The sequence below is a fragment of the Kitasatospora sp. NPDC058218 genome (assembly GCF_042882445.1).
Taxonomy (GTDB): Bacteria; Actinomycetota; Actinomycetes; order Streptomycetales; family Streptomycetaceae; genus Kitasatospora.
In genome coordinates, this window is the sequence record NZ_JBHVWC010000005.1 from 57672 (window position 1) to 115342 (window position 57671).

At 73.4% G+C, this 57671-nt stretch carries 50 protein-coding genes and 1 pseudogene (2 of these 51 cut by a window edge); 26 read left to right on the top strand and 25 right to left on the bottom strand.

All coding sequences use genetic code 11. The features are described from left to right. Together ACFVYI_RS04360 and ACFVYI_RS04365 are read left to right on the top strand one after the other, a co-directional pair. Positions 1-3735, top strand: partial view of a MupA/Atu3671 family FMN-dependent luciferase-like monooxygenase gene (locus ACFVYI_RS04360; RefSeq protein WP_387881441.1) — the 3' end only. Its footprint begins 9600 nt before the window's first position; only the last 3735 of its 13335 coding nucleotides appear in the window; its start codon lies beyond the left edge, outside the window; its stop codon occupies positions 3733-3735. A 5-nt stretch (positions 3736-3740) separates the two neighbouring features. Next, positions 3741-5231 (top strand): condensation domain-containing protein, encoded by a 1491-nt coding sequence (locus ACFVYI_RS04365; RefSeq protein WP_387881443.1) that lies wholly within the window; start codon positions 3741-3743, stop codon positions 5229-5231. A 64-nt stretch (positions 5232-5295) separates the two neighbouring features. Here the strand turns inward: ACFVYI_RS04365 and ACFVYI_RS04370 are convergent, their stop codons facing one another. The 3 genes from ACFVYI_RS04370 to ACFVYI_RS04380 form a co-directional block, all read right to left on the bottom strand. Beyond that, positions 5296-6051 carry an alpha/beta fold hydrolase gene (locus ACFVYI_RS04370; protein WP_387881444.1) on the bottom strand — a complete coding sequence of 252 codons (756 nt, stop codon included), beginning with the start codon at positions 6049-6051 and terminating at the stop codon, positions 5296-5298. 143 nt (positions 6052-6194) lie between these two features. Next, positions 6195-6542, bottom strand: a complete 348-nt coding sequence (locus ACFVYI_RS04375) for a hypothetical protein (protein WP_387881445.1) — start codon at positions 6540-6542, stop codon at positions 6195-6197. Positions 6543-6706: 164 nt separating this feature from the next. Then, positions 6707-7006: a YciI family protein gene (locus ACFVYI_RS04380; RefSeq protein ID WP_387881446.1), complete on the bottom strand. Its 300-nt coding sequence runs from the start codon at positions 7004-7006 to the stop codon at positions 6707-6709. 149 nt (positions 7007-7155) lie between these two features. Between ACFVYI_RS04380 and ACFVYI_RS04385 the strand changes: the two genes are divergently transcribed. Both ACFVYI_RS04385 and ACFVYI_RS04390 read left to right on the top strand, forming a co-directional pair. Then, a complete protein-coding gene (locus ACFVYI_RS04385) occupies positions 7156-7476 on the top strand; it encodes a cupin domain-containing protein (RefSeq protein ID WP_387881447.1) in 321 nt (106 codons plus the stop codon). Between the two features lie 110 nt (positions 7477-7586). Next, positions 7587-9104, top strand: a complete 1518-nt coding sequence (locus ACFVYI_RS04390) for an FAD-binding protein (RefSeq protein WP_387881448.1) — start codon at positions 7587-7589, stop codon at positions 9102-9104. A gap of 82 nt (positions 9105-9186) precedes the next feature. Here the strand turns inward: ACFVYI_RS04390 and ACFVYI_RS04395 are convergent, their stop codons facing one another. Next, positions 9187-10236: a cupin domain-containing protein gene (locus tag ACFVYI_RS04395; RefSeq protein ID WP_387881449.1), complete on the bottom strand. Its 1050-nt coding sequence runs from the start codon at positions 10234-10236 to the stop codon at positions 9187-9189. Between the two features lie 139 nt (positions 10237-10375). Between ACFVYI_RS04395 and ACFVYI_RS04400 the strand changes: the two genes are divergently transcribed. After that, on the top strand, positions 10376-10876 hold the full coding sequence (locus ACFVYI_RS04400; RefSeq protein WP_387881451.1) for a DUF1772 domain-containing protein: 501 nt from the start codon (positions 10376-10378) through the stop codon (positions 10874-10876). Between the two features lie 47 nt (positions 10877-10923). On the opposite strand, the gene ACFVYI_RS04405 is transcribed toward ACFVYI_RS04400, so the two are convergent. The 5 genes from ACFVYI_RS04405 to ACFVYI_RS04425 form a co-directional block, all read right to left on the bottom strand. Continuing rightward, on the bottom strand, positions 10924-11280 hold the full coding sequence (locus tag ACFVYI_RS04405; RefSeq protein WP_387881453.1) for a hypothetical protein: 357 nt from the start codon (positions 11278-11280) through the stop codon (positions 10924-10926). A gap of 181 nt (positions 11281-11461) precedes the next feature. After that, positions 11462-12058, bottom strand: a complete 597-nt coding sequence (locus tag ACFVYI_RS04410) for a DUF1772 domain-containing protein (RefSeq protein ID WP_387881455.1) — start codon at positions 12056-12058, stop codon at positions 11462-11464. Positions 12059-12299: 241 nt separating this feature from the next. Continuing rightward, positions 12300-13883, bottom strand: coding sequence for an MFS transporter (locus tag ACFVYI_RS04415; RefSeq protein ID WP_387881457.1), 1584 nt, complete (start codon positions 13881-13883; stop codon positions 12300-12302). 168 nt (positions 13884-14051) lie between these two features. Beyond that, on the bottom strand, positions 14052-14867 hold the full coding sequence (locus tag ACFVYI_RS04420; protein WP_387881459.1) for a GNAT family N-acetyltransferase: 816 nt from the start codon (positions 14865-14867) through the stop codon (positions 14052-14054). A 144-nt stretch (positions 14868-15011) separates the two neighbouring features. Continuing rightward, positions 15012-15815, bottom strand: coding sequence for a putative protein N(5)-glutamine methyltransferase (locus ACFVYI_RS04425; protein WP_387881460.1), 804 nt, complete (start codon positions 15813-15815; stop codon positions 15012-15014). A 248-nt stretch (positions 15816-16063) separates the two neighbouring features. Here ACFVYI_RS04425 and ACFVYI_RS04430 point away from each other — a divergent pair, with 248 nt between their 5' ends. Then, complete coding sequence (locus ACFVYI_RS04430) at positions 16064-16729, top strand: HAD-IA family hydrolase (RefSeq protein ID WP_387881461.1); 666 nt, start codon at positions 16064-16066, stop codon at positions 16727-16729. A gap of 33 nt (positions 16730-16762) precedes the next feature. On the opposite strand, the gene ligA is transcribed toward ACFVYI_RS04430, so the two are convergent. The 4 genes from ligA to ACFVYI_RS04450 all read right to left on the bottom strand — a co-directional run bounded on the left by ligA (position 16763) and on the right by ACFVYI_RS04450 (position 22047). Continuing rightward, the gene (ligA, locus tag ACFVYI_RS04435; RefSeq protein WP_387881462.1) at positions 16763-18838 is read right to left on the bottom strand and encodes an NAD-dependent DNA ligase LigA; all 2076 of its coding nucleotides are present in this window, start codon (positions 18836-18838) and stop codon (positions 16763-16765) included. A 111-nt stretch (positions 18839-18949) separates the two neighbouring features. Further along, a complete protein-coding gene (locus tag ACFVYI_RS04440; RefSeq protein ID WP_387881464.1) occupies positions 18950-19588 on the bottom strand; it encodes a ScbR family autoregulator-binding transcription factor in 639 nt (212 codons plus the stop codon). 452 nt (positions 19589-20040) lie between these two features. Then, the gene (locus tag ACFVYI_RS04445; RefSeq protein ID WP_387881466.1) at positions 20041-20715 is read right to left on the bottom strand and encodes a ScbR family autoregulator-binding transcription factor; all 675 of its coding nucleotides are present in this window, start codon (positions 20713-20715) and stop codon (positions 20041-20043) included. A gap of 699 nt (positions 20716-21414) precedes the next feature. Beyond that, positions 21415-22047: a TetR/AcrR family transcriptional regulator gene (locus tag ACFVYI_RS04450; protein ID WP_387881468.1), complete on the bottom strand. Its 633-nt coding sequence runs from the start codon at positions 22045-22047 to the stop codon at positions 21415-21417. Between the two features lie 110 nt (positions 22048-22157). Between ACFVYI_RS04450 and ACFVYI_RS04455 the strand changes: the two genes are divergently transcribed. The 3 genes from ACFVYI_RS04455 to ACFVYI_RS04465 all read left to right on the top strand — a co-directional run bounded on the left by ACFVYI_RS04455 (position 22158) and on the right by ACFVYI_RS04465 (position 26424). Then, a complete protein-coding gene (locus ACFVYI_RS04455) occupies positions 22158-23714 on the top strand; it encodes a long-chain fatty acid--CoA ligase (protein WP_387881469.1) in 1557 nt (518 codons plus the stop codon). Between the two features lie 27 nt (positions 23715-23741). Continuing rightward, the gene (locus ACFVYI_RS04460; RefSeq protein WP_387881470.1) at positions 23742-24911 is read left to right on the top strand and encodes an acyl-CoA dehydrogenase family protein; all 1170 of its coding nucleotides are present in this window, start codon (positions 23742-23744) and stop codon (positions 24909-24911) included. A gap of 184 nt (positions 24912-25095) precedes the next feature. Next, positions 25096-26424, top strand: a complete 1329-nt coding sequence (locus ACFVYI_RS04465) for an MFS transporter (RefSeq protein ID WP_387881472.1) — start codon at positions 25096-25098, stop codon at positions 26422-26424. 162 nt (positions 26425-26586) lie between these two features. On the opposite strand, the gene ACFVYI_RS04470 is transcribed toward ACFVYI_RS04465, so the two are convergent. After that, the gene (locus ACFVYI_RS04470; protein WP_387881473.1) at positions 26587-28026 is read right to left on the bottom strand and encodes a hypothetical protein; all 1440 of its coding nucleotides are present in this window, start codon (positions 28024-28026) and stop codon (positions 26587-26589) included. Positions 28027-28386: 360 nt separating this feature from the next. Between ACFVYI_RS04470 and ACFVYI_RS04475 the strand changes: the two genes are divergently transcribed. Beyond that, positions 28387-28944, top strand: coding sequence for a YceI family protein (locus tag ACFVYI_RS04475; protein ID WP_387881474.1), 558 nt, complete (start codon positions 28387-28389; stop codon positions 28942-28944). A 97-nt stretch (positions 28945-29041) separates the two neighbouring features. Here ACFVYI_RS04475 and ACFVYI_RS04480 read toward each other — a convergent pair whose 3' ends face one another. Next, positions 29042-29446 carry a RidA family protein gene (locus ACFVYI_RS04480; protein ID WP_387881476.1) on the bottom strand — a complete coding sequence of 135 codons (405 nt, stop codon included), beginning with the start codon at positions 29444-29446 and terminating at the stop codon, positions 29042-29044. Between the two features lie 268 nt (positions 29447-29714). On the opposite strand from ACFVYI_RS04480, the gene ACFVYI_RS04485 reads away from it, so the two are divergent. Then, a complete protein-coding gene (locus tag ACFVYI_RS04485; RefSeq protein ID WP_387881478.1) occupies positions 29715-30308 on the top strand; it encodes a C40 family peptidase in 594 nt (197 codons plus the stop codon). A 133-nt stretch (positions 30309-30441) separates the two neighbouring features. Here ACFVYI_RS04485 and thrS read toward each other — a convergent pair whose 3' ends face one another. The 7 genes from thrS to ACFVYI_RS04520 form a co-directional block, all read right to left on the bottom strand. Then, positions 30442-31680, bottom strand: a complete 1239-nt coding sequence (thrS, locus tag ACFVYI_RS04490) for a threonine--tRNA ligase (RefSeq protein ID WP_387881480.1) — start codon at positions 31678-31680, stop codon at positions 30442-30444. Between the two features lie 231 nt (positions 31681-31911). Next, positions 31912-32346, bottom strand: coding sequence for a hypothetical protein (locus ACFVYI_RS04495; protein ID WP_387881481.1), 435 nt, complete (start codon positions 32344-32346; stop codon positions 31912-31914). Between the two features lie 380 nt (positions 32347-32726). After that, positions 32727-33692: a metallophosphoesterase gene (locus ACFVYI_RS04500; RefSeq protein ID WP_387881483.1), complete on the bottom strand. Its 966-nt coding sequence runs from the start codon at positions 33690-33692 to the stop codon at positions 32727-32729. A gap of 176 nt (positions 33693-33868) precedes the next feature. Continuing rightward, a complete protein-coding gene (locus ACFVYI_RS04505) occupies positions 33869-34591 on the bottom strand; it encodes a leucine-rich repeat domain-containing protein (protein WP_387881485.1) in 723 nt (240 codons plus the stop codon). An 81-nt stretch (positions 34592-34672) separates the two neighbouring features. Then, a complete protein-coding gene (locus tag ACFVYI_RS04510) occupies positions 34673-35500 on the bottom strand; it encodes a PhzF family phenazine biosynthesis protein (protein WP_387881487.1) in 828 nt (275 codons plus the stop codon). Positions 35501-35677: 177 nt separating this feature from the next. Then, the gene (gene lpdA, locus ACFVYI_RS04515) at positions 35678-37084 is read right to left on the bottom strand and encodes a dihydrolipoyl dehydrogenase (protein ID WP_387881489.1); all 1407 of its coding nucleotides are present in this window, start codon (positions 37082-37084) and stop codon (positions 35678-35680) included. 192 nt (positions 37085-37276) lie between these two features. Then, a complete protein-coding gene (locus tag ACFVYI_RS04520; protein ID WP_387881673.1) occupies positions 37277-38782 on the bottom strand; it encodes a M28 family metallopeptidase in 1506 nt (501 codons plus the stop codon). Between the two features lie 228 nt (positions 38783-39010). On the opposite strand from ACFVYI_RS04520, the gene ACFVYI_RS04525 reads away from it, so the two are divergent. From ACFVYI_RS04525 to ACFVYI_RS04535, 3 genes are all read left to right on the top strand, one after another. Then, entirely contained in the window at positions 39011-39187 is a 177-nt protein-coding gene (locus ACFVYI_RS04525) for an antitoxin (protein WP_387881491.1), read from the top strand. Positions 39188-39570: 383 nt separating this feature from the next. Next, entirely contained in the window at positions 39571-40056 is a 486-nt protein-coding gene (locus ACFVYI_RS04530; RefSeq protein ID WP_387881492.1) for a cation:proton antiporter regulatory subunit, read from the top strand. Positions 40057-40060: 4 nt separating this feature from the next. Beyond that, on the top strand, positions 40061-41467 hold the full coding sequence (locus ACFVYI_RS04535) for a cation:proton antiporter (RefSeq protein WP_387881494.1): 1407 nt from the start codon (positions 40061-40063) through the stop codon (positions 41465-41467). A gap of 19 nt (positions 41468-41486) precedes the next feature. Here the strand turns inward: ACFVYI_RS04535 and ACFVYI_RS04540 are convergent, their stop codons facing one another. Next, positions 41487-41702 (bottom strand): hypothetical protein, encoded by a 216-nt coding sequence (locus ACFVYI_RS04540; protein WP_387881496.1) that lies wholly within the window; start codon positions 41700-41702, stop codon positions 41487-41489. Between the two features lie 74 nt (positions 41703-41776). On the opposite strand from ACFVYI_RS04540, the gene ACFVYI_RS04545 reads away from it, so the two are divergent. Together ACFVYI_RS04545 and ACFVYI_RS04550 are read left to right on the top strand one after the other, a co-directional pair. Continuing rightward, positions 41777-42361, top strand: coding sequence for a TetR/AcrR family transcriptional regulator (locus ACFVYI_RS04545; RefSeq protein ID WP_387881497.1), 585 nt, complete (start codon positions 41777-41779; stop codon positions 42359-42361). After that, positions 42358-43746, top strand: a complete 1389-nt coding sequence (locus ACFVYI_RS04550) for an MFS transporter (protein ID WP_387881499.1) — start codon at positions 42358-42360, stop codon at positions 43744-43746. Before ACFVYI_RS04545 ends, ACFVYI_RS04550 begins: the two co-directional genes overlap by 4 nt. 54 nt (positions 43747-43800) lie before the next feature. Here ACFVYI_RS04550 and ACFVYI_RS04555 read toward each other — a convergent pair whose 3' ends face one another. Further along, entirely contained in the window at positions 43801-45201 is a 1401-nt protein-coding gene (locus ACFVYI_RS04555; protein WP_387881501.1) for an MATE family efflux transporter, read from the bottom strand. A 158-nt stretch (positions 45202-45359) separates the two neighbouring features. Here ACFVYI_RS04555 and ACFVYI_RS04560 point away from each other — a divergent pair, with 158 nt between their 5' ends. The 10 genes and pseudogenes from ACFVYI_RS04560 to ACFVYI_RS04605 all read left to right on the top strand — a co-directional run bounded on the left by ACFVYI_RS04560 (position 45360) and on the right by ACFVYI_RS04605 (position 55994). Further along, complete coding sequence (locus tag ACFVYI_RS04560; RefSeq protein ID WP_387881502.1) at positions 45360-45902, top strand: PadR family transcriptional regulator; 543 nt, start codon at positions 45360-45362, stop codon at positions 45900-45902. A gap of 218 nt (positions 45903-46120) precedes the next feature. Further along, positions 46121-47026 carry a class I SAM-dependent methyltransferase gene (locus ACFVYI_RS04565; RefSeq protein WP_387881504.1) on the top strand — a complete coding sequence of 302 codons (906 nt, stop codon included), beginning with the start codon at positions 46121-46123 and terminating at the stop codon, positions 47024-47026. A gap of 175 nt (positions 47027-47201) precedes the next feature. Further along, the gene (locus ACFVYI_RS04570; protein ID WP_387881505.1) at positions 47202-47825 is read left to right on the top strand and encodes a hypothetical protein; all 624 of its coding nucleotides are present in this window, start codon (positions 47202-47204) and stop codon (positions 47823-47825) included. Positions 47826-47934: 109 nt separating this feature from the next. Next, positions 47935-48849: an acyltransferase domain-containing protein gene (locus tag ACFVYI_RS04575; RefSeq protein ID WP_387881507.1), complete on the top strand. Its 915-nt coding sequence runs from the start codon at positions 47935-47937 to the stop codon at positions 48847-48849. 260 nt (positions 48850-49109) lie between these two features. Beyond that, positions 49110-49256: pseudogene (locus tag ACFVYI_RS04580) on the top strand (PadR family transcriptional regulator); the annotation flags it as partial. A 344-nt stretch (positions 49257-49600) separates the two neighbouring features. Further along, positions 49601-50470, top strand: a complete 870-nt coding sequence (locus ACFVYI_RS04585) for an oxaloacetate decarboxylase (RefSeq protein WP_387881675.1) — start codon at positions 49601-49603, stop codon at positions 50468-50470. Further along, positions 50467-50823, top strand: coding sequence for a hypothetical protein (locus tag ACFVYI_RS04590; RefSeq protein WP_387881508.1), 357 nt, complete (start codon positions 50467-50469; stop codon positions 50821-50823). Before ACFVYI_RS04585 ends, ACFVYI_RS04590 begins: the two co-directional genes overlap by 4 nt. 212 nt (positions 50824-51035) lie before the next feature. Then, positions 51036-52163 carry a bile acid:sodium symporter family protein gene (locus tag ACFVYI_RS04595; RefSeq protein WP_387881510.1) on the top strand — a complete coding sequence of 376 codons (1128 nt, stop codon included), beginning with the start codon at positions 51036-51038 and terminating at the stop codon, positions 52161-52163. Between the two features lie 1005 nt (positions 52164-53168). Beyond that, on the top strand, positions 53169-54029 hold the full coding sequence (locus tag ACFVYI_RS04600) for an alpha/beta fold hydrolase (protein ID WP_387881512.1): 861 nt from the start codon (positions 53169-53171) through the stop codon (positions 54027-54029). A 480-nt stretch (positions 54030-54509) separates the two neighbouring features. Then, positions 54510-55994 (top strand): IPT/TIG domain-containing protein, encoded by a 1485-nt coding sequence (locus tag ACFVYI_RS04605; protein WP_387881514.1) that lies wholly within the window; start codon positions 54510-54512, stop codon positions 55992-55994. A 220-nt stretch (positions 55995-56214) separates the two neighbouring features. On the opposite strand, the gene ACFVYI_RS04610 is transcribed toward ACFVYI_RS04605, so the two are convergent. Further along, on the bottom strand, positions 56215-57671 hold the 3' portion of the coding sequence (locus ACFVYI_RS04610; RefSeq protein ID WP_387881516.1) for an FG-GAP-like repeat-containing protein. The gene runs 1015 nt beyond the window's last position; the window shows 1457 of its 2472 coding nt (coding positions 1016-2472); its start codon lies beyond the right edge, outside the window; it ends in the stop codon at positions 56215-56217.

A 57671-nucleotide genomic window follows, 5' to 3' on the forward strand; every position in this document is an offset into this window, starting at 1 on the left:
CGCGGCGAGCCCTACCGGGGCCGCAGCGGCAACGGCGAGGAGATCGAGGTGCACCTGCACCCGCGGCCGCTCCAGGAGCTGCCGCCGATGTACACGGCGATCGTCGGCAACCCGGACAGCTTCCGCGAGGCCGCCCGCCACGACCTCGGCGTGATCACCAACCTGATGACCCAGAGCGTCGAGGAGCTGGCCGCCAACGTCGCCCTCTACCGGCGCACCCGGGCCGAGCACGGCCTGGACCCCGAGGCCGGACGGGTCGTGGTGCTGGTGCACAGCTACCTCGGCGCCGACCTCACCACCGCCCGCGAGCAGGCCTACCGCCCGTTCTGCGGTTACCTGCGCTCCTCGCTCTCCCTCTTCGGGCAGGTCGCCAACAGCCTCGGCCTCACCCTGGACTACGAGAACACCCCGGAGGAGGACCTGGAGTTCGTCCTGGAGCGCGCCTACGAGCGGTACTGCGCCTCGCGCGCGCTGATCGGCACCCCCGAGAGCGTGCAGACCGTACTGGACTCGCTGCGCGCCGCCGGCGCCGACGAGATCGCCGCCTTCGTCGACTTCGGCCTCTCGCCCGACCTGGTCGCCGCCGGCCTGCCGCACCTGGACGAGCTGCGCCGCACCGCCCAGCAGCCGCGCGAGCGGCGCGCCCCGCTGTCGTACGCCCAGCAGCGGATGTGGTTCCTGCACCGGATGCTGCCCGACAGCTCCCGCTACAACGAGGTCAAGGCCATCGCGCTGGACGGGCCGCTCGACCACCGCGCGCTGGCGGGCGCCCTGGACGCCCTGGCCGAACGGCACCCGGCGCTGCGCACCGTCTTCCGCGAGCAGGACGGCGAGCCGTACCAGGTGGTGCTGCCGGCCGCCGGCACGCCGCTGGTGGTCGAGGACGCCCCGGCCGACCGGGACGGCGAGGAGGCCGTCCGCGCGCTGGTCGCCGAGGAGGGTGCCCACCGCTTCGACCTGGCCGCCGGACCGCTGCTGCGCACCCGGCTGCTGCGCCTGAGCGCGGAGCGCCACGTGCTGGTCCTCGCCATGCACCACATCGTCATCGACACCCTCTCCGCCGTGGTGATCACCCGTGAGCTCGGCGAGCTCTACCGGGCCGCGCAGGCGGGCCGCCGCCCCGAGCTGCCCCAGTTGCCCACCAGCTACGCCGAGTTCGCGGCCCGGGAGCGGGCGCTGGTGGCCGAGGGCGCGCACACCGCGAGCCTGGAGCACTGGCGGACGGTCCTGGGCGGCGAGCTGCCGGTGCTGGCCCTGCCCACCGACCGGCCGCGCCCGGCCCTGCCGGACGGCCGGGGCCGCGCCTTCGTCCGCCTGCTGGACGGCGAACTCTCCGCCCGGGTGCGGGAGCTGGCCCGCTCCCGGCGCTCCACCCTGTTCATGGTGCTGCTCACCGCGTTCGCCGGCGTGCTGCACCGCTTCAGCGGCCAGGACGAGATCGTGCTCGGCACGCCCGTCGCCAACCGCGACGAGGGCACCGAGGACCTGGTCGGGTTCTTCGTCAACACCCTCGCCCTGCGCCTCGACCTGTCCGGGGAGCCGGACTTCGAACGGCTGCTGGCCCACGTCCGGAGCACCGCACTGGACGCCTACGACCACCAGCGGCTCCCGTTCGAGGTGCTGGTGCAGGAGCTGAACCCGACCCGCGACACCAGCCGCAACCCGCTCTTCCAGGTGATGGTGGAGTTCGAGAACCACGCGCTGTTCGAACTCGACCTGCCGGGCATCGACGCCCGCCCGCTGGACGACGTCGTCGACAAGGCCGGCTTCGACCTCACCCTCTTCCTGACCAACCTGCCCGAGGGCATCCGCTGCCATGTCGAGTACGCCACCGCGCTGTTCGACCGGGAGACCGTCGAGCGACTGCTGACCGCATTCGAGCAACTGCTCGCCGCCGCCGTCACCGACCCCGCCCGGCCGGTGGCCGAGCTGCTGCCCGGCGGCAGCGAGACGGCCACCCCCGCCCTGTCCGGCACCGCACCGCTGCGCGAGCGGCTGGCCCGCACGGCGGCCGAGCACCCCGACCGCACCGCCGTCCTCACCCCGGCCGGCACCTCCGTCAGCTACCGCGAGATCACCGACCGGGCCGAACGGTTGGCGGCGCGCCTGGCCGCCGCCGGGGTCACCGCCGGCACCCCCGTCGCCACCCTGCTGCCCCGCTCCGCCGACCAGGTGGCCGCGCTGCTCGCCGTGATCCGGCTGGGCGCGGTCCACGTGCCGATCGACCCGGTGCACGGCGCCGAACGCTGCCGGCTGATCGCCGCCGACAGCGGCGCGCCCCTCCTGCTCACCCGCACCGGCACCGACCGCCTCGGCATCACCCTGCCCGCCGTCCTGACCGACGACGACAGCCCGGTGCCGCCCGCGCCGGCCCCCGTCGACCCCGACCCGGAGTCGCCCGCGTACTGCCTCTACACCTCCGGCACCACGGGCCGGCCCAAGGGCGTCCTGATGCCCTACCGCGGCCTGCAGTCGCTGGTCGACTGGAACACCGACCAGCACGGCCCGCTGCGCACCCTGCAGTACGCCTCCTGCGGGTTCGACGTCTCCGTCCAGGAGGTCCTCACCGCCCTCGCCGGCGGCGGCACGATCGTCCTCGTCGACGAGGAGACCCGCTACGACGCCCGCGCGCTCGCCGCGTACCTCCGGCGCACCCGCACCGAGCGCATCCACCTCCCCCAGACCACGCTGACCAGCCTGCTCGGCGCGCTCGCCGAGGCCCCGGTGCCCGACCTGCGCGAGATCGTCTCCGGCGGCGAGCAGCTGCTGCTCACCCCGGCGCTGCGCGCGTTCCTGCGCACCAACCCGCAGTGCCGGCTGTTCAACCACTACGGGCCCACCGAGACCCATGCGATGACCAGCATCGAGCTGTCCGCCGACGGCCCCGACCACGCCCCGATCGGCCACCCGGTGCCCGGCAGCCGCGTCCAGCTGCTCGACCCGCACGGCCGTCCGGTGCCGGACGGCGCCGCCGGCGAGATCCACATCCTCGGGGACTCGGTCGGCCTCGGCTACCTGAACCGCCCCGAGGAGACCGCCGCCGCCTTCGTCGCCACCCCGGAGGGCCTGCGCTACCGCACCGGCGACCTGGGCCGGCTGCGGCCCGACGGCGCCCTGGACTTCCTCGGCCGGATCGACGAGCAGGTGAAGATCCGCGGCTACCGGATCGAACCCGGCGAGGTGGAGAACGTGCTGCGCACCGTCCCCGGGGTACGGGCCGCCGCCGTCGCCGCGCAGCACGGCCCGCAGGGCACCGCACTCGCCGCGTACGTCGTGCTCGCCGGGGACCCGGACGGCGGACCGGCCTCCGACGCCGGCCTCGCCCCGGTGCGCGACGAACTCGCCGACCGGCTGCCCGAGCACATGGTGCCCCGGCTCTGGGCCCGCGTGGAGCACGTGCCGCTGACCCGCAACGGCAAGCTGGACCGCGCCGCGCTGCCGCCGGCCGAACCGATCGGGGCCGCCTCCGACACCGCCCCCGCCACCGCACTGGAGCAGCACCTCCAGCAGCTCTGGGCGAAGGAACTGGACGTCCCCGCCCCGGGCGTGGAGACCTCCTTCTTCGATCTGGGCGGGCACTCGCTGGCCGCCACCCGGCTGCTCAACCTGGTCCGCGAGGAGACCGGACTGGAGATCGGCATCCTCGACTTCTTCCGCCGCCCCACCATCCGCGGCATGGCCGACCGGGCCCGCACCGCCGAGCCGGCCGAGACCTTCGAGCGAGGGACGCTGTGACCGCCGTGCCCGCCGTGCCTCCCGTTCCCGCCGAATCCGCCGTGCCCGCCGCGACCGAGGACTGGCAACGCCTCGTCGGGCTGCTGGACGAGCGGGAGATCGTCCTCTCCACCGAGGGCGACCGGCTGGAGTACCTCGCCCCGCCCGGGGCGATGGACGCCCACCTGGTCGCCCTGATCAAGGGGGAACGGCAACGGCTGCTGGCCACCCTGACGGGTGACGGCGCCGCCGAGGCCGCCGCACCGGCCGGCATCGCCCAGGCCCGGATGCACCGCGGCCACGGCCGGGCGGCCGACCCGAGCCTCTGGAACATCACCCAGCGGATCACCCTGCGCGGCCCGCTCGACCCCGAGCGCCTGCAACGGGCCCTGACCGCCCTGACGGCCCGGCACCGCAGCCTGCGCACCCGCTACACGCCCACCGACCTCGGCCTGCTCCAGCAGGTGCTGCCCGCCCCCGACGCCCTGCCGCTGCCGGTCACCGAGGTGAGCGACGGCGGGGCGGCGGTCGACGCCGCCACCCGCGAGGAGGCCGCCACCCCGTTCGACCTCGGCGCGCCGCCCCTGCTGCGGGCCCGGCTGCTGCGACCGGCCCCCGAGCACCACGTCCTGCTGCTGACGATCCATCACATCGCACTGGACGGCTGGTCGCTGGCGACCCTGCTGGCGGACTTCGGCGCACTGTACGAGGACCACCTGGCCGTGCTGCCCGAGCCGGGGTCGATGATCGAACACGCCTGCTGGGAGCGGACGGTGGTGACCCGCGAGGCGAGGCGCCGGGCCACCGCCCGCTTCGCCGAACGCCTCGCCGGGCTGCCGCTCACGGTGCCGCTGCCCACCGACCGGCCCCGCCCGGAGCGGCGCTCCGGGCACGGCGGCGTGCTGCACTTCGCACTGACACCCGAGCTCACCTCGGCGCTGAACCGGTGCGCGGCCCGCCGCTCGACCACCCCGGCGGCCGTGGTGCTGGCCGCCCTGGGCGATCTGCTGGGCGAACTCACCGGCGACGAGGAGACCTTGGTGATGCTCTCGACCGCCAACCGGCGGCGGCGGGAGCACGAGGGGCTGGTCGGGCTGCTGACCACCAACCTGCCGGTCCGGCTGCCCAACCGGGCCCCGGGCGGCTTCGCCGCTCTGATCGACCGGGCGGGCGAGGCCCTGGCCACCACGCTCGACCAGGCGGACGTCCCGTTCGGCCTGGTCACGGAGGACCTGCGGGCACGGGGACTGGAACTTCCGCCGTCCTTCCCGCAGGTGCTGCTGGCCGTGCAGACCACCCCGGCGCCGGTCCTGGAGCTGACCGGCCTGGACGTTCTGGTCGAGGACGTCCCGGGCAGCAGCGCCCGGTCGGACCTGCTGCTGATGCTCACCCCCGAGGGCGGCGGGCTGGCCGGCCTGGCCGAGTACGACGCCGACCTCTTCGACGAGGCGACCGTACGGGGCTGGCTGGACCGCCTGGTGCGGCGGCTGGCCGAGCAGGTGCCGCCGCTGGCGTGACGCCCGCGAGGGTCCGGCCCCGGTGCGGGGCCGGACCCTCACCGGGGTCGCGCCCGGGGCCCGGTCAGGCGCGCAGGAACGCCTCCAGGGCGGTCGCCAGCGCCACCGGGACTTCGTGCATCGGGTAGTGCCCGGAGTTGGTCAGGACCTCCAGGTCCGCGTTCGGGTAGTGGGCCAGCCAGGTGCCGCGCATCACCTCGGCCGACAGCGCGAGGTCGTGCTCGCCGGCGAAGACCTTGACCGGGAGCGTGCTGCCGGCGACCTTGGCCGCGAAGTCCTGGGTGGTCCAGTCGTCGAGATAGCCGGCGAAGGCCTCCGGGCGGGAGTCGGCCACCGAGCGGGCCGTCATCGCGTCCAGCCAACGGCCGCAGGCGCGGTGCCCGGTCACCCGATCGAGGATCGCCCGCCGGTTGGCGGGGCGCTCCGCGGCCCCGTGGAACAGGTCGTACGCATCGCCCTCCAGCGGGTAGGCGCTCGCGGGCGCCGGCGTCACCCCCACCAGCTTGCGCACCCGGCCCGGCGCCTGCGCCAGGACGCGCTGCGCCGCCTTGCCGCCCATCGAGTGCCCGACCACCGAGAAGGAGTCCCAACCCAGCTGGTCCGTCAGGGCGAGCGCGTCCGACGCGATCTCGGCGAGGGTGAACTCGCCTGCCACGTCGCGCCGTTCACCATAGCCCCGATAGTCGAAGAAGGCGTATCCGAAGGTCTCCGGGTCGAGGTGGTCGAGGAACGGGCCCCAGCCCGCACTGGTGCCGAACCAGTCGTGCAGGACGAGTACCTTGTGCTCGCCGCTGCCGATGGTGCGGTGACTGATAGTCATGACGTGCTCCCGTTCCGTGGCCTGCCGGTTCTCCTCCCCCGGACCGCCGGGCGCCAATCCCGCCGGTGACCCCCGGCGGGGCCTCAGCGGTCCGCCGGCCGGGACCAGCGGCCGCGAGCCCCGGCGCAGCGGCCCCGTCCCCCCTACTCGGACACCTCGCCCTCACCGGCCCTCTCGCACCCGAGGACACCGACGACGATGAGCCTGCCCGGGTGCTCCTCGTCCTTGCCGCTGCCCAGCTGCGCACACTGCCAGCCGTCCTCGTCGCCCGCCTGCTTGATGGTCCCGGGGCCCTCGTAGTCGGCGGGGCCGCCGGTGCAGTCCGCTCCCGCGACGCGGTTGATGTCGTCGACCAGGACGAACTGGCAGGTGTAGACGGGATCCTGATCGGCGGCCTGGGCGGCGGCGGGGGCGCCGAGCACGGCGGCGCCGGCGAGGAGGGTCGCACTCGCCGTGGCGGCGAGGTGTCCGAGGGCGCGCAGGAGCTTCATCGGGGTCCTTCCGGGGGTACGGAGTTCAGTGCCACCGGAAGGTAACCGCGGCCTCGGCCGGGAGGCCGGACAGCCTCGCCAGCGCCGGGTGAGCATCACTCGAACGAGGAGGCCACCGCCGTCACGCCCGCCCCGCGCGGTCTCCGGGGCGGGCGGGCGAATGGTCAGGCGGGCAGTTCCTGGCGGTAGGCGTCCAGCGCCGGCGCGGTGGTGGTCGCGAGGAACTCGGTGACGGTGTACTCGACCAGGCCTGCCTCGCTGAACGGGTCGGTCCGGACGATCTGCTCGACGGCCGCCCGGTCGGTGCCCACCGCGACGATCACGCCGCCGTCGCGGGGCACCTTGCGGCCCGAGGCGAGGAAGGTGCCGGCGTCGTAGTGCTCCTTCAGCCACTCCACGTGCTGCGGGAGCACGGCGTCGATGCGGTCCAGGGGCGCGGTGTAGGTCAACTCGAGAACGAACATGAGGCCCAGGCTAGCCCGAGCCGTCGAGGGGCCGTCAGCTGCCCGGAGATTTTGCCGAACGGTCGACCAACGGGCCCCGCCGCGCCGGTAGCGTGCGGACATCCCCATCGATCACGGGCGCGGCCAGGCCGCGCCGGAAGAGGTGTGCCGTGAACCGGTTCGACGTCCCCGCAACCGCCGCCGTACTGCCGCAGGCCTGGCGCTCGCGCGTCCTTGGCCGGGTGGGCACGGCCGCCGTCAAGGTGCTGCGGATGGACGGACTGCCGCTGGAGGAGGAACGGCACGAGCACGCCGAGGCGCTGCTCGTCTTCGACGGCCGGCTGCACCTGCTGGTCGCGGGCGCCGACGTCCCGCTCGGCCCGGGTGAGCTGTACGTGGTGGCGGCCGGTGTCCCGCACGCCGTGGCGGCGGGCAGCCGGGGCACGCTGGTGATCGTGGAGGTGGACGATGACGCCTCCGTACCCGCGTGACGGTGGCCCGCGCGCCCCGGTCTGCTCGCCTCCGCCGCAGGGGATTGCGCGTGTACGTGCCGACTGCGGTACAACACTGCTCATATGACGATTGATCGGAGAAATCTGTAATGAGCAAGTCAGCTCTGCCCCGCCGCGGTCTGCTCGTCGGCACGGCGGCCACGGTCATAGGGTGGAACACCGCCGGACGCAGCTGGGCCGTCGCCGCCGACCAGGGCACTCCCGCCACCACCGGGGCCACGGCCGCGCAGGACGCGGTGGCCGCGCTGCCCCGGCTGGACGGCACTCTGGTCACCGACCCCACCACGCTCACCCGGTTCGCCGGTGACTTCGGGCACCTGGTGACCGCCGCGCCACGGGCCGTGCTGCGGCCCGGTTCGGTGCGCGACATCGCCGAGGTCGTCGGCTTCGCCCACCGCCACCGGATCCCCGTCGCCGTGAACGGCCAGAGCGGCGGCGGCACGACGGCGGAGCTGGAGTCGCACTCCAACTACGGGCAGGCCGCCGCGCCCGGCGGAATCGCCGTCGACGCCCGCGGCCTGGACCGCATCCTCGCCGTCACCCCCGGCCGGGCCGTCGTCGAGGCCGGCGTCACCTGGGCACAGCTGACCGACGCCGCACTCGCCCGGGGCTGGATGCCGCCCTGCCTGACGGACTACCTGCACCTGTCCGTCGGCGGGACGCTGAGCGTCGGCGGGATCGGCTCGGGCGTGCAGCGACACGGTCTGCAGGCCGACACCGTCGAATCGGTCGACGTGGTCACCGGCACCGGCCGGCTCCTCACCGCCTCGCCCACCAGCAACCGCCAGCTGTTCGAGGCCGTGCTGGCCGGCGCCGGCCAGGCCGGCATCATCGTCCGCGCCACGCTGCGCCTCGTCCCGGCCCGCGCACACGCCCTGGTGTTCGCCCTGTTCTACGACGACCTCGCCGCCTACCTCGGCGACCAGGAACGGATCATGGCCGAGCGTCGCTTCGACCTCCAGGCCGGCGAGGTGGTGCGCAACGCCGAGGGCACCGCATGGCGGTACAAGATCGAGGTCGTCGCCCACCACGACGGCGCCACGCCCCCGGACCAGGCCGCCCTGCTGCGCGGGCTGCGCTGCCTACCCGGCGAGACCACCGTCACCGACCAGAGCGCCCGCGACTACGCCTTCCGCGTCGACGGCTTCGCCGCCTATCTGAAGGCCACCGGCCTCTGGGCGCAGCCCAAGCCCTGGCTCAGCCTCTTCCTGCCCGCGTCCACCGCGCAGACCTTCGTCCGCGAGGCCACCGCACTGCTCACCCCCGCGGACCTCGGCGCCGGGATCCTGCTGCTCTACCCCTACACCACCGCCACCCTGACCCGCCCGCTGGCCGTGATGCCGAACGAGCCGGTCGGCTGGCACTTCGACCTGTTGTCCTTCCCCGCCCCCGGCGCCGACACCGCCGCCATGCTGCGCCGCAACCGGCACCTCTACGAGCGCGCCGTCGCCCTGGGCGGCAAGCGCTACCTGATCGGCGCGATCCCCGGCATGACACCCGCGGACTGGCGCCGCCACTACGGCGCGCAGTGGAGGGCGGCGACCGCCGCGAAGCACCGGTACGACCCGGCCGGCATCCTCACCCCTGGTCAGGGCATCCACGCCTGACCGACCGCGCGGCCCGTCGTCCGCCTGCCTCGCGGGCGACGGGCCGGCCGGCCGACGGGAGAGCCGGGGGCGGCCGAAGCCTTCACCAGGGTGTCCCGGTTCGTCCGTCCGCCGTGACGGGCTCATCGGTCCCCCCGGCGGACCCCGGGTCGGCGATCGCCTCTCCGAGCCGGCGTCCGGCGCCGCCGGCCAGCCGCCGGTGCTCCTGCGGGGTGATCCCGCGAACCCTCTTGAAGGCGGTGCTGAGCGCGAAGGCGTTGCCGTACCCGACCCGGCGGGCCACCGAGGCGACGGTGTGCTCGGGATCCCGGAACAGGTCGGCGGCCAACGCCAGCCGCCAGGCGGCGAGGTAGGCCATCGGCGGCTCGCCGACCAGCGCGGTGAACCGGCGGGCCAGGCCCGCGCGGGAGATGCCGACCTCGGCGGCCAGCGCGGCCACCGTCCAGGCGCGCGCCGGGTCGTCGTGCAGCAGGCGCAGGGCCGGACCGACCACCCGGTCGTGCTGGGCCCGGTACCAGGCGGGGGCGCTGCTGTCCGGGGCCGCGAGCCAGCTGCGCAGCACCCCGACGACCAGGAGGTCCAGCAGGCGGTCCAGGACCAGTTCCTGGCCGGGCTCGTCGCGGGACATCTCGGCGGCCAGCAGATGGACCAGGGTGTCCTCGGTGGCGGCGCCCCGCCCGGCGGGGCGGACCAGCAGAGCGGGCAGATGGGCCAACAGCCGCCGGCCGATCTCGTGTTCGGCCTGGTAGGTGCCGGAGAGCAGTACGGCGGAGCTCTCGTCGCCGGGCCGGACCTCGCCCCAGGTACGGAGGCCCAGGGACATCGAGGCGGCGACGTCGACGCCGTCGCGCGAGCAGATCTGGCCCGGACCGATCACCACCCGGACCGGGGTGTCGGGGGTGTCGGCCACGGTGTAGGGCGCCGGGCCGCGCAGGACGGCGACATCGCCGGGGCTCAGCCGGACCGGCGTGCCGCCGTCGGGCAGGATCCAGGCGTCGCCCCGGATCGGGGTGACCACCGCCAGCGGTGCGCCGTCCTCGATCCGCAGGGACCACGGCGGGCTGAGGATCGAGCGCAGCAGGAACGCGCCGCGCGCCTTCGGTCCGTCCAGCAGCCCCGTGAGAGTGTCCATGGGGCAAGAGTAGACGCGTGGACATGGATTGACACCGCGTCATTTGAGAGAGTCGTGATCGGACGGAGCAGGCGATGCCCGGCCGGCCGGCGGCCGGCCGGCGCGGCAACGCCGTTGGACGGAAAGAGGGATGAGCCCGATGGAACTGGCACGCGTGATCGCACTAGTGGCCGCCACGATCACCACCGGACTGAGCGCGGGCCTGTTCTACGCCTACGCCTGCTCGGTGATGCCGGGGCTGCGCGGGACGGAGGACCGGACGTTCATCGAGGTGATGCAGCGCATCAATGTGGCCATCCTCAACGGCTGGTTCCTGCTCGGGTTCGTCGGGGCACTGCTCTGTACGGCGGTGGCGGTGGCCCTGCACCTGCCGTCCGACGGGCACCGCGTGCTGCCGGTCGCGGTCGCGGCGCTGGTCTGTTACACGGCGGCGCTGGTGGTGACCCGGAAGATCAACATTCCACTGAACGACGCCCTGGCCGCCGCCGGGGAGCCCGGGCGGATCCCGGACCCCGCCGCGGTGCGCGGGCGGTTCGAGGCGCCCTGGGTGCGCTGGAACGTCGCGCGGGCGCTGCTCTGCACGGCCGCGCTCGGCTGCCTCTGCTGGGCACTGGTGCTGCACGGCAACGCGACCGGCTGAGCCGGGGCGCACGCCGACGCCCCCGGCCCCGGCGCCCCCGACCGCGATCAGCGCGCGGTCGGGGGCGTCGGCGGCTTGTTGCGCAGCGGGGCGATCTCGCGGTCCAGCGTGGCCACGTCCAGCGCGATGCGCCGGGCGATGTCGCGCGGGCCGGCCTCCGCCGGCAGCCGGCGGCTCCAGGAGCGGGCCCGGGCCGGCCCGTCGTGGGCCATGTGGAAGTTGAGCCGCAGCCCGCCGCCCAAGTCGACCAGGCTGATCAGGAAGTGGGTGTCGGACAGATCGATGGTGACATCGTTGCCGATGCACGAACAGCCGACGAGATCGCCGATCTCCTCCTCCGCAAGGTACTTGGCGAGCTGGATGGCCTTCCCCTCGACACGGAACGGTCGCAGTACGGGACTCACGATGGCTGTCGCCTCTTCCCCGGTGCTCGCTGGACGCCTGCCGATTCCGCCATGATTCTAGAACCACCGGCAGCGGCCAAGTCACCGGCATCACAACGGACTTGGCCGACAGCACAAGGGGCGCAGAGGGCGCACGCCGAACGGGCCCGCCGCAGGGCGGCGGGCCCGTTGTCCCGGTGGTTCAGGAGTTCCGGAATCCGGCGGAGACCGTCCGCGAGGCGGCGCGGCCGTGCAGGAGCAGAGCGCGGACCAGCGCGGCCAGGCCCGCCGTGCAGAGCAGGGTGCGCACCAGGTTGCCGGCCGTCCAGGTGCTCTCGAAAGCGGCCCGCACGGCCGCGAAGTCCTGGATCCGCGAGGGATCGCCGGCCCGCGCGAGCTCGCTGTTGAGCGGCAGGTTGACGGCGGCGGTGACGATCAGCGCGCCGAGGTAGAGCGCGGTCGCGGCGGCGGCCCAGATCGCGGTGGTGCGGCGCCCGGCCCGGTACTGGAGGAACGCCGCGAGGCCGCTGGCCACGAGCGCGCCGACGAAGACGAGGCCGAAGGCGCCGTTCTCGATCGCCTTGTTGATGTGCTGCATGGCGGTGACGTAGGTGCGGTCGTCGCTGTCGGCCAGACCCGGCATGACGGACACGTCGAAGGCGAAGAAGAGCCCGGCCATCAGACCCGTCGCCACGGTGCCCGCGGCCAGCAGCGGCCCGGCGGCCCGGCTCACGCGCTCGCCGGCGGGGGCGGGGACGGGGGCGGCGGGGGACGTGAGGGTGGTGCGGTCGTGGCGCATCGGTGCTCCTTCGGCGGGCGTGCGGGGCAGCCGGATCTGCTGGGCGGTTCCGGTGTCCTGCTCGTCAACTGTGATGACACCCAGTCAAGTCCGCCGCGACCTCGTGGGCCATCGTCGCCGAGCTCAGCTCCATGTCCGCGCGTCCAACACCCGTCCAACACCCGTCCGACGCCCGTCCGACGTGCCTCTGCCGACCGGGGACGGGCGGACCCGAACGAGCCGAGGACGAGCCGCCTGACCGCTACCGGTTCTCCGCCTGTTCCTCCCGCACCGCCGAGGGCTCCCGCTGCCCCGCCCGCTGCCGCCACACCAACGGCAGGGCCAGTGCCGCCACGACCGCGAGCAGGCCGGCCAGGCCGATCGCGCGGCCGGTGCCGACCGCCTGGACGTCGCGGAAGGCGGCGTTGATCGCGTCCACCGTCGCCTGGTCGACCGAGGCGAGGATCTGGTCGGCGAGCTTGGAGTCCGTGACCGCGTTGCCCAGTTCCTGGGCGTCGGCATCCGACAGCCCGGCCGCCCGCGCCCGGCTGATCGCCTGGTTGGTCTCCACGGCCTGCTGGACCGCCACCATCACGGCGACACCGAAGGCGCCGCCCAGCATGCTGGTGACCTTGAACATCCCGGAGGCCGTCCCGGCCAGTTCCTCCGGCGGCCCGGCCACCGCGGTGTCGGACAGTGGCACGGACATCAGCCCGAGGCCGGCGCCGAGCACCAGCAGCCCGGCGGCCAGGATCGCGTAGTGGTAGGTGTCGCCGATCACGGCGGCCACCAGCGTGCCGGTGCCCAGCAGGAACAGGCCGACGGCCACCGGAAGCCGCGGCCCGCGCCGGGCCGCCACCCGCCCGCCGAACGGGTTGAACAGCAGGATGGTCACCGTGGAGGGCAGCAACAGCAGCCCGGCCGCGACCGGGCCGTAGCCGCGGACCTCCTGGAGGTAGAGCGTGAGCAGGAAGCTGACCCCGGCGAAGACGATGTTCATCACGGAGTTCGCCACGAGCGCCCCGTCGAACGGCCGCGAGGCGAACAGCCGCAGGTCGAGCAGCGGATCCCTGACCCGCCGCTCCACCAGGACGAACAGCACCGCCAGGACGACGGAGCCGACCAGCAGGCCGATGATCACCGGGTCGCTGAAGCCGTCCTCCTGGCCGGCCGTGCACCCGTAGAGCAGGCAGAACGCGGCCGCGGCGCTGATGACCAGGCCGGTGAGGTCGATGTGCCGGGTGGCGTTCGGGTCGGTGGACTCCACGGCCGACCGGCGCACCAGCCACCAGGCGACCACGGCCAGCGGGGCGTTGATCCAGAACGTCGACCGCCAGCCGGCCAGGCCCGTCAGCACCCCGCCGACGGCCGGTCCGGCGGCCTGGCCGACCCAGGCCACCGCCATCCAGGCCCCGAACGCCCGCGGCTGCTCCGCCACGGGGAACATCGGCGGGATCAGCGCCAGCGTGGCGGGCAGGATCAGCGCCGCGCCGACACCCATCGCGGCCCGTCCGGCGATCATCCCGGTCACCCCCGGCGTGAACGCCGTCAGCAACGAGAGCGCGCCCAGGAGCACCAGGCCGAGCTCCAGCGTGCGCTTGCGCCCGAACACGTCGCCCAGCTTCCCGGCCGCGAGCACCAGGGCGCCGGTGGAGAGGCTGAAGGCGTTGTTGGCCCACTGCAGGGCGGGCAGCGAGACCGACAGCTCGTCGGAGATCGTCGGGACCGCGACCCCGAAGTCCGCGAAGGACAACCAGACCATGCCGGCCGCGACACACATACCGGTCATCGCGGTCCACCGCCGCGGGGAGTACCCCCCGTCCGGCACCCCGGGCGTTCCGGTCATGGTCCGCTCCCTCCTGCGCCCGGCCCCGTGCCGAACGGACCAGCCCACTATCCGGGCGCACCGGCACCGGTCCCGCCGCCACACGCCGCGCGTCCCCCGAACGGCCGTATGAACCGTGGGCCGGGGGCCGAGCACGACGCGGCCGGCCGGGGCCGCGCGCCGGGCGGGTCAGGACCGCGAGCGGTGCTCGTACTGGTAGGGCGTCATGGTGGTCAGGACGGCGAAGCCCAGGCGTTCCAGGATCGGGCGGCTCTGGTCGGAGGCGTCGACCCGGAGGTACTCGTAGCCGAGGCCGGCGGCGATCCGGGCCCGGTGCGCGACCAGCGCGCGGTACACGCCGCGGCCGCGCCAGGCAGCCAGGGTGCCGCCGCCCCAGAGCCCCGCGAAGCCCGTACCGGGGTGCAGCTCCATCCGCGCCGCGCTCACCGGAATCTCCCGGCCCTCGTGGTGGGCGACGGCGAGGTGGACCTTGAAGGTGTCCGGGCTCTCGGCGAGCTGGGCCTGGATGCGGCGGCCCAACCGGGTGCCGTCGGTGCCGAAGGCCTCCTCGTGCACGGCGACGACCTGGGCGACGCCCGCCGCGTCGGTGACCTCGCGCAGCTCGATGCCCGCCGGCTCGCCCGTGCCGGCCATCCGGCGGGTGAGGTCGGCGAGGCCGGCGACCATGAGGGTCTCCGGCTCCTCCGGGGTGAAGCCCGCGGCGGTCAGACGGTCGGCGAGGTCGGCCGGGCGGTCGTGGCCGTACAAGGTCCACTCGAAGTCCTGGCCGAGAGCGGTGTAGTGGCGGACCTGCTCGGCGATCGCCTCGTCGGCGCCGGCGGCGTCGAGGGCCGACCAGACGATGCCGTTCCAGACGCTGTCGGGGCCGCTCTGGCGCACGACGGCCGGGGTGCGCTCGATGCGGGCGGCGGGCGTCCCGGGCTCGGCGCCGCGGCGCATCCGGGAGTCGAGGAGGGCCAGCAGCTCTTCATGATCCGTATCCATGCGGGTACTCCACCACCCCCGGGACCTGCGGGGCAATCGAAATTCCGGGGGTCGGCGGGCCCGCCGGCCGGAGTGCTCGCAGGCCCCCCGGGCACCCCCGCCGGCCCGCCCGCGGCGGGCGGCGGCCGGCGGCGGTCGACGCGGTCAGCGGCGGGTCGCGGTCACCACGGTCGCGTCGCGGTCGGCGCAGCCGGAGACCGCGCCGTGCAGCCCGGCCGCGCCGACCACGGCGAGGGCCTCGGGCACCTGGCGCTCACTGGTCTCGAAGAACAGCGCCCCGCCCGGGGCCAGCCAGCGGGGCGCCTCCCCCGCCACCCTGCGCAGCACGTCCAGCCCGTCGGCGCCGCCGTCCAGGGCCGGGCGTGCCTCGTGCACGCGGGCCTCGGCGGGGAGCAGGGCGATGTCGGCGGTCGGCACGTAGGGCACGTTCGCCAGCAGGACGTCGACCCGGCCGTGCAGCGCGGCGGGCAGCGGCTCGAACAGATCGCCCTCGAACACCCGGCCGCCGGCGTCGGCCAGGTTGCGGCGCGCGCACCGGACGGCGGCCGCGTCGACGTCCGCCGCGTACACCTCCACCGGGTGGGCGGCCGCCGCCGCGAGGGCGGCGGCCAGCGCGCCGCTGCCGCAGCAGAGGTCGACCACCAGGGCGTGCGCGGGTGTCAGGCCGAGCGCCGTCTCGACCAGGAATTCGCTGCGGCGCCGGGGCACGAAGACTCCGGCGTCCACGGAGATCCGCAGGCCCCCGAACTCGGCCCAGCCGACCACGTGCTCCAGCGGGTGGCCCTGCGCCCGGGACCGCACCATCGCCGCGAGCTCCGCGGGGGTGGTGGCGGCGTCGAGCAGGATGCGCGCCTCGTCCTCGGCGAACACACATCCGGCCGCCCGAAGGCGGGAGGTGACCGAGGAACGCAGCAGCGCGGAAGAGAAGACAGACAAGTGGAACCCCATCAAAGAAAGCAGGCGAAGGATCAATCCGCCAGGGCTCCCCGCGAGGGACCGTCGCCGTACCGGTCGAGCGCCACTACGCGCTCGGCGCCACGCCTTCACAGCCGTTCCGGGGGAGCACCCGCTCCGTCGTACCGGTAATGGGTCTCACCTCCCGAGGTCGTGGTCCTATTCGGCGCCGCCACCCTACCGCACCCCGCGAACACGGAAAGCACCGGCGGCGGGCCCGCCGCCGGTGGTATCCAGGTGCGATGACAACCTCGACCGTGCCGGGCGAACCGCCCTTCGACGCCGTGCTGTGCGACATCGACGGCGTGCTCCGCTTCTTCGACCACCGGGAGGTGACCCGCCTCGAACACGCCGCCGGACTGCCGCAGGGCCGGACCGCCGAGGTGGCGTTCGCCGGTGACGCCGGAACGACGCTGGTCCACGGCGGGCTCACCCGGAGCGAGTGGGCCGGGGCGATCGCCCGCGACCTCGCCGCGGCCGGCCTGCCGGCGGACCCGGCCCGGGAGCTGGCCGCCGCCTTCACGCACGTGCCGGCCCGCGCGGACGCCGTCGTCGTCGACCTGCTCCGCCGGGCCCGGGAGCGCTGCCCCGTCCTGCTCGTCTCCAACGCCACCGTGTGGCTGGAGGAGGACCTGGCCGCGCTCGGGCTCGCCGACCTCGCCGAGGGCGTGGTCAACAGCGCCCGGGTCGGTGCGGCCAAGCCGGACCGGCGGATCTACGAGCTCGCGGCGGAGCGGGCCCGGGCCACGCCGGGCCGCTGCCTCTTCGTCGACGACCGTCCGGAGAACGTCGAGGCGGCCGACCGGCTCGGGATGACCGGGCTGCTCTACCGCGAGCCCGCCGATCTGCGCCGGGCGCTCGCCCCGCTCCTCGACGCCCCGCACCCGGGTGGCCCACTGCTGGGGTGAGTCCCGACCGGCCGGCCCCCGGAGGGCCGACGCTCAGACCAGGTGGTCCGCCACCAGGGCGGCGAACTCCTCCGGGGTGAGGATCCGGATGCCGAGCTCCTCGGCCTTGGCCCGCTTGGAGCCGGCCTTCTCACCGGCGACCAGCAGGGTGGTCCGCTTGGAGACGGAGGAGGAGGCCTTACCGCCGGCCCGCTCGATCAGCTCGTTCACCGCGTTGCGGGATAGCTCGGCCAGCGGGCCGGTCATGGCGCCGGTGACGACGACGCTCTCGCCGGCCAGCGGCCCCGCCGGCGCACCGCTCGCGGCCTGCGTCCCGGCGTCGGCGGCCCCGGTGGCGGAAGCGACAGGCGCGGTCGGCACGGTGACGACGGTGCCGACGCCCAGGGCCGCCAACCGGTCCAACAGGGCTGCCACCTCGGCGAGTTCGGCGACGATGACGGTGGCCTTCTCGGCGCCGATGCCGTCCACCCCGGCCAGCGCCTCGGCGTCGGCGGCCCGGATCGCGGCCATGCTGCCGAAGTGCGCGGCGAGCCGGCGCGACATCGTGCGCCCGGTACCGCGGATCCCGAGCGCGCAGAAGACCCGGTTCAGCGGCTGGGTGCGGGCGGTCTCGATGGCGGCGAGCAGGTTGTCCGCACTGGTGTCGCCCATCCGCTCCAGGGTGAGGAGCTGCTCCTTGGTGAGCGTGAAGAGGTCGGCGAGGTCCCCGACCAACCCGGCCTCGACGAGCTGGACGGCACGGGTGCCGCCGAGGCCCTCGACGTCCAGCTGGTCCCGCCCGGCCGCGTAGACGATCGAGGCGACGGCCTGGCAGCCGCGGCCGCGCACGCAGCGCCAGCGCTGCTCGGAGGTGTCGATCGCGTCACCGCAGCGCGGGCACGCCTCGGGGAAGGCGATCACCTGCTCGGCGCCGGTGCGCTGGTCCACCAGCGGGGCCTCGACGCGCGGGATGACGTCACCCGCGCGGTAGACGAACACCTGGTCCCCGATCATCAGGCCCCGGCGCTCGATGTCGGCCGGGTTGTGCAGGGTGGCGTAGGTGACGGTGACACCGTCGATGACCACCGGTTCCAGGACGGCGCGGGGCGCGATGATGCCCGTACGGCCGACGTTCCACTCCACGCCGAGCAGCCGGGTGACCTTGTGCTGGGCCTGCAGCTTGCGGGCCACCGCCCAGCGCGGGGCGCGCGAGCCGGAGCCGGCCTGCTCCTGGTCAGCGGCGGAGTCCGCCTTGACGACGACGCCGTCGATGCCGAACGGCAGGGCCGCGCGCAGGGCCGCGATCTCGTCGACGCGCTGCCCGACCTCGGCGATCGTGGCGCAGCGCTGCGGGTGGGCCGCGGTGGTGGCCGCGGTGTTGGCACCGAGGTCGGCGAGGCGGTCCAGCAGGTCTCCGTGCCCGAGGCCGGGCAGGCCGATGGCGCCGTAGGCGAAGAAGGTGAGCTCGACGCGGTACGGGCGGTCCTTGGCCCGCAGGGTGCCGGCCGCGCCGCTGCGGGGGTGCGCGAACGGGGTGGCGCCGTGCTCGGTGCGGACCGCGTTGGCGTGGTCGAACTGCTCCTGGGTGAGCAGGACTTCGCCGCGCAGCTCGATGTCCAGCGGTTCGGCGAGCCGGGCGGGCAGGCCGAGCACCGCGTCGGCGGCGTGGGTGATGTCCTCGCCGGCGAGGCCGTCACCGCGGGTCAGCACCCGGGTGAGGCGGCCGGCCCGGTACCGGGCGGCGATCGCCAGGCCGTCCAGCTTCGGCTCGACGCACCAGCCGGCGACCGGCCGGCCCAGGCGCCGCTCCAGGCCCTCCGCCCAGGCCGCCAGCTCCTCGGCGGAGAAGACGTTGTCGAGCGAGAGCATCGGCACCGAGTGCGGGACGTCCCCGACCACCGCGCCGCCGGCCACCTTGCCGGTCGGGGAGTCCGGGAGCACCTCCTGCGGGTGCTCGCGCTCGTACGCCTCGATGGCGCGCACCAGGGCGTCGTACTCGTCGTCGCCGAGCGGGGTGGCGCCGTCGGCGTAGTACGCCGCGGCGGCCCGTACGGCCGTGGAGACGGCGTCGGCGTAGGCGTCCGGGGAGGCCAGGGCAGCGGGAGAGGCCAAGGTGGCTGCGTCCTTCATACCGCCATCATGGCTCTCGGCACTGACATTCGACCGGCGGGCGCGCACCGCCTCCGGGCGGGGCCGGGCGGAGGCCGGACCGTGCGGGCCGCCCCCGCGCCGGGCCCGCGCTCAGTCGGTCGGCGGCGCCACGGTGCGATAGGAGTCGACCGCCTCCGGGGGCACCAGGCAGGGCAGCAACCAGTCCCAGAACGCCTGCAGCCGCTCGGCCAGCTCCCCCCGGTCGCGCGCCGCACCGCCCAGCACCTCCAGTCCGCACGCGGCGGCCACCAGCAGGGACTCCGGGCCCACCCCGCCCGAGCGCTCGCGCAGCTCCCCCGCCTTGCGCGCGCCCGCCAGCAGCTCCCGGACGGCGCCCGCCCAGACCCCCTGGAAGCCGCGGACCCCCGCGACCGGCCCGGCACCGCCCTGCCAGGCCCCGTCCTCGCGGCCCAGCCGGAACGCCGCCCGGACCACCGGGTCCGACTCCAGCACCGTCACCAGCCAGTAGCCCGCGTCGATCAGCGCCTGTACCGACGAGGTCTCCGCCCGCAGCGCGCAGCAGGCCGTCCGCAGCGCCCGCTCGGCGTGCTCCACCACCGCCCGCGCCAGCTCCTCCTTCGAGCTGAAGTGGAAGTACAGCGCGCCCTTCGTCACCCCCGCCGCCGCGGCGATGTCCGCCAGCGTCGCGCCCGCGTAGCCGGATCGGTCGAACAGCTCCGCCCCTGCCGCGACCAGACGCCCGCGCGTCCGCTCCGATCTCTCCTGCACCAACCGGCCCTCCACCCTCACGCCCGCACCACGCCAGGACCTTCACGGCGACCTGCGCCGTTCGTCACCCGCTCCGCAGGAGCCGCCCGGGGTCGGCGCCGGGACCGCTGCCGCGCCGCCGGAGGGACGATCCCGTTCCCCCGCGGCTCCACGGCCGGTCCCCGCCGGTCGGTCGAACTCCCGCGCGTCGACGATGCCGTGACTGATGGTCACCAGGTAACCCCTCCGGTGATCTGCCGACGCATCCTTGGCACATTGGTTTGCCGATCCGCGGGTGCGCGGGCCCTGCCGCGTCGCCGGGGACCTCCGACCGGGTGGTGTCCCGTGCGGACACCCGCGCGCACCGGCCGTCAGAAACGGGACGAGCGGTTTGCTCCTTGCCAAACCGGACGCGCTGTACGGTTTCGACAGATGGCACTGCTCCGGACGAAGGGCCGACGGCCGGGGTGGGGTCAGCGAGCGACGGGACCGGCCGGGGCGCGGTCGCCCCCGGCCCGGCCGGCGGCGGCGCGGGCCGCGGCCACCTCGGCGACCACCCGCGCACCCCGGTCGGCGTCCAGTTCCAGCGAGGCCAGCACGCCCGGCACGGCCACGCTCGGCAGCACGTGCTGGAAGAGGCCCGCGATCCGCCGCTCCAGGTCCGTCCGGCCGGACAGCTTCTGCGACTGGATCTGCACGCCCGACCAGGCCGCCGTCACCAACCAGGCGGTGTCGGCCGGCACGACGTGCGGCAGCAGTTCGCCCCGCTCCCCCGCCGCCGTGAGCAGCGCCTCGAACCGGGCGATCCACCCGGGGACGGCCCCGCCGCCCAGATCTCCGACGCCGTCCTGGCCCAACGACAGCCGAGCGCCCGCACTCAGCAGGGTGTCACGCGGCATCAGATGCGCCACCACCATGCCGGTGTCCACGAACTCCTGCAGTCTGCAAGCCCGTTCGGGAACGGCGTCGTGGGCGAACTGCTCCTCCACCACACCCTGCGCGAGGTCCCGCTTGGACGCGAAGTGGAAGTAGACCGCCCCCCGGGTGACGCCGGCGCGGGCCACCACCTCACCGATCGTCGCCGCCTCGTACCCGCACTCGTCGAAGACCGATGCCGCCGCCTCAAGAATCAGCCGGCGCGTCCGCACCGCCCGCTCCTGCCGCACCACACGACCACCCCGCCCACCGCACCGATTGAACAAAACCAGACAGCCCGTATCTTAACCGGCGCCCATTCGCATACCGAACCTGCTGTTTTTGGTGGCGTCATGACCGGGCGGAGGTCATCAAAACCGACCATGCGGTATGACTGATGGGTCGTGACGCTCGAAGGCGGCGGCCCGCCGAACGGACGCGCAGGGCGGGGAATCCCGAGGTCGGCGGGTCGCGTGCGCCGCTGGGCCCTGAGCTGAGCGGCGAGTGGCCCGGCCGCCGGAGCCACGGGGGCCGCGGGGGCACTGCCCTCTGCCGGCACGGGGCGAGGATCGCCCCGGACGACCAGGGACGACGATCACCGGTCGGCGGGAGTGCCAGAGCCCGGGGTCAGCACGGCGCCAGCGGGTACTCGACACAGCCACAGCCGACCCCACGGGTTCGAGGAGCGCCGTCAACACCACCCGACGGCGCACTACCGGTAGTGCAGGTGTTCACCGATCGTCAGGAACGCCTGCACAAGCGGGACTTGGGGGACGGTCGGTGAATCCTCGGACCCAGGTGAGGTCGGACAGGGGGGACATGACGGTCATGCGGTAGCTCTGCTCTTCTCATGCGTGCCTTCCGGGCTCGTTACCGTACATCGTGTCTAGTAAATCGACCATCAAGGGCAGGGCACGACGAGCTGATCAGCCCTACGGCATGAGATCCAGGGCGCCCGGCGCGTCCGAGGGCGCCAGTCCGGTGGCCCACACCCGCCCGTAGACGGACAGGTCGCGCAGGTGGGCGGTGATCTCGGCGGCGCTGTAGCCGGTGTCATTCTCCACCCACCAGGTCAGCACGCCGATCAGCTCGCCGGTCCAGGCCCGTGCGACGAGGTCGAGTGGAATCCGCGGTGTCACTCCGAGCTGAGCGGCCCGCTCACGGAACACCGCCTCGGCGTGCGTGCGGATGAGTTCGGTGAACTCGCGCAGCGCCCGCCCGTCGCCCTCGCCGCGCAGGATCACCTGGTAGACCGGCCGCTCCTGCTCGGCGTGCTCGAAGATGTACTTCACCGGCAGCCCGGTGAAGCCCTGGGCGTGCGCCTGCCGGACGGCCGGCAGGAGGCGCTCGCGGTCCTCGGCGAGGTCGCGGACGATGCCGACGAGCAGGTCCTCCTTGTCCCGGCAGTGCGCGTAGAAGGTCGCGCGGCCGACGTTGGCGCGCTCCGTGATGTCCTCGACCGTGATCGCCTGGAACCCCTTCTCCAGTGCGAGTTCCACCAGGGCTCGGCGCAACGCGGCGCGCGTCCGACGGACGCGGCGGTCTCCTACGGGCTTCGTGTCCACATCGTTTCCTTCCGGTCCGGACCGTTGACCTGACCCTAACGCTGCCCTTAGGTTGCCGGACACCAAGATAGTTATCGAACAAAGAGTTCGGAATCTCTGTGGAGGTGCCAATGAATCTCGGGCGGTACGTGCGCCGGTCAGCCGGCCATCACCCCGACGCCGAAGCCGTGGTCTGCGGCCCTGTCCGGCTGACCTACGGGGAACTCGACGACCAGAGCGACCGGCTCGCGAGCGCGCTGTGCGGGCTGGGGCTGACCAGGGGCGACCGGGTCGCGACGCTCGCGGCCAATCGCGCCGAACTCGTCGTCACCGAAGTGGCGCTGTACAAGGCCGGACTGGCCCGCGCACCCGTCAACGCACGCCTCGGCGACGCCGAAGTGGCGCACCTGCTCCGCGAGTCCGAGGCCCAGGTCCTGCTGACCGACGCCGGCCATCTGGACACGGCCCGCGCGGCACTGCCCGGCACGAGCGTGAAGACCGTCATCGACTACGACGGTCCCGGCGATCTGGGCCCGGGCTACGCGGACACCCTGGCCGGCTCCGCCGCCGGGCCGGTCGACGTCGACTGTGACGAGCAGGACGTCGCCGTCCTGCACTTCACCTCCGGGTCCACCGGCCGGCTCAAGGCGGCGGTCCAGACGTACGGCAACCGGCTGGCGCTGATGCGCAAGTCGGTGATGAACGCGGACACCCGGATCGGCCCGGGCGAGCGGCAGATCCTAGCCGGCCCCGTGACCCACGCCTCCGGCATGCCCCTGATGGGCGTCTTCTTCGCCGGCGGCTGCGCGATCGTCCTGCCCCACTGGGACGCCGAGGAGTTCCTCGCCACCGTCCAGCGGGAGCGCGCCACCCACGCCTTCGTCGTCCCGACCATGATCAACACGGTGCTCGCACTGCCGAACGCCCGCGACTACGACCTCTCCGGCCTGCGCCAGCTGATCTACGGCGCCGCGCCCATGTCCCCGGCCCGCATCCGCGCCGCCTGGGACCTCTTCGGGCCCGTGCTGTCCCAGGGGTACGGCTGCGGGGAGACCACGTCCGGGGTCCTGTTCCTCTCCACCGAGGACCACCGGCGGGCGATCGACGGCGAGGACGAGGAACTGCTCCTGTCCTGCGGGCGCCCGCTCGCCGAGGCCGACGTCCTGATCGTCGACGAGACGGGCGCGCAGGTTCCCGACGGTGCGATCGGCGAGATCGCCGTCCGCGGCCCCGACGTCGTCCCCGGCTATCACAACGAGCCGGCGCTGACCGCCGAGACCTTCCGTGACGGCTGGTTCCTCACCGGGGACCTCGCCCGCCGCCGGTCCGACGGCTACGTCTTCATCGTCGACCGCAGGAAGGACATGATCATCTCCGGCGGCTTCAACATCTACGCCGTTGAGGTGGAGGCCGTCCTCCACCAGCACCCGGACGTCTACGAGGCGGCCGTCGTCGGCGTCCCCGACGACCAGTGGGGCGAGGCCGTCAAGGCCGTGGTCGTCCCCCGCGACGGCGCCGCGCTCACCGGCGCGCAACTCGTCGCGTTCTGCGCCGAACGGCTGGCCCGCATGAAGAAGCCCCGCTCCGTCGACTTCGTCACGGCGCTGCCCCACAGCCCCAACGGCAAGATCGACCGGCGCGCGATCCGCGAACCGTACTGGGCGGGCGCCGAGCGCCGCGTCCACTGACCCACCCCAGGAACAGGAACCGCACCCGTGCCCTACACCCTCGAACCCACCTACGAGGACAACCCCCGTCTCCAGGAGCTGGTCGTCCGGTTGCGCGACTACCTCACCGACGAGCTCGTCCCCTACGAACGCGCGCACGGCATCACCCCCGAGAGCAGGCTCGACCGCCCCACCCTCGAACACGTCTGGAAGCGCAGCAGCGAGCTCGGCTTCTACGGCATCAGCCTGCCGCCCGAACTCGGCGGCCAGGGCCTGGGCTTCACCGAACTGTGTGCCCTCAAGGAGGAGCTGACCGCCTCCGGAGCCGCCCTGTCGCACTCCGTCCTCGGCGACATGGGCGGGCCGCTGCGGGTGGGCGCCATCGTGCAGTACGCCACCGAGTACCAGCTGGAGCGCTACCTCCTGCCGGTGATCCGCGGCGAACGCGCCTGCTGCTTCTCCCTGACCGAGCAGGACGCGGGCTCCGACGTGCGGCGCATGACCACCACGGCCGTCCCCGACGGCGACGGCTACGTCCTCGACGGGCACAAGGTGTTCAGCTCCGCCGCCCCCTTCGCCGACTTCGCGATCGTGGTCGCCCGGATGGCCGGCACCGACGAGGCGTACAGCGCCTTCCTGGTCGACCTCGACACCCCCGGCTGCCGGGTCCTCGACGGAGAGGTCCCCATGTCCGGCCAGCAGATGGAAGGCGACGTGGTCCTCGAGAACTGCCGCGTCCCGGCCGCCAACCTGCTCGGCGAGGTCGGCCAGGGCCTGCGCATCGGCATCGGGCGCATCACCCTCAACCGGCTGCTCCACTGTCCCTCGCTGATCGGCGCCGCCCGGCGCGCCTGGGATCTCTCGGTGGCCCACGCCAAGAGCCGGGTCGCGTTCGGGCAGCCGTTGCTCGCGCTGCAGGCCGTCCAGCACAAGCTCGCCGACATGGCCACCGAGATCTACGCGGCCCGGTCCATGGTCATGGCCACCGCAGCCAGTGCCGACCGCGGCGCGAACATCGCGGTGGAGGCCAACATGTGCAAGCTGTTCGCCTCCGAGGCGTGCTTCCGCGTCGCGGACCAGGCCGTCCAGATCCACGGCAAGACCGGCCTGACCCGCGGACACGAGGTCGAGCAGATCTTCCGCACCCTGCGGATGTTCCGGATCGTCACCGGAACCACGGAGATCCACAAGAACGCCATCGTCAAGGCGCTCGTCTGACCGGGCACCACCCGCTCTGAGCGCGGGGACCGCCGGCCGTGCACCCGCACGCCGGCGGTCCCCGCCCACACCGGACCGCCTCCCCGGGACCTTCGCCCCCGACTGTCGGGGCCCGCCCGACGCGACCACGGCGGCCCGCCGGCGTCACGACCCCCTGCTCCACCCCCACCCGCAGGAGTCACCCATGGCACCCCACCCCCTCGCTCCCCCGCTGGACCGCACCGGCGACGCGGCCGCCGATCCCCCGTACGACCGCCGCCGCGCCTGGCTGATCACCGCCATGATCGTGGCCTTCATGGTCATCAACTTCGCCGACAAGTCCGTCCTGGGGCTCGCCGCCGTCCCGATCATGGACGAGCTGCACATCGACAACAGCACCTACGGCCTGGTGTCCAGCGTCTTCTCGCTGCTCTTCAGCCTCTCCGGGCTCGTCGTCGGCTTCCTCTCCACCCGGATATCGAGCCGCCTGCTCCTGTTCGCCATGACCATGCTGTGGGCCGTCGCCCAACTGCCCGTCCTGTTCGCCGCCGCCGTCCCCGCACTGATCGCCGGCCGCGCCCTCCTCGGCGCCGCGGAGGGGCCCGCCGCCTCCATGTCCATGCACGCGCTGTACAAGTGGTTCCCGCCGAACCGCCGGGGTCTGCCCTCGGCCCTGCAGATCGGTGGCGCGGCCCTCGGGACGCTCATCGCGGCGCCCCTGCTCACCTGGGTCATCACCGGATTCGGCTGGCGATCGGCCTTCGCCTCGCTCGCCGTCGTCAGCGCGCTCTGGAGCCTGCTCTGGTGGCGGGTGGGCCACGACGGCCCCTTCGACCACGCCCGTACCACGCCCGCCGGGGGCACGCCGTCCGGTACGGCAGTGCCGTACCGGCGGCTGCTGACCACCGGCACCGTGCTGGGAAGCATCTCCAGCGCCTTCGGTGCCGCGTGGGCGCTCTCCCTCAGCCAGTCGTGGCTTCCCGCCTACCTCCGCACCGAGCTCGACATGAGTCCCAAGGCCGCCGCCAACACCATCAGCGCCGTCTCCGCCTTCAGCCTGGTCCTGCTGCTGGCCGTCTCCCCACTCATGGACGCTCTCAAGTCCCGTGGCGTGTCGAGCCGTTGGTCGAGCGGTGCCGCCCAGGGCGGTGCGGTCTGCGTGGCCGGCGGTGCGATGGCCGCCGTCCCCCTCACCGACGCCGCCCTTCCCCGGCTGCTCCTGATCGGGCTCGCCTTCGGCACCGTGGCCGTCGCCATCCCCCTGCACTACATGACCGCCGCCGAGGTCGTCCCCACCGCCCAGCGGGGCGCCCTCTTCGGCATCGTCGCCGCCACCGGCACCCTCCCCGGGCTCCTCGCCCCCTTCCTCACCGGCCGCCTGCTCGACACCGCGGCCGATCCCACCACGGGCTACCGCAGTGCCTTCCTCATCGCCGCGCTCGTGATGACGGTGGCGGGAGCTCTCGCCCTGATCGCCATCCGCCCCGAACACGACGCCCGGCGCCTGGAACCGGACCCGCCCGGACGCCCCTGAGACTCCTGTCGCGCTGCGGGCGAGAGCAGGGCCGACGGATGGTCGAGGGATCCGTACCGCAGCGCCGACCTGCCGACCCGCCCTTCGGCGTCCAGTTGGCCCGCCACCGGTGCGGGGAACCGCCCGCCCGGGAGCGGGAAGGCGGGACTCCGCCGACGCGGCCTACGGAAACGGCGTGGCAGGAGCCGCGTGCAGGGCGTCGTCGACGCGCTGCCAGAAGGCCTGGAAATCCGGCGAGGCCTCGCCATCGGCGGAGTACTGGGCGGAATGCGCCTTCAGCACCTCCATGTACTCCGGGGTGAGCAGAACGGTGAACTCCCACCTGTCGCGCCCGCCGTCCGCCGGGACGGCGCGGTCGCGCCCCGCGGCCAGTTCGCGCGAGATCATCCTGAGGTCGAGCAGGTACTCGGCGAGCCGGTCCCCCTCGGGCCGGTCCGCCCGCAGCTGCTCGGCGAGACGGTCCAGCAGCGCCTTCATCCGGTCGTAGTCCCGGTAGTCCAGTTCGACGGTGTAGCTGAACTCCCGCGTCTCCACCCTGTTCTCCCGGACCTTCCGGCACCACACCGGGGCCAGTTGCCGGGCGGACGGAGCCGTGCGCGGATCGGCGCCCACGCGTGCGGCGAACGCGCGCAGGTTCCCGTCGCCGATGCTCTCCTGGTACTCGCAGGCAACGGCCGGGAGGGTGACCCGGGTGGGCTGCAGGGTGCTGAAGTGCCGGAGGACGACCCCGTGTTCGTCCTCCGTCAGCGTCCCCCACTCGCCGTGGGCACCGCCGCACGCGTCCGCGAGTGCGAACAGGCAGGCCGCGATCGCGCTGCCCTCGTTGCCCTTCCACTCCCTCTCCAGCCACTGCTCAAAGGGCGACCTGGCATTCACCGGCTGCTCTCCTCCCCGCTCGCTCCGACTCGTGTTCCGCGCTGTCCCGTCGTCGAAGCGCTTCCTGCCGGCCAGTGCGCCGAGCCCCAGGGAGAGTCGCTTCTGGAGGCCGTCGAGCCGTGATCGAGCACCCCGGTTGCCGGCGTCGGCCGCCTTCTCGTACCACGTCAGCGCTTCGGCCGGGTTGCCGAGCCGCTCCTCGTAGAGCGTTCCCAGGAAGAGCGCGCCGATGACACTGCCGAGCTGCGCGGACCTCCCGTACCAGTGCATGGCCGTCTCGACGGCTTCGGGAGACGGCTCCTCCGGCCGCTCCCCACGCAGCCTGGCGCGCATGCGACCTTCGGCGATCTGCCCCAGGTGGGCCATCGCGTCGGCGTTCCCGGCGGCGGCGGCCAGGCGATGGAGCTGTTCGATCCTCGGCAGGTTCTGCGCCCCGTCGCCGCCGCTCCACTCCAGCTCCAGGCGGCGGGCGGCTTCGTAGGTCTCCCGGGCCTGCTCCTCGGTCAGGAGGCCGTCCGGCAGGGCGAACGCGTCGCGCGGCGGCGGCAGCTGCGGCGCGGTCGCGAAGTCGCCGGGGGACGCGAAGTGGTAGTGGATCCCGCCCATGACGACGCCGGCCTGCACGACCGACATCGACACCGCCGTCCCGACGGAGAGCTCGTTGCGGACCACGCCCGGCGTGACCGGCCCGGCGGCGTCCGGCCGGTTCTGCGCCGCCTCGTCCATGAGGTCACCTCACTCGCCGTGCTTCCGTCCGGCGTCGCCGCTGCCACCTGCCGGGGATGGGCCGAACGGGCACCTCGACAGCGCCCGTGCAGGGATGCTACCCGCGTCAACCCCGGTGCGAGGTACGCGTTCTGGCCAACCTGGCAGCGCGCCGCACCGCCCGGGTCCCGTGCGCGGGAGCCGGAGCCGCCGGGCAGGCCGCCCGTCCGTCCGGGTGAACCACGGCGTGCGGCGCCGGGAGGGAGCGCTTAGCGTGGCCCGGGGCACCCTGCCCGGCCTGCCGCCTCCCCCGGACAGGCGCGGCCGGCGCCGCGGGGCTCCTCACCTCCGGCTCCGCACCCGTCCCCTCAGGAGATTCCCGTGACCACGACGACCCCGCTGTCCGATCTCACCGGCGACTACGTCCTGGACCCGGCGCACACCCGGATCGGCTTCGTGGCCCGCCACGCGATGGTGACGAAGGTGCGCGGCGCCTTTCACACCTTCGACGGCAGCGCCCACCTCGACGGCACCGACCCGAGCCGCTCCACCGCCCGGGTGTCGATCACCTCCGAGAGCATCGACACCGGCAACGAGCAGCGCGACGGCCACCTGCGCACCAACGACTTCCTCGACGCGCCGAACCACCCGAAGATCACCTTCAGCTCGACCGGCGTCGAGCAGCTGAGCAGCACCGAGTACCGGGTCAGCGGCGACCTGACCATCAAGGGCACCGCCCGCCCGATCGCCATCGACTTCGAGTACACCGGCAACGCCCGTGACCCCTACGGCAACCTCCGGGTCGGCCTGGAGGGATCGGTCACCATCAGCCGGAAGGACTTCGGCATCACCTGGAACGCGGCCCTCGAAGGCGGTGGCGTCCTGGTCGGCGACAAGGTCGTGCTGGAGTTCGACATCTCCGCGATCAAGCAGGAGTGACGGTCGGGCGGAGACGCCCGGGGCCTGTGGCGGACACCCGCCGCAGGCCCCGCGCATGCGCCGCGCCCCTTCGAGGGCGCCCCGCGCGAGGCGCCGGTCAGGAGAGCACGGCGACCGCCTCGACCTCGACGAGCTGGTCGGTGTAGCCCAGCACCGTGACGCCGAGCAGGGTGCTGGGCGCGTCGTGGCTCCCCATGTACGTGCGATAGACCTCCCACACCTTCACCAGGTCGGCCTGGTCGGAGGAGGCGACGTAGACCGTGGTCCGGACGAGGTCGGTCAACGCGGCGCCCTCGTCCTCCAGCACGGTGATCAGATTGCGCATCACCTGGTGGGCCTGGCCCTCGAAGTCGCCCACCGCGACCGTCCGGCCCTCGGCGTCGAGCGGGCAGGCGCCCGCCAGCCAGAGCGAGCGGACCGGCGCGTCCACGGATGCGGCGTAGGCGTAGTCCACCGCCTGGGTGAGCCGGTCGTTGCGGATCAGCCGGACAGTACCGCTCATGGGGGCTCCATGGGTCGAACGGGTGTTTCCCCTCATCGTCGACAGGCTCCTGACCACACGTCAAACCATTTCACCGCCGGCGCACTCGACCACGGGCCGGCGTCGGACGCGGCTCCGACGGCGGCGTTCGCCCCAGGGACGGCCGGGCCCGGCTCGCTTCACCGATCCCCCGCGCCTCCCCCGCACCCCCGGTTCACCGTTGCGGGTGATGGCGGGTCGCACGTCCGGGGCCCGATCCTGGTGCTCCACGAGACAAAGGGGTCCCACCATGGTGCTTCGACTGCCGGGCCGGGGTGTCGGCCGCCGCCAGGTCCTGGGGCTGGCGCTGGGCGCGGGCGTCGTCCCGGCGCTCGCGCCCGCCGCGGCGCGGGCGGCGCCGGCAGAGGTGCCGCCCGCCACCCTGGGCCGCCGGGTCGCCGAGGTGGCGGCCGCACAGATCGGCGTGCCGTACGCGTGGGGCGGCGGCGACCGACTGGGCGCGAGCATCGGCTTCTGCGACGAGGAGAACGGCTACCTCGACGGCGAGTGCCTCGGCGAGCACACCGTCGGCTTCGACTGCAGCGGGCTGGCCCTCCACAGCTGGTACCGGGCCAGTGGCGGCGCCGTGGACCTCGCCCACTACACCGTCGCGCAGTACCACCGCTCGGCGCCGGTCGCCCCGGCCGAACTGCTCCCCGGCGACCTGCTCTTCTTCTCACGCCCGGACGCGCCGCTGCACCACGTCGGCATCCACGCGGGCGACGGCGCGATGATCCACGCCCAGCGCACCGGCACCCTCGTCGCCCGGCTCCCCGGCGTCCTCGAAGACCCGCGCTGGGCCGCCGAGTTCGCCGGCGCCCGCCGCCCGCTGCCGCTCGGCTGAGGACTGAGGGGCTGAGGGCTGAGGCACCCATCTGCGCGCCCCGACGGACACTTGATCGAGCTGCAGTCCTACTGACCACCGGGCGGCGTCGGCGCCGCGGGCGGGCCGCCCGCGGCGTCGGGGCCGGGCGGCACTACGGCGCGGCCTCCCACAGCTCGGCGCTGGACGCCCCGACCAGGGCCCCGATCCGGGCCAGTGCCTCCCCCGCCGGCATGGGATCGAGCCGGCGCCCGTCGCGCAGCCGCAGGGCCACCCGCCCGTCCGCCGCCTCCCTGGGCCCGATCACCGCCTGGTACGGGACCAGCCGGGCCTCCCGGATCCGCGCGCCCAGGCTGCCGTGCTCGGGCCCGGCGACCTCGGCCCGCAGCCCCTGGTCGAGGCAGCGCTGCCGCAACTGCGCGGCCTGCGGCACCTCCCCCTCGGAGAGGGGCAGCAGGACCAGCTGGGTGGGCGCCAGCCAGGCCGGGAACGCGCCGCCGTACAGCTCGATCAGATGGGCGACGACCCGCTCGACGCTGCCGATCACGCTGCGGTGGACCATCACCGGCCGGTGCCTGGCCCCGTCGGCACCGATGTAGTGCAGGCCGAACCGCTCCGGCTGGTGGAAGTCGATCTGCACGGTGGAGAGGGTGGACTCGCGCCCGGCGGCGTCGGCGATCTGGACGTCGATCTTCGGACCGTAGAACGCCGCCTCCCCCTCGACCGCCTCGAACGGCCCCCCGGAGCGCTCCAGCACATCGGTCAGCAGCGCGGTGGCCCGTTCCCAGAGCGCCGGGTCGGCCACGTACTTCCCGCCCTCGCCGGGCAGCGAGAGCCGGTAGCGGACGGGCCTGATCCCGAGCGCACGATGCGCCTCGCGGATCAGCTCCAGCGCGGCCACCGCCTCGTCGGCGGCCTGCTCGGGGGTGCAGAAGATGTGCGCGTCGTTCAGCTGGATCGCCCGGACCCGGGTGAGCCCGCCCAGCACGCCGGACAGCTCGGAGCGGTACATCCCGCCCAACTCTGCCATTCGTAGCGGAAGTTCACGGTAACTGCGGGCCCGGGAGCGATAGATGAGGGCGTGGTGCGGACAGAGGCTGGGGCGCAGCACGACCTGCTCGGCTCCCAGGTCCATCGGTGGGAACATGTCGTCCCGGTAGTGCGACCAGTGGCCGGAGATCTCGTACAGCTCGCGTTTGCCGAGCACCGGCGAGTACACGTGGCGGTAGCCGGCCCGCTGTTCGCGCCCCCGGACGAACTCCTCCAGGGTGTGCCGCACGGCGGCGCCGTCGGGCAGCCAGTACGGCAGGCCGGCGCCCATCAGCGGGTCGGTGTCGAAGAGGTCGAGTTCGCGGCCGAGCCGGCGGTGGTCGTGCATGGTGGCGGTCTCCACTCGATTCTGCGGGGTGACGCCTGCGGTGGGGCCCGCAGGCGGCGCCCCTCGGGCCGAGTGGACCGGGTACGACGAAGCCCCGGGGCACTCGGCCCCGGGGCTTCGGACTAGGTCAGCAGTCAGCGCGCCGGGACTCTCTCCGGCGTCGTCGTCAGGACGGCTGCAGCGCGCTTCATGCCTCCCACGGTAACAGCGCGCCGGCGCGTCCGGCCAGCCCTTTTCGCCGGGCCACTAATACCAGCTCGTGCAGAAGGTGAACCCACCGTCCGCATCACCACAGACCCGCGTCTGGTGAGGGTATCCGTCGTAGTACAGCGTATTGCCGGTTGTCACGGCGTCATACCCTTCGGCGTACAGGCGAAATCCCTTCCAGGTCGCCCCGCCATCAGTGGAATCGTCGATCCATACGCGCGCCCACCCACCGCTTGGATTCTTGATCAGTCCGGACACGTAGTCATGGCCATCCGGGCACCGGTAGATCTGCATCAGGATCACATTGTTGTTTCCGTCACCATTTCCCGCACCCTCTCCATAGTGGCACTGGCCTGCGCTGTAGGCCGAGGCCGAAGCGGGGAAGGCTGCGATTCCCGCCGTCAGGGCGATCAGTACCGCACCGACCCGGGCGATCTTGCGCGGCATGGAAACACGTGAGAATCGAGTCTTCATGATTTCCCCCTCGGATCGTCCTTACGCGTTCCACACTAGGAGCTCGTCCGGTGACAGGGAAGCGAAGCAGCTGCAGTGGCCGAAAGCAGGCCACGGCTCACGGCCGATCATCTCCCGAGCGCGATCGGCCCGGTGGCTGGCGGTCCGCTCGAATCCGATTCTCGTCCCGGCCTGGACCGGTACCCCGAGGCGGACACCGCTGGCGGAGCAGGCACCGGTTCAGGTCGCAGCCGTGGCCACTGGAGAAGCGACGTGCCCGATGCGCTGCGGGGGACGGAGTGGACAGAACACGCCAGCCTGGGCGGGCCCGTGGCCAAAGGGCTTCGACCGGGGAGCGCGCCGCGGAGCCGAGGCTTGCCGCGGCGCGCTGCTCTGCGGGCTCACGGTCGGCGCATCGGGCGGGGTTCGCCGAAGCGTTCCTCGAACTCGGCGTCGCTCAGGGCCCGGAGCTCCTCCCCGGTGATCCGGCCCGCCAGCAGGTCGGCGAGGAAGACCGGGAGCGGAGCGGCACGCATGGTGTCGCTGATCGCGCCGGGCACGGTGTGGACCTCGCTGTCGACGCGACCGTCGGGACGCAGGGTGTAGGTGCGGTAGCCGGGGCCCTGGAAGGTCCGGTTCACGTGATCGATGCTGAAGAAGGTCGACGGGCACACGTACACGGGGCGCCCCTCGAACTCGCCGGACAGGTCACCGTGCAGGTGGCCGGCGCCGATCGCCCGGATCCTGGGGAAATCACGTATCAGTTCGGTGAGTTCGCGGTAGCTCCGGACGTCCGGTGCGGTCGCGGCCAGCGGCGGCTGGTGCAGCCACACGAAGACGTGGTCCGCCCGGGTGGCGGCCAGGATCGCGCGGGCGCGATCCTCCTCGATCGGGGTGAGGCCGGGTTGGGCGGCCGCGTGCACCCGGTCGTCGCGGTCGCGGTAGGTGCCGTCGGCGGCGGCCTCGCGGCCGTGTGCGTTGGTGTCGAGGAACAGCATCAGCCAGTTCCCGACCCGGACGGCGGGTTCCAGGTGCACGTTGGGGCGGGGCAGGCACGCCTGCAGGGTGTCCTGCCGGTCGTGGTTCCCGGCGAGGCAGTAGACCGGGGTGGGGAGTGCGCCCAGGACCTCGCCCATCCGCTCGTACGCGGCCGGCTCACCGATGTCCGCCAGGTCTCCGGTGGCGACCACCATCGCGGCCCCGGTGAGCACCGGCGCCGCGTCGGCGAGGACCGCCGCGAGCCCGTCGTCGGGTTCGTGACCGACGAAGGTCCGGGCCCCGGGTGCGTCCCGGAAGTGAAGGTCGGAGATCTGGACGATGCCGATGACTCCGGTGTTCGGAGCGGCCGGGTCGGTGTGTCGCTTCATGCGCCCTCGCTTGCGGAAGATCATGCGTCTTTGCGCGGTCGCCCTCGAACGTAGACAAGTGGCACAACTGCCACATGGCAGTCATGCAAACTTCTGCCGGCCGCCGGCTTGCGCTACGGGGGCTCGTGACCTGGCCGCATCAACGTCAGCCGCGGCGCCGTCCCGGGGCGGCGCCCTCAGTGCAGTACGGCGCAGCCGCGCTCGGCGAGGGCCGTGAGCAGCCGGGGCGGCGGGGTCACGTCGTTCCACCGCAGGTCGAGCTTCTCCAGTGCGGGCAGCTCGGCCAGCCAGTGCGGCAGCGCGGTCAGCCGGTTGCTCCGCAGGTCCAGTCGGCGCAGCAGTGGCAGTTCGGCGAGCACCGGTGGGATCTCGGTGAAGGCGTTGTCCCGCAGGTCCAGCTCGCGCAGCGCGGTCAGACCGGCGGCGGAGGCCGGCAGAGCGGTCAACGCGTTGCCCCGCAGCCAGAGTTCGCGCAGCGCGCCGAGCCGGCCGAGGGTGTCCGGGAGACCGGTGAGCCGGTTGTGCTGGGCCCGTAGCTCCACGAGGGCGGTCATCGCGCCCAGCGCGTCGGGCAGTTCGCCGATCCGGTTCTCGCCGACGTTGAGGTAGCGCAGGGCGGCGAGCCCGCCGAGGCTGTCCGGCAGGGTGGTGAGCGCGTTGTCGTGCAGGTAGAGGAAGTCGCGCAGTCCGGCGAGTTCGCCGATCGCCTCGGGCACGGTGGTGAGTGCGTTGTGTCCGAGGTCGAGGGTGCGCAGTCGTTGCAACCGTCCGATCCCGGGCGGCAGTTCGGTCAGGCCGGTCTCGGCCAGGATGAGGACGGTCAGGTCGGTGCGGTCCCAGACGGAGTCCGGCACCGACCCGAGCGGCTGCCGCCAGAGGTTGAGGGTCAGGTCTGTCACCCGGGCATTCTCCCCGGCGGCGCGGCGGCCGACCATGCGGCGGGATCGGCCCCGAACCTCGCGGGCGGAGCCAACGGCGCGCTAGACGTGCAGGGTGCCGTCCAGGACGGTGACCGCGCTCCCGGTGAGGTGGACGCGGTCGCCGTGCAGGGCCGTTCGGACCAGGCCCGTCCGGGCGGACACCTGGAGGCCGACGAGCCGGTCACGCCCCAGGCGGGCCGACCAGTACGGGGCGAGTGCGGTGTGGGCGCTGCCCGTGACCGGGTCCTCCGGGATGCCCCGGGCGGGCGCGAAGAAGCGGGAGACGAAGTCGTACTCGCCCCCGGCCTGGTCGGCCGGCGCCGTGACGACGATGCCGCGGATGTCCTCGCGGAGCGTCAGGGCGGCCACCTCCTCCAGCCGGGGAGCCAGCGTGCGAACGGCGGCTTCGTCCGGCAGGACGGCCAGCAGGTCGCCCAGCGGGCCGGTGTGCCTGGTCGACTCGGGCTCGACCGTCAGTGCCTCGGCCAGTCCCTTCGGGGCCGGGACCTCCGCGCCGGGTGCGGCCGGGAAGTCCAGGGTGACGCCGCCGGCTTCGTCGGTGTGCGTGACGAGGACCCCGTGGTGACGGCTGCCGAACCGCACGGTGCCGAGGATGCCCCGCTCGGTGCGGAGCGCGTGTGCCGTGGCCAGGGTGGCGTGGCCGCAGAGGGTGGCCTCCACGACGGGGGTGAACCAGCGGATGGCCCAGTCGGCCTCGGCGTCGCCGGCCAACGGGAGGGCGAACGCGGTCTCGGAGTGGTTCAGTTCGGCGGCCACCTGCCGCATCCAGGTGTCGTCCGGCCACTCCCCCGCCGGCAGGAGGCACACACCTGCCGGGTTCCCGGCGAACGGACGGTCAGTGAAGGCGTCGACCACGTGAATTCGCATGGCCGGGACGATAGCGGCGGCTCCGACGGCCCACCATGGCCAATCGAGGATGATTGGCCTGGGTACGGAGCCGGCGGGTGGCAGGTCGGCCCGATGCGGTCCCGGGCGCCGGGCGGACGATCCTGGCGCCCGCCCGGCGCCCTGCGTGCGGGGCCGTGGCCCCGGCATGAGCCCGCGTCACATGTTGATCATGTGACCGGCCAGGCCGTGGATGGCCTCCTTGACCGCCTCGCCGAGCGTCGGGTGGGCGTGCACGTTGCGGGCCACCTCGTGCACGGTGAGGTCCCACTGCTGGGCCAGGGTGAGCTCCGGCAGCAGCTCGGTCACCTCGGGACCGATCAGGTGGGCGCCCAGCAGCTCGCCGTGCTTGCCGTCACTGATGACCTTGACGAAGCCGATCGGGTGGCCGAGGCCGTGCGCCTTGCCGTTGGCGGTGAACGGGAACTTGGCGACCTTGACGTCGTGGCCCAGCTCGCGGGCCTGCGCCTCGGTGTAGCCGAAGCTGGCGATCTGCGGCTGGCAGTAGGTGGCGCGCGGGATCATCGCGAAGTCGAGCTCCATGGTCTCGGCCCCGCCGATGGTCTCGGCGGCGATCACGCCCATCGACTCGGCCGCGTGGGCCAGCATCAGCTTCGCCGTCACGTCACCGATCGCGAAGATGTGGTCGACGCTGGTGCGGCCCCGGCCGTCGACGTCGATGGCGCCCCGGTCGGTGAGCTTCACCCCGGTGTTCTCCAGGCCGTAGCCGTTCACCCGGGGCGCGAAGCCGATCGCCTGGAGCACCTTGTCGGCCTCCAGCACCCGCTGCTGCCCGTCGCGGGTGACGGTGACCCTGACCTTGGCGGCCGGGTCGCTGTCGTCGATCGACTCCACCCGGGTGGAGGTGAGCACCTCGATGCCGAGCTTGCGGTACTGCTTGCCGAGCTCGGTGGAGACCTCGACGTCCTCCAGCGGCACCATCCGGTCGAGGAACTCGACGATGGTGACCTTCACGCCGTAGTTGTGCAGCACGTACGCGAACTCGACGCCGATCGCGCCGGCGCCCGCGATGATGATGCTGCCCGGCAGCTCCTCGGTGAGGATCTGCTCCTCGTAGGTGACCACGCGCTCGCTGAGGCTGGTGCCGGGGAGCAGCCGGGTGGTGGCGCCGGCCGCGATGATGCAGTGGTCGAAGGTGACGACCTCGAAGCCGCCGCCGGTCAGCGCGACCTGGAGGGTGCGGTCGTCGACGAAGGTGCCCCGGCCGTCGTACTCGGTGATGCCGTTCTTCTTCATCAGGTAGTGGACGCCCTTGACCCGGCCGTCGGCGACGGTCCGGCTGCGGCGGAACGCCTCGCCGAAGTCGAAGCTCACCGTGCCCTCGACCTTGATGCCGAAGGTCTTGGCCTCCTTGGTGAAGATGTGCGCCAGCTCGGCGTTGCGCAGCAGTGCCTTGGAGGGGATGCAGCCGACGTTGAGGCAGACCCCGCCCCAGTACTTGGCCTCGATGACGGCGGTCCGCAGGCCCAGCTGGGAGGCGCGGACGGCGGCGGTGTAGCCGCCGGGGCCCGCGCCGAGGACGACGACGTCGTAGTGCGTGCTCATGATGCTGACTCCTCCGAGGGTGTCACGGTGACGTGATCTCGGTGCCATGGTGTCAGGAGCCCGCGCGGCGCACTCATCGACCCCGGCCGATCGGCCTCCCGCCCGGGTACGGCCCGCCGGAGCCGGGCGGGGCACGGCGGGCAGGTCGGCGCACGGCCGGGGGCCCCGCACTGCGGCGGGGCCCCCGGGCGGTCAGGCCGCGACCTCGTGCGCGTGGCCCTCCTGCAGGCCGCCGCCGCTGCCGGCCTGGCCGTCGGTGTGCTGCGGCGTCACCGGCGCGTGCAGCGAGGAGAGGTCCCAGGCGTAGGTGCCGACGGCGTCGGCGATCACGTCGATGTTGACGTCGAAGGCCTTCATGTCGAGGTTGCCCAGGTTGTCGCAGGCCTTGTGGTAGCACTTGTCGAACGCCACCCCGGCGGTGCCGCCGTAACGCGCCGCCTGCGCCGCGGACTTGATCACCTCGGCGCCGGTGTCGGTGCCGCCGGCCGGGATGCCGGCGTCGATGAACGGGCCGTAGTCGGAGCGGCCGGTGAAGTCGGTGCCCTCGTGCGGCAGGCCCCGGCGGTCCAGGTAGTCGGTGATGCGCCGCTCCAGCTGCGCCGAGCCGTCCGGGCCGGGGCCGGAGCCGACGTGGTCGGAGTCGTCGCCGTCGTAGACGAACTGGGCGGAGTTGGGCGAGGCGATCATGTCGAAGTTCAGATAGAGCTTGATCTTCTTCTGCTCGGCCTCGGGGAGCGACGCCACGTAGGCCTCGGAGCCCTTGAGGCCGAACTCCTCGGCGGACCACCAGGCGAACCTGACCTTGTTCTTCACCGGCCGGTTGCCGAGGTTCTTCGCCACCTCAAGGACGCCCGCCGAGCCGGAGCCGTTGTCGTTGATGCCCGGGCCCGCCACCACGGAGTCGAGGTGGGAACCGATGACGACGGTGTTCGCCGGGTCGCCGCCGCGGGTCTCGGCGATGACGTTCCAGGTCTTGCGCTTCTCCATGAAGGTGCGGATGTCCAGGCCGACGGTGACCGGGCCGGCCGCGGCCTTGGCGACCAGCGCCTCGCCGGCCGCCTTGCCGATCCCGCCGGTCGGGAGCCGGCCGGCCGTCGGGTCCCCGAGGGTGCCGTTGAGGTCCCCGTCGGTGTTGTTGTACACGATCGCGCCGAGCGCGCCCGCGTCCGCCGCCGCGGCCGCCTTGACGGCGAAGCTGCAACCGCCGCGCTTGATCAGCGCGATCCGGCCGGTGAACGCGCCGGCCGCGTAGTCGCCCGCCTCGCAGCCGGTGGTGTCGTCCGCCGGTACGACGGCGAGCGGGGCGGTCAGACCGCCCTCCGGGCCGCCGACGGAGTACGTCATGGCGATCACCGGCACGTCCTCGGCCTGCGGCGACACCACGCTCAGCCGCTGCGCGAGCGCCTGGAAGAAGGTGTACTCGAACTCCTGCTTCGACACCTTCAGCCCGGCCTGGCGGGCCTGGTCGTAGACGTAGCGGGCGGACTCGTCATGGCCGCGCGAGCCCGCCACCCGGTTGCCGCCGTTACGGTCCGCGATCCGCTGGAGCGCCGCCAGCGTGCGGTGGGCACTGCCCGCGCTGCTCTCGTCGACGAGCCTTGCGGCAAGCTTGGCGCCCTTGCGGCCCGGGTCCGGATCGGCCGCGGCGCTCCCGGTACCGACCAGCAGCAGGGGGGTCACCAGGGCCGCCACCGCCAGCGCGGAGCTCGCGACCCGGCGGGTCCGGGCAGTCCCCGGGCGGGGTGAGGCGGTCGGGCGGCTGGTCCGAGCATTCACGGCAAGTCCTTCCGAGAGTCCATGGAGATCCCGATTTGACATGCTCGGAGCCACATTTCCAACCCTGACGCGAAAGCTGACCGGATGCGGACATCCGACCGCGCGGTGATCCTGGAGGGGTGGGGTCGTCTCATCCAGGAGTGTGACCGAATGTCCATGATCGACAAGATCAAGCAGATGCTGAAGGGCCACGAGGACCAGACCGACAAGGCCGTCGACAAGGCGGGCGACGCCGTCGACCAGCGGACCGAGGGCAAGTACAGCGGCCAGGTCGACACGGCCCAGGAGAAGGCCAAGGAGCAGTTCCGCGACCAGCCGCCCCAGTAGCCCGCCGGCACCGCTCGGCCACCCGTGCAACGGACACCCCGGTCCGGCCCGCGCGACCACGCGCACGCCCGGACCGGGGTGCCGTACGTTCGCCCCCCGCACGACGGTCCCCCGAGCAGCCCCGTGCACTCCGCGAGCACCCCGGGCATCCCCAGGCACCCCTCGAACGGCTGCGCCCCGAGCGCCCCTCCGGACACCTTCCGACCCCCTCCCATCAGGAGGGCTTTGCACACTCATTACCATTGGCACGGTAGCGCTTCCGCGTGTCGCACGCGGTGCGGCGCCGGCCGGCCCGTCGGGGCCGCCGGCCGCCCGCCGGGCCGGCCCTGTTCCGGCAGCTGTCGCGCACGCCAGCGGGAAGCCCTGACGAGAGGACAGCCGCCGTGTCGATCCCCCGTGTCCGGACCACTCCCCTGCCCGGCGTCGGCGTCCAGTACGACCTGACCACCCGAGAACAGCGGCACCTGTCCGTCATCGCCCACCGGGACGGCTCACGCAGCCTCAACGTGTACCGCTCGGACGACCCCGACGCCTGCGCCCAGGCGTTCCGGCTGACGGCCGAGGAGTCCACCGCCCTGGTCGACGCCCTGACGCCCGCTCACCACAACCCGGGCCTGCTGCACACCACCGACCTGGGCCTGGTCGCCGAGCGCCTCCCCGTCGACGGCACCTCCCACTGGAACGGCCGGCTGCTCGGCGAGACCCGGATGCGCACCGCGACCGGCGCCTCGATCGTCGCCGTGCTGCGCCGCACCGGCGCCGTCCCCTCCCCCGCACCCGACTTCCGGCTGGCCGGCGGCGACATCCTGATCGTGATCGGCACCCGCGAGGGCGTGGACGCCGCCGCCGCGATCCTGGGCAGGGAGTGATCGGATGCACACCGCCAGCGTCTTCATCGAACTCGGCTCGGTCATCCTGGTGCTGGGCCTGCTCGGCCGAATAGCCGGCCGGTACGGTTTCTCTCCCATCCCGCTCTACCTGCTCGGCGGACTGGCCTTCGGCAAGGGCGGGCTGCTGCCGCTCAGCGCCAGTGAGGAGTTCGTCGCCACCGGCGCCGAGATCGGCGTCGTCCTGCTGCTGTTGATGCTGGGTCTGGAGTACACCGCCGCCGACCTGGTGACCAACCTGAAGGCCCAGTACCCGGCCGGCGCCGTCGACTTCCTGCTCAACGCGCTGCCCGGCGCGGCGGCCGCGCTGCTGCTCGGATGGGGCCCGGTCGCCGCCGTGGTGCTGGCCGGTGTCACCTGGATCTCGTCCTCCGGGGTCATCGCCAAGGTGCTCGGCGACCTCGGCCGGCTCGGCAACCGGGAGACCCCGGTGATCCTCAGCATCCTGGTGCTGGAGGACCTGGCGATGGCCGTCTACCTGCCGATCCTGACCGCACTGCTGGCCGGCGCCGGGCTGCTCGCCGGCTCGCTCACCCTCGCCATCGCGCTCGCCACCGCCGGCGCCGTGCTCTTCGTCGCACTCCGCTACGGTCGGGTGATCTCGAAGTTCGTCTCGCACGACGACCCGGAGAAGCTGCTGCTGGTCGTCCTCGGGCTCACCCTGCTGGTCGCCGGCCTCGCGCAGCAACTCCAGGTGTCGGCGGCGGTCGGGGCCTTCCTGGTCGGCATCGCCCTCTCCGGCGAGGCCGCCGAGGGCGCGCACACCCTGCTCAGCCCGCTGCGGGACCTCTTCGCGGCGGTCTTCTTCGTCTTCTTCGGGCTCAGCACCGATCCCACCAGCATCCCGCCCGTCCTGCTGCCCGCGCTGCTGCTGGCCCTGGTCACCGCGCTCACCAAGGTGGCCACCGGGTACTGGGCCGCCCGCCGTGCCGGGATCGCCGAACGCGGCCGCTGGCGGGCCGGCGGGGCGCTGGTCTCGCGCGGGGAGTTCTCGATCGTCATCGCCGGCCTGGCCGTCACCGCGGGCATCGAACCCGAGCTCGGACCGTTCGCCACCGCGTACGTGCTGATCCTGGTGGTCACCGGACCGCTCGCCGCCCGGTACACCCAGCCCGCTGTGGAGCGGCTCGGAGCGCTGCGCGGCCGCGGGCGCTGGGCACCCGCCGTGCGGGACGCGCCGGCCGCCGAACGGCTGCCGGGGACCGGCCCGGAGGACGGAATCGCGCCGGAGGGTGCCGCACCGGACGGACCCGCGAAGGACGGACCCGCGCACGACCGGTTCGCACCGGACGGACTCACGCCGGACGGACTCGCGAAGGACGGACCCGCGCGGGGCGAACTCGCGCACGACGGACTCGCGCAGGAGCAACCGGCCAACGGACTCCCGCGCTGACCACGGCCCCGGGGGCGGATCAGGAGGCCCGATCCGCCCCGGGGTCCACGCCCGGCCCCGCGGCCGGCTCCGCCCGCGGGTGCGCCGTCGGGCCCGCCGCCCGGTCCGCCCCGGGCTCGGGCTCGGGCCGGGCACCGCAGTTCGCGCAGGGCTCCGGCCCGGTCCGCTCGCGCAACCGCCCGCACTCCGGGCAGACCCGGTCCAGCCAGCAGGCCGGTTCGCCGACTTCGTCCATACCGCCGATTCTGCCCGGCCCACCCCTGCGACGGCGAGTAGACACTGTCTACTCCACCCTGGTAGACAGTGTCCATGAACGATCAGGACACGGGCCTGCGGGCCCGACTGGTGGCGGCCGGCGTCGAACTGGTGACCGGCGAGGGCGTCCACGCGCTCACCCTGCGCGAGATCGCCCGCCACGCCGGCGTCTCGCACGGCGCGCCGCGCCGCTACTTCGCCACCCACGTCGAGCTGCTGTCCGCCATCGCCCGGCACGGCTTCGACGAACTGGCCGCCGCCCTCGCCGCCGCGGACCAGGCCGCGGGCACCGGCCCGCGCGAACGCCTCGCCGCCCTCGCCCGCGCCTACCTCGACTACGCGGCCGCCGCGCCCGGCATGTTCGAGCTGATGTTCCGTCACGACCTGCTGGAGGGCAGCGGCATCGGCCTGCGGCAGACCAGCCTTCCGCTCTTCGAGACCTTCACCCGCCTGGTCGCCCGGGTGCGGCCGCCGAGCGGTGCGGAGCCCGCGGCCGTCGCCGGTGCGCTCTGGGCCAATCTGCACGGCCTCGCCCAGCTCCGTGCCTGGGGCAGTCTGCAACTCGCCACCGGCGGCGACGACATCGAGCCGCTGCTGCGCGCCGCCCTGGCCGCCCACCTCGGCCCGGAGGAACGGTGACCACGTCCGCGCGCCAACGCCTCACCCTCGCCGGCAGCATCACCGGCGCCTCGATCGTGGCACTGGACGGCACGGTGCTCACCGTCGCCCGGCCCACGATGCAACACGACCTGAACGCCTCCTTCACCGCCGTGCAGTGGACCAGCACCGCGTACCTGATCGCGGTCGCCAGCCTGCTGGTCTTCGCCGGGCGGCTGGGCGACCGCTACGGCCACCAACGCGTCTTCGCCATCGGCGTGCTGGGCTTCGCCGCCACCTCGGCCGCGATCGGCCTGGCGCCCGGCGTCGGCTGGGTGATCGGCCTGCGCGTCGCCCAGGGCGTGGCGGGCGCGCTGCTGCAACCGGCCACCCTGGGCATGCTGCGCGCGGCCTACCCGGCCGACCGGCTCGCCATGCCGATCGCCCTGCGCACCAGCGCGATCGGGCTGGCGGCCGCGGCCGGACCGGTCGTCGGCGGGGCACTGACCGCCCAACTGGGCTGGCGGGCCGTCTTCTTCCTCACCGTCGCCCCCGCCGTCGCGGCCGGGCTCGCCGCCCTGGCGGTGCGGATTCCGCAGCCGCCCGCCGACCCGGCGACCGGATCCCCGCGTTCGCTCGACCTGGCGGGCGCGGGCCTGCTCGCGGCGGCGCTGGTCTGCCTGGTGCACACGCTCGTCGGCGTGCCCGAGCACGGCCGGACGGCCACCACGCTGTTCGGCCTCGTCGCCGCCGCACTGCTCGGCTTCGCCTTCTTCCACCAACAGCGACGTGCGGCGCACCCGTTGCTGCCGCCGAGGGTGATCGCGTCGCCCACGGTCAGGTCCGCGCTCGGGGTACTGCTGACCGCGTCCGCGGCGCTCTTCGGGACACTGTTCCTGGCCACCTACTTCCTGCAGGACGTACTCGGCCTGGACCCGTTCCAGTGCGGGCTCCGGGCGCTGCCGCTGGCCGTCACCATGGTGGCCGCCGCCCCGGCCTCCGCCGTGCTGATGCGCCGCCACGGGGCCCGCGCCACGGCCGGGGCGGGAATGCTGCTGGTCACGCTCGGCGCCGTGCTCGCCGCCCGGTTCGACGAGTCGTCCGGAGCCCTCGCGACCGGCAGCAGCTTCCTCCTGCTGGGCACCGGGTTCGGCACGGTGATGGTCACCGCCACCGCCGTTCTCGTCCGCGATGCCTCGGTGGCCGACGCGGGCGTCGCCGGGGGCCTCCAGCAGACCGTGATGAACATCGGCCCCACCCTCGGCACGGCCGCCGCGACCCTGCTGAGCGCGGGCCGGCCGCTCCTGACCGCCATGGGCCCGGCCCTGCTCACCCTCGCGGCCGTGGCCGCCGTCGGCGCCCTGCTCACCACCCGGCTCCCGGGGCAGGCCCGGGCAGCGGTGGCCGAGGTGCAGCGGCCGGGCTGACCGCGCCGAGCACTCACAGCGGGTGAGTCGGGCGCAGGTCGAGGGGCCGTGGCGTCATTCCGCCGGCGCCGACGACCGGTTGACCCCGGTCCCCGACCCGGCCGGTGCGGCGGGGCCGGCGGGGTGGGCCGGTGCTGCGGCGCCGGCCGGTGCGGACAGCCCCGGCGGTACGGGCCGTCGGCGGTTCACCGCCGGCAGGCGCATCAGGCCCAGTTGCGTCACCGCGCCGATCGACATGCCGGCCCAGAGGCCGTCCACCCCGAACGGGCCCGACAGCGCCACGCCGGCGGCGAGTTGGACGGTGAGCCCGAGCAGAACGGCCACCACCAGCGCGCGGCCCGCCCCGGTGGCCTGGAGCACGCCACCGAGCGCCACCACCAGGGCGTACGGCAGCAGGTAGAGCCCGGCCATCCGCAGGAAGCCGACGGACTGGGCGGCCAGCGCCCGGTCCTCGGTGAACAGCGCGGTGACCGGCACCGCCAGCGCCGCGCAGAGCACGGCGGCGCCCGCGCCGAGGGCTCCGGCCAGCCGGGCGGTGTCGCGCCCCAGGGTGCGCAGCCCGTCCGCGTCACCCGCGCCGGTGAGGCGGGCGGCCTCGATGGCGGCGGCCTGCCGCACGGCGTAGAAGGACATCGTCACGATCAACAGCACGCGGTAGCCCACCCCGTAGCCGGCGACGGCCGGGACGCCGAAGGCCGCGACCAGGCCGAGCTGGGCCGTGCCGACGCCCATCCGGGCGGTGAAGTCGAAGCCGAACGGCGCGCCGGCGAAGACGATCCGGCGGGACTCCGGCAGGAGCCCGCCCGCCGGGGCGCTCAGCCGCTGCCGCCGCCGGAGCAGCACCGTGACGGCGAAGGCGGTGGCGCGCGAGGCGGTCAGCGCGACGGCCGCGCCCGTCACGCCGAGCGCCGGGAGCGGTCCGGTGCCGAAGATCAGCAACGGGTCGAGGAGGAGCAGCAGGGCATTGCCCAGCAGGGCGAGCCGCATCGGCGTCCGGGTGTCACCCGTGCCCTTGAAGAGTTCGTCGGCCACCCGCTGACCGAAGAAGAGCCCGACCGCGGGAAAGGAGACCGCGAAGTAGTCCGCGGCGAGTGCGGCGGCGGGGCCGTCCAGGAAGGCCTCCGCGATCGGGTGGCGCAGCAGGAAGCCGGGCACCGCGAGCACCAGGCTGCCGCAGGCACAGAGCCGCCAGGCCGCCCGCGCGGTACGGCCGGCCGCCGCGAGGTCCCCGGCGCCGACGGCGTGCGAGATCCGCACGGTGGTACCGGAGCCGACCACCAGGATCAGACCGAGCAGCAGGTTCTCGACGGTGCCGGCGAGGGTGACGGCGGCGACGGCCGAGCCGCCGAGCCGGCCCACCCAGAACGTCCCGATGACCGTGGCGATCACCCCGGACAGGAGCCCGGCGTAGACCGGCCCCGCCAACCCGATCAGCCTCGACAGGTGCCCTCGCATGGTCGCTCCCCCGGTTCCGTCGGCTCCACGACCTGCTCAGCCGTGTGCTCGCCGCCTCGCCCTCACTATCTCGAATAGAGATACCTCGTTTCGATGCACATCGGCAAGAGGTAGCATGACGGCCGGACGGAGCGCGCGACGACGGAAGGGCTTCACCGGTGCTCACCCTCGCGATCCTCGGCTTCCTGTACGACGAGCCGCTGCACGGCTACGAGTTGAAGTCACGGATCACCGGCCTGACCGGTCATGTCCGGCCCGTCAGCGACGGCGCGCTCTACCCCGCCATCGCGCGCCTGGAGAAGGCCGCACTGCTGGAGCGCCACCAGGAGCCGGGCAGCGGCGCCGTGCCGAGGCAGATCCTGGAGCTCACCGCCGACGGCCGGGCCGAGCTGGAGAGCCGCCTGGCCGACCCGGCCGAGGCCGAGATCTCCGACCAGATCCGCTTCTTCACGGTGACCGCCTTCCTCGACCGCCTCACCGACCCGGCCGCGCAGGCCGCGGTGCTGCGGCGGCGGCTGGCGTTCCTGGAGGCGCCGAGCAGCTTCTTCTACGACGCGCAGGGCCGGCCGGTCACGGCCGAGCAGGAGCCCAGCCCGTTCCGGCGGGGCATGCTGCTGGTCGCACGCGCGTCCGGCGCCGCCGAGCGGGCCTGGCTGGTCGCGACGATCGCCGAGCTGGAGCGCGACCGGGCCTCCTCCTGAGCCGGGCCGTGGGGCCGGGCTTCGGACCGGACCTCGGACCGGACCTCGGCCGGGCCTTCTCATCCGGGTCGCCGAGGGCGTGCGGGGGTCGGCGGACAGGGGTGCGAAATGATCCGTCGAATCCCGTTCCGACCCTGGCGCAGCAGGGCGTTGTCGTCGCTATGATGATCCGCCTCACACCATGGCGCCGCCGCGGGGTGAACCGTACGCGCCGGGCCATGCCCGCACCCCTGGAGGCCGCCGTGCCCACTGCCGACACCGGAACCGCCCGCCCGCAGCACCTGACGCGGGACGGCATCCCCGGCTGGTTCTTCAAGGTCGACCAGGAGGCCTTCGCCCACTTCCTCGCCGAGCAGAGCACGGCGGGCCGCACCGGCGACATCCTCGAACTGGGCACCTACCTCGGCCGGAGCGCCGTCCTGCTCGGCGACCACCTCCGGTCCGGCGAACAGCTGACCGTCTGCGACCTGTTCGACTCCGAGGCCGGCGACGCCGACAACGCCGCCGAGATGACGATGTCCTACCGCAAGACCCTGACCAGGACCGCCTTCGAGTCCAACTACCTCGCGTTCCACCCGCAGTTGCCGGTCATCGTGCAGGCCCCCACCTCGGTGCTGGCCGACCACCGGATCCCGGACGGCAGCTGCCGCTTCGTCCACATCGACGCCTCGCACCTCTACGAGCACGTCGCCGGGGACATCGAGGTGGCCCGGGCCGCGCTGGGCGAGAACGGACTGGTCGCGCTCGACGACTACCGCTCGGAACACACCCCCGGCGTCTCGGCGGCGGTCTGGCAGGCCGTGTTCACCGGCGGGCTGCGGCCGGTGCTGCTCACCCCGATGAAGTTCTACGGCACCTGGGGGGACGCCGAGGCGCTGCAGCGGGTGCTGCTCGCCCGGGACTGGCGGGCCGGCGGCTACACGGTGGACGAGGACTCCATCGCCGGTGCACGGGTGGTGCGGCTGAACTACGCGGTCAAGCCGGGCTCGGTCCAGCCGCACCGCTCGGCCCCCCGGCGCCTGGCGCTGGACCTGCTGCCTCCGGTCGCCACCCGCGCGACCAGGCGGCTCCTCCAGGCACTGCGCGACCGCCGCGCCACCAGGCCGGTGGTCCGGACCGGCTGATCCGGCCGCCGGCCCGAACCGGCCGGGCCGCCGGGCGCCGTCCGGTCCCGTCCGGTCCCGGCCGGGCCTCGACCTGGTAACCGGTCGGGGCCCGGGCGACCGGCGTCGACCGCGGTCGGTAGGGTGTCGCGATGCACCGAACCATCACCCTGCCGACCCGCGCCGAGCTGCTCGGATGAGCGCCTTCGTCCCGCCCGAGCCGCCGGCCTTCGCCGCCGCCTCGCCGCGCGAGCGGACCGCGCGGATCGTCACCGAGACCCTGGCGCCGGCGCACCTGGTCATCGCCCTCCTCCTGCTCGTCGGCGCCCACAGCACCGAGGGCTGGTCGGGGACCGGCTGGGGACTGCTGGCCGCACTGTTCTGCGGCGTGGTCCCGCTGGGCATCATCGCCCTCGGGGTGCGGCGCGGCACACTGACCGACAAGCACATCCGGATCCGCCGCCAGCGCGTCGTCCCGATGGCCGCCAGCCTGCTCTCGGTGGTGGCGGGTGTGGCACTGCTGTACGCGCTGGACGCTCCCGCGGAGGTGGGCGCCCTGGTCGTCGCGATGCTGGCCGGTCTGGTGTCGGCGCTGGCCGTCACGGTGTGGTGGCAGGTCTCCCTGCACAATGCCGTGGCCGGCGGCGCCGCGATGATCCTGGTGCTGGCGTTCGGCCCGGTGGTCCTGCCGCTGGCGGCGGCCGCGCCGGTGGCCGTGGGCTGGTCGCGGCTGGTGCTGAAGGCCCACACACCCGCGCAGGTACTCGCCGGGACAGCGCTCGGCGGCATCTGCGCGCTGGTGTTCACGCTGCTGCGCTGAGCCCCGGGCGCCCTCGGCGCCCCCTCCTCCCCAACCACCCCACCCGTCACCGCCGTTCCCCGATAGGGTCGGCGGGTCGCTGTCGGGCCGGGCCTTGAGGAGGGTCTCCGTGGAGCCGTTCACGCTGCCGGACACGGAGCGGCTGCCCGAGGCGCTGCTCGAACTCGCCGTCCCGTTCGACGAGGTGAACGCCGTCCTCGCCGTGCGCACCGCGCTGGCCCGGGACCGGGGGCTGCGGACCGCCTTCGACGAGGTCCTGCGCGAGCAGTCGGCGGCGGTCGGGACGGTCGGTCGGCCCTCCGGATTCGCCGGCGGCCGGCCGGCGGGGTTCGACGGCCCCGGGCACCTCCTGACCCTGCTCTTCGTCGCCCTCGCGCCGCACACCCGGGCGTACCACCGTGCGCTCGGGATCAGCCCGGCGGTGACCCGGACCACGCTGGCCGATCTCGGCCGGCAGCTGGTGGTGAGCCGTTGGCGGGGCCACCCCGGCGGCCTGGGCAACCCCGCCTGGCTGACCCTGCACTTCCGGGGCGAGCTGTACCAGCTCGGACGGCTCCAGTTCCAGCGCAAGCGGCTCACCGGGCCGGACGCCGAGGCGGCCGCCGAGGCCGGGTTCGGCCCCCGGTGCCTCCAGCTCCACATCCCCGACCACTGCGGCCCGCTCTCTCCCGAGGCCTGCGACCGCGCGCTCGCCCGGGCCCGCGGGTTCTTCGCCCGGCACTTCCCCGGCGAGCCGTACCCGGCGGCGTGCGTCTTCTCCTGGCTGCTCGACCCTCAGCTCGGCCGCTACCTGCCGGCGGACTCCAACATCGTCCGGTTCCAGCAGCGGTTCACCCCGCTCCGCCCGCCCGGCGAGCCGGAGGACGACAACCCGCTCCGCTACGTCTTCGGGGACTCCGGCCAACCGCTGGACTCGCTGCCCCGGGACACCCCGCTCCAGCGCGCCCTGATCGACCACCTGCGCGCGGGCGGCCACTGGTACGTCGCCGGCGGATGGCTGAGGCTCGGCGACCACGGCGGCTGACGCGGGCCCGGTCCTGCAGGGGCGGCGGGCCGGGATCCGGGGCCGACCGCGGCGCCGTCACCGCGCGGCCGGTGCGGGCCGCGACGCGAGGGGTCGTCCCCGTCGATCCGCCGGGGGCCGGGCGGTGAGCGAGGTGGGCGGCCCCGGCGTCCGGGCGGAGGCGCGACCGACCTGCCGGATCGTCATCACGTGCTGCACTTCCCCTGCTTCTCGGCAGAAAGGCCGGCGGTACATACCGTCAGCCTCACTGTGACGGCGTCATGAATCATCGCGCTCCACAGGAACCGACGACGCTTCTGCTCACGGCTCTCGCCGGTGCCCCGCGCCACGGCTACGCACTGATCACCGAGGTCGCCGAGATCTCGGGCGGCCGGGTCGAGCTCCGCGCCGGCACGCTCCACGGGGCCTTCGCGCCCTCACCGAGACCGGCACGGAGTCCTCGCGGCCGAGGCCGAACGCCTCCAGACCCCCCTGGGGGCCGAGCGCCGCCCCGCCACCGACTTTTCCCATGCCAGTCATATCAATATGAGCATTCATCACTCACACGAGGGAACTTCCTTTAAAGATTTGCCCACGGAACATTAAAGGCCGCATAGTGAGAACGCCTCATTTGGCCCTAGCAATGGCCAAGTTCAGGCAAAGTCCCGTGCGCGTCGCGTGCGGGGTGGCGACCAGCTGCCGGCTGGTCGAGCCACCCTCAGCGCCGCGCCCCACCTTGGCAAGTGAGGAGAAGGCAGTGCTTCACGGAGACATGGCGCCGGGCTACGGACAGCGCCTCCGCGAGGACATCGCGGCCCAGGGAACGACCCCGCTCATCGGCGTCTACGACATGTATTCGGCGTCGATCGCGGCTGAACACTACAACGGCATGTTCGTCTCGGGATTCGGCTTCGCGGCCTCCTACTACGGCCTGCCCGACATCGGCTTCATCGCCTGGCCGGACATGGTGGCCTTCGTCGAGCGGCTGCGCGGGGCATTCCCGCAGCACCACCTCCTGGTCGACATCGACGACGGTTACGTCGATCCGGAGGTGGCCTGCCACGTGGTGCGCAGGCTGGAGCGGATCGGCGCCTCCGGCGTCATCCTGGAGGACCAGAAGCGCCCGCGCCGCTGCGGTCACGCCGACGGCAAGCAGGTACTGCCGCTGGAGGAGTACCTGGAGAAGCTCGATCAGGTACTCGCCGCCCGCACCGACCTCCTGGTGGTGGCCCGGACGGACGCCACCGAGGAGAGCGACATCCTGCTTCGGGCCGAGGCGCTCGCCGCCACCGACGCCGACGTCGTCCTGGTGGACGGGGTGCGCAGCGAGGAGTGGATCGGGCGGATCCGGCAGGTCGTGGGCGACAAGCCACTGCTGTTCAATCAGATCGCCGGGGGCAAGTCTCCCCGGCTCTCGCTGTCCGAGCTGGGAGAGCTCGGCGTGGACGTCGCCATCTACAGCACTCCCTGCCTGTTCGCCGCACACCGCGCGATGGACGAGGCGCTGGCCGGACTGAAGGTGGCCGACGGCCGGCTGCCGGCCCCCGCCGAGGAGAGCCCGCAGATCGGCGTCCGCGAGTCCACCGAGCTGCTGGAGCGGAACATCGCCCGCCCGCGCCGGCGCGAGGCGGTGCGGGCGTGACGTCGGCGGTGCGCGGGTCCGTCCCGGGTGGCGCGCTGCCGGGTGGCGCGCTGCCGGGGGCGGCGGCCCTGTGGCGCCTGGCCGTCGCCGGGCTGCTCGGGGCATGGGCACTGCTCGGCTGCGCCGCGTCGCCCGCAGTGGCCGGCGGCAGTCTGATCACGGTGATCGACAATTCGCATGCGGACTCGCTGGTGAGTACGGACTCCCTCCTGGAGATCGACAAGGCGGGCAACCTCCAGACCGGACAGGGCACGGCAGGCAGCGACCACGGGCCTGCCAATGCGCTGGTGGGCACGGTGTTGGGGCTCGCTCCGGTCAGTGCGGCCGACTCGGCGGCAGGGAGCGGCGAATGAGCGGCGGGCTCCGGCACCGGGCGCCTGGACCCGGTGCCGGTGGGCCCGACCTTCCGGAGACGGCAACCTCGGAGACGGCAACCTCGGAGACAGTCACCTTGGAAACAGTCGCCTCGGAATCGGAAGGCCGGGAGGCCGAGGTCCCGGGGTGCGGGCCACCCGTACCGGGGGCAGTGCCAGGTACGGCATCGGGTACGGCACCGGACACCTCAGTGGCCGCCGCTCCCAGGCCGGGCCCGAACCGGCCCGGGCTCCGGCTGCGGGGCCTCGACCCGTACGTGGCGGCGCTGGCGGGCACCGTGCTGCTCGCCGCGCTGCTGCCGGCCACCGGACGGACCGCCCATGCGGCCGAGCTGGCCTGCGATCTCGCGGTCGGGCTGCTCTTCTTCCTCTACGGCGCCCGGCTCTCCGCCCGTGAGACGTTGGCCGGGCTGCGCCACCTCCGGCTGCACGGGCTGGTCCTGGCCTGCACCTTCGTCCTCTTCCCCCTGCTCGGGCTCGCCAGCGCCGCACTGACGCCCCGGCCGCTCACCGAACAACTGCAGACCGGGGTGCTGTTCCTCTGCCTCGTTCCGTCGACGGTGCAGTCCTCGGTGGCGCTCACCGGCGCCGCCCGGGGCAACGTCCCGGCAGCGATCTGCGCGGGCACCTACTCCAGCCTGGCCGGCCTGCTCCTCACACCTCTGCTGGCCGCCTGGCTACTGGGCGCTCACACCACGCTGTCCGCGGACGGCCTGCTGCGAATCGGTGTGCAACTGCTCGCTCCGTTCCTCCTCGGGCAGGCGCTGCGCCCACGCATCGGCAGCTTCCTGGCCCGGCACAAACGGCTCCTGACCCCGGTGGACCGGGGCTCGATCCTGCTCGTCGTCTACACCGCGTTCAGTGCGGCGGTGGCCCAGGGCATCTGGAGCATGACCACTCCCACCGCGCTGCTCGGTCTGCTGGCGGTGCTGCTCGTGCTGCTCGCCGCCACCCTCGGCTTCGCCCGGCTCGGCGCGCACCTGCTGGGGCTCGACCGGGCGTCCGGCATCGCGGCCGTCCTCTGCGGTTCGCAGAAGAGTCTGGCGAACGGCCTGCCGATGGCGACCGTCCTGTTCGGACCGCAGGCCGGGCTCCTGGTCCTGCCGCTGATGGTGTACCACCAGCTCCAGCTGATCGCCGGCACCCTTCTCGCCGGCCGCTGGTCACGGGCGCCGGACACATCCGGAGAGGAGTCGCCCACACCCCTGGCGGGGATCGAGGCCGATCCGGCGGGCAGGCCCGACGCAGCTCCGGAAACCACCCCGGCCCCCGTGGTCACGATGTCGGCAGGTGCGGCACCGGACGGCTCATCAGGGTAGAGAATGCTCCACATGACGATGTGAAGAGCACCTCACGACCGGCACCGGTGGCTCAAGGTCGGGTCCTGGGAGACGGTCTCCGACGGGGATCGACGGATCTGTGCCGCCTGCGGCACACCCGTCCGCTCCTACCAGTACCGCTACTATCCGCCGGAGTCCTCCAGTTTCGAGCGGTGCATTGGGTTCGCCTGGTGCTCGGGCTGCCGGATCTTCTCCGGCGCAATGGTGTACGTCCCACGTAGGCGGGTCCTGGTGGACGCCCTGGCGTCGCTGCCCGGCGACCAGCGGGAGCGTCTCCTTCGTGGGAACGAAGCCAGGCTGATCGCTTATCTGGACAAGCACCAGGAAGCCGGCACATGACCGAACCGGTGGTCATCTGTCAGAGCAGCCGAGGGGTACCGGCCTCACCGTCCACGGCACTGAGGCCGGCTCACGCTGCGGATGGTCAGGTCCGGACGGTCGGAGCACTCGGGGCGCCCGGGTCGCCCGTGGCCGTGAGGGCCGTGGATGGCAGAGCGGGCAGAGCGGGCAGCGTGGCCGGGGGCGGCGGGGCCGTCCAGCTCGCGGCGTCGGGCGCGAACGGGCCGTGGCGCTCCCCGAGCAGGGCGAGCGCCCGCTCCACCTCCCGGTGGAGAGGTCCGGGGCCACTACGAGGTCCACGAGCAGGTCGAAGGTGTCGATGCCGATCCGCGTCCGCCGATTTGGAGCGCCCACGTGCGGCGTGTAGCACCACCTGCACGCGCATCCGCAGCCGGTGCTCGGTCGTGTGGCCGTAGGCCGTCTTCCTCAGCCGTTCGCGCTCGGCGGCGCGCAGGGTTATCGGGCGGGTGGCGGCAACGGGCAAGGCAAGCGGGCCGATCGGGAGAAGTGGAACACGACCCACCGAAGCGCGCCGTATCCGGGGACCGGCGCGTCGGGCAGGACGAGCGTCGTGCCCACGCGTTCGGAACGCCCCTGGCCGGCAATGCGTGGCGGGTTCTGGATGGCCGGTGTCAGGATGACCGGATGCCGACATTTCGTGCTCCGGACGGAACCCGGCTCGCCTACCGCACCGTGGGGGAGGGCGATCCGCTGATCTGTCTCCCCGGGGGCCCGATGCAGGCCTCCGCCTACCTCGGTGACCTGGGCGGCCTGCCGGCCGCCGCAGGGCGTTCCCTCGTGCTGCTCGACCTGCGTGGCACAGGGGAGTCCGAGACCCCGGCCGACCCGTCGAGCTACCGCGTCGACCGGCAGGTGGACGACCTCGAAGCGCTCCGGGCTCACCTCGGACTGGAGCGGATCGACGTGCTGGCCCACTCCGCCGCCGGCGACCTCACGCTGCTCTACGCCGGCCGGTATCCGCAGCGGATCCGGTCGCTGGTGCTGGTGGCCGCCCGGGCCCGGGCGGCCAAGATCGAGTCCCCTCTCGAGGAACAGCGCGAGGCGCTCGCGCTGCGTAGCGGCGAGCCCTGGTACGACGAGGCGGTGCCCGCCTTCGAGCGGGCGATGGCCGGGGAGGCGACCGACGACGATCGGCGATTCCTGGACCGCCTCACCTACGGCCGCTGGGACGCGGCGGCGCAGGCCCACGCCGCCTTGGGCGAGGACGGTGACAACGAGGAGGCCGCTCACGCCTACCCCGGCCCCGGAGCGTTCGACGACGCGGACGCTGCGCGCGAGGTGCTGGCCAGGCTCGACGCGCCGGTGCTGGTGCTCGCGGGCGAGCTGGACCCGTCCCCTCGCCCGAACAAGGCTGCGGAGATCGCGGCGCTCTTCCCGCGCGGGGAGTTCGTCGTCCAGCCTGGCGCCGCGCACGTCCCGTGGCTGGACGATCCGAAGTTCTTCGTCCGGACCATCGGCGAATTCCTGAGCCGGAGCGACGCGTAGTGGTCGGCTCCTGAGTCAACCCCCGAAGGTATCTGAACCGGCGCCTCAACCGCGGAGCCGGTGTCGCACTGCCATTGGAAGGGGGCTTGGACCCCGGACTCCTGCCGGGGCGGTATCCCCGTCGAGGCACAGGGGCGGGCACCGGGCAGCACCCCGTTGCTCAACGGGGTGACCGCCGGATCCGAGTCTGCACACTCGCCACTTGACACTCCAGCTCATGGGATGTCCGTCAAGTCAGCGTGTTGAGAGGCCGCCTGTTGTGCGAACCGACCGACTCGCCATCGCCCACCAGACCGCACTCCCCCTCGCAGCCGTCCTCATCCGGAGTTGCGGATGCCCGAAGAGAGACAGGCCTTAGCCCGATCACCTGATTCGGAACCTCCCGGGGCTGACGTTCCCTCAGATATCCGCACCAGAAAATATATTGAGTACGACCTATCCGGCTCGTTCGACGATCGAGTGAACACCCGAGGAGTGATCATGACGGAAGACCTGAGTGCACTGCCGCCCGGCGTGACCATGACCCTGGCCGCGATCGCGGCGACCGGGGCGTCCCCGCGTCCGTCCGGGGAGACCCTGGTGGTGCAGAAGCAGCGCATCTCCAACGGCATCGTCCAGCAGCTCTCCGACAAGACCCTGGCGACGCAGGGCAACTGGGGGCTGGCCTGGCTCGGGCTGAGCCCGGACAACGCCAACATGGCGTACATCGCGAAGGGTCCGTCGAGCCAGTTCGCCGTGGTCGTCCGTGGGACGGTCGGCAACGCGATCGACACGATCGAGGACCTCGACGTCGGCACGGTGGTCCCGTTCACGGTCGGCGGGCCGTCGCCGGTCTCCGTCTCGAAGGGCGCCATGACGGCGTTCACCCAGGTCGTCACCATGACCGATGAGTCCTCGGCGGCTGGTGCCGGCCTCGTGGAGGCACTCGCCTCCCTGCTCAAGCCCGCCCCGGGGGCGACGGTCTACGTGGTCGGTCACAGCCTGGGCGGCTGCATCGCGACCATGCTCGCGCTGTACCTGCAGGCCCAGACCTGGAACGACTCGCCGCAGTTCGCCGTGAGCACCTTCGCCGCCCCCACCGCCGGTCTGAAGGACTTCGCCAACCGCTTCAACTCCGTGAAGTGGGCCCTGTACCAGGGCTACGTCAACAAGTACGACCTCGTGCCGCTGGCCTGGGCCGGTCTCGACACCGCCACGAGCTGGTACCCCGCCCCCGGTCCGGTCGCGCCCCTGGTCGTCAAGGACGTCCTCATCCCGGGGATCAAGGGCCTCAGCGGGCCCAACGAGTACGTCCAGCCGACCACCACCGTCCTCCCGCTGAACACGGACTACAAGGCCTACGACCCCAAGGTACTCAAGAGCTCGACCCAGGACTTCCTGGCCCAGGTCGCCTTCCAGCATGCCAACGCGACCTACCTGAGGCTGTTGAACTCCCCCGTACCGGCCCCCGCGCCGGTAGTGGACAGCATCAGCCCCCGGGTCGGTGCCCCGGGCACGCAGATCACGATCACCGGCAGCGGCTTCGACTCGGAGAGCACGGTCGACTTCGGTACCGTCCCGGGTGTACCGCCCAACCTCGTCAGCGACACCCAGATCACCGCGATCGCGCCCGCCGGAGTCGGTGTCGTCGACGTCCGCGTCACCAACAACCTCGGCACCTCCCCGGCCGTCCCGTTCGGGCAGTTCGCCTACGGCGGCCCGGAACCCGTGGTGGTCACCGGCATCGTCCCGGACAGCGGGAAGCTCGGCACCGGCGTCACCATCAACGGCGTGGGCTTCGGCGGTACGCCCACCGTGTACTTCGGTGACCGCACCGCGACTGCCACGGTTGTCTCGCCGACCCAGATCAAGGCGACGGTACCGCTGCCGGATCCCAAGCAGCCCAAGACCATCGACGTCAGAGTGCGGGTGGACGGCTACCTGTCTCCCGCCGTTCCGGTCGACGAGTTCACCCACACCGGCTGATCCGGAGATCGACGGGACCGTCCTGCGGTCAGGTGCCGCACCGGACCGCGGACGCGAGGGACACCGACGGTGGTGGTGCCCGGCCTCGGCACCACCACCGTCGGTGGTGTCCGGCGGCGGGTCGGCGGATGAAGTACCCACATGACCGCGCCGTCGCTCTCGGCGCGGGACCCGGGCTGTGCGCAGCCCGGGTCCTGGCCGATCACCGCTCCCAGGCCACCTACCCGACCTGGTTCAGCCAGGCGTCCACCGCCGAATCCGGCGCGACCATCAGGTAGTCGGCCCGGCGGTCGCCGTTGACGTCGGCGAAGCGGAGCTTGTCCCGGGTGGCGCCGCCGACCCCGGAGGCGAACACCCCCTGGTTGATCCAGCCGCCTTGCCCGGTGCCGCCGTTGTTGACCCAGGCCAGTACGGCTCCGTTGTCCTGGACCACGAGGTAGTCGTCGCGGCCGTCGCCGTTGATGTCCGCGAACCGGAGCTTGTCCCGGGTTCCGCCGTCCACTCCCTCCGCGAACAGGCCGCGCGGCTGCCAGGAGGGGATGCCGTTGTCGCCGGGGGTGTTGCGCCAGACGTGCACTCTCCCTACGGAGTCGACCACGAGGTAGTCGTCGCGGCCGTCGCCGTCGTAGTCGGCGAACCTGACCAGCTCCCCGGTGACGCCCTGCACTCCCGGTGCGACCAGGCCCAGGCTGTACCAGGACGGGACGCCGCCGTTGCCCGGGGTGTTGAGCCAGGCGAACACGGCCGCGTTGTCCTGCACGACGAGGTAGTCGTCGCGGCCGTCGCCGTTGATGTCCGCGAACTGCACGTGGTCCCCGGGTGCGCCCGTCCCGGGCGCGATGACCCCGAGGCCGGACCAGGAGGGCTTGCCGCCGTCCCCGGGGGTGTTCAGCCAGGCGCGGACGGCCCCGTCAGCCTGCACGACGAGGTAGTCCGCGCGGTTGTCGCCGTTGATCTCCGCGAACCGGACCTGGGCGCCGGGGACGTTCGGGCCGGCTCCGGTGGCGATCCGGCCCCAGTTCTTCCACACCACGGGCACCACCGGCGGGGCGCACGGGTTCCCTCCCTCCTGTCCGCCGGCCACCGGCGCGAGCAGGCCCTCTGCCGCCGCGTGCGCGATGGCCTCGGTGAACGCCCGGCCCATCTTGCGGTAGCCGGTGTCGTTGGGGTGCAGCTGGTCGTACAGGTCGGCGGTGGTCACGGCGCTCATGTCGACCAGCCGCACCCGCTTGCCCTGTGCGGCCATCTCCTGGATGAGCGGGGTGATGCTCCGGTTGTACTCCTGGATGCGCGCGCCCACGTCCGGCTTGGTGGACGGCACGAGCGTCGCGACCAGCACGGTCACGCCGGGCAACAGGTGGAGCGTCCGGTCCACCAGGGCGGCCAGGCGCCGCGGCGCCGAGTCGACGAGGTAGTTCTGGTTCATGTCGTTCGTGCCGGCGTGCAGGGTGACGATGTTCGGCCGGTAGTACGGCAGCGAGCACTCGGCGACGTCGGCGATCTGGTCGATGCGCCACCCGGAGTGGCCCTCGTGGTCGTGGTCGGGCACGATGCCGGCGGCCTGCGAGCCCACGAAGTCCACCTCCGCGTTCTGCGACTTCAGCCCGTCCCACAACTCGGCCCGGTAGCTGGACTGCGTCGCGCTGCCGGTGCCCAGCGTGATCGAGTCGCCGAGCG

Coding starts and splice junctions, on each gene's coding strand:
- ACFVYI_RS04370 (WP_387881444.1), bottom strand. CDS start 6,051: ATGACTATCAGTCACCGCACCATCGGCAGCGGCGAGCACAAGGTACTC.
- ACFVYI_RS04375 (WP_387881445.1), bottom strand. CDS start 6,542: ATGAAGCTCCTGCGCGCCCTCGGACACCTCGCCGCCACGGCGAGTGCG.
- ACFVYI_RS04380 (WP_387881446.1), bottom strand. CDS start 7,006: ATGTTCGTTCTCGAGTTGACCTACACCGCGCCCCTGGACCGCATCGAC.
- ACFVYI_RS04390 (WP_387881448.1), top strand. CDS start 7,587: ATGAGCAAGTCAGCTCTGCCCCGCCGCGGTCTGCTCGTCGGCACGGCG.
- ACFVYI_RS04395 (WP_387881449.1), bottom strand. CDS start 10,236: ATGGACACTCTCACGGGGCTGCTGGACGGACCGAAGGCGCGCGGCGCG.
- ACFVYI_RS04400 (WP_387881451.1), top strand. CDS start 10,376: ATGGAACTGGCACGCGTGATCGCACTAGTGGCCGCCACGATCACCACC.
- ACFVYI_RS04410 (WP_387881455.1), bottom strand. CDS start 12,058: ATGCGCCACGACCGCACCACCCTCACGTCCCCCGCCGCCCCCGTCCCC.
- ACFVYI_RS04415 (WP_387881457.1), bottom strand. CDS start 13,883: ATGACCGGAACGCCCGGGGTGCCGGACGGGGGGTACTCCCCGCGGCGG.
- ACFVYI_RS04420 (WP_387881459.1), bottom strand. CDS start 14,867: ATGGATACGGATCATGAAGAGCTGCTGGCCCTCCTCGACTCCCGGATG.
- ACFVYI_RS04425 (WP_387881460.1), bottom strand. CDS start 15,815: ATGGGGTTCCACTTGTCTGTCTTCTCTTCCGCGCTGCTGCGTTCCTCG.
- ACFVYI_RS04430 (WP_387881461.1), top strand. CDS start 16,064: ATGACAACCTCGACCGTGCCGGGCGAACCGCCCTTCGACGCCGTGCTG.
- ligA (WP_387881462.1), bottom strand. CDS start 18,838: ATGAAGGACGCAGCCACCTTGGCCTCTCCCGCTGCCCTGGCCTCCCCG.
- ACFVYI_RS04455 (WP_387881469.1), top strand. CDS start 22,158: ATGAATCTCGGGCGGTACGTGCGCCGGTCAGCCGGCCATCACCCCGAC.
- ACFVYI_RS04465 (WP_387881472.1), top strand. CDS start 25,096: ATGGCACCCCACCCCCTCGCTCCCCCGCTGGACCGCACCGGCGACGCG.
- ACFVYI_RS04470 (WP_387881473.1), bottom strand. CDS start 28,026: ATGGACGAGGCGGCGCAGAACCGGCCGGACGCCGCCGGGCCGGTCACG.
- ACFVYI_RS04480 (WP_387881476.1), bottom strand. CDS start 29,446: ATGAGCGGTACTGTCCGGCTGATCCGCAACGACCGGCTCACCCAGGCG.
- ACFVYI_RS04485 (WP_387881478.1), top strand. CDS start 29,715: ATGGTGCTTCGACTGCCGGGCCGGGGTGTCGGCCGCCGCCAGGTCCTG.
- ACFVYI_RS04495 (WP_387881481.1), bottom strand. CDS start 32,346: ATGAAGACTCGATTCTCACGTGTTTCCATGCCGCGCAAGATCGCCCGG.
- ACFVYI_RS04500 (WP_387881483.1), bottom strand. CDS start 33,692: ATGAAGCGACACACCGACCCGGCCGCTCCGAACACCGGAGTCATCGGC.
- ACFVYI_RS04510 (WP_387881487.1), bottom strand. CDS start 35,500: ATGCGAATTCACGTGGTCGACGCCTTCACTGACCGTCCGTTCGCCGGG.
- lpdA (WP_387881489.1), bottom strand. CDS start 37,084: ATGAGCACGCACTACGACGTCGTCGTCCTCGGCGCGGGCCCCGGCGGC.
- ACFVYI_RS04525 (WP_387881491.1), top strand. CDS start 39,011: ATGTCCATGATCGACAAGATCAAGCAGATGCTGAAGGGCCACGAGGAC.
- ACFVYI_RS04535 (WP_387881494.1), top strand. CDS start 40,061: ATGCACACCGCCAGCGTCTTCATCGAACTCGGCTCGGTCATCCTGGTG.
- ACFVYI_RS04540 (WP_387881496.1), bottom strand. CDS start 41,702: ATGGACGAAGTCGGCGAACCGGCCTGCTGGCTGGACCGGGTCTGCCCG.
- ACFVYI_RS04545 (WP_387881497.1), top strand. CDS start 41,777: ATGAACGATCAGGACACGGGCCTGCGGGCCCGACTGGTGGCGGCCGGC.
- ACFVYI_RS04555 (WP_387881501.1), bottom strand. CDS start 45,201: ATGCGAGGGCACCTGTCGAGGCTGATCGGGTTGGCGGGGCCGGTCTAC.
- ACFVYI_RS04565 (WP_387881504.1), top strand. CDS start 46,121: ATGCCCGCACCCCTGGAGGCCGCCGTGCCCACTGCCGACACCGGAACC.
- ACFVYI_RS04570 (WP_387881505.1), top strand. CDS start 47,202: ATGAGCGCCTTCGTCCCGCCCGAGCCGCCGGCCTTCGCCGCCGCCTCG.
- ACFVYI_RS04585 (WP_387881675.1), top strand. CDS start 49,601: ATGGCGCCGGGCTACGGACAGCGCCTCCGCGAGGACATCGCGGCCCAG.
- ACFVYI_RS04600 (WP_387881512.1), top strand. CDS start 53,169: ATGCCGACATTTCGTGCTCCGGACGGAACCCGGCTCGCCTACCGCACC.
- ACFVYI_RS04605 (WP_387881514.1), top strand. CDS start 54,510: ATGACGGAAGACCTGAGTGCACTGCCGCCCGGCGTGACCATGACCCTG.